Below are 55,331 nucleotides of genomic sequence, written 5' to 3'. Positions count from 1 at the left end.
CGGCGGGAAGAAGGCGAGCGGCCAGCGGAACCAGGTAAGGCAGCAGCGGGATCAGTGCCACGACCAGCAGGACGACGCCGAACCCGGCCCGGTCCTCGTCAAGATTGCCGGTGTCGAAAGCGACCGGGTAGAGCAGCGCCAGGCTCACCGCCAAGGGGATGAGCCGCCACCACAGCCGGCCACTCCAGACCGCCGCGCGGCGGAACACGCCCAGAGGTTCGACCGCGACTCCGCGGAAACCCATCAGCGTCATGCCAGCGGCCAACCCGAGCACCGCAGTGACGGCCAGGACCGCCAGGATCGGTCGCGGGTGAACATCGGCCGGGAAGGCGCTGAGGCCGAATATCCCAAGATCGGCGATCCGGCTGCGGATGAGGAAGTAGCACGCCGTGCCGGCCGCCAGGCCCAACAGCGCGGGGACGAGGCTCTCGCCGAGGGCGATCCGCAGCACCGCGCGGTTGTCCGCGCCGATGAGGCGGATGGCGGCCAACCGCCGGTCACGGGTCTCCGCACCGAATCGGAACGCGGCGCCGATGAAGATCGCGATCGGAAGCAGCAGCGTGGCGATCATGATGGCGACGGTCACGTACAGTGCGGAGCCCAACGGCTCCTCAAGGCTCGGCAGACCGAACCGGTCCACCCGCCAGGCACCTTTCCCCACCAGCTCCCCGACCTTGCGAAAACCGGCGTAGTAGGCAAGTTCCCCCGGTCCGGAGAGACCGGCCGGCTCGATCGTCCCGGCGATTCCGTACGGCATCTGGCGGCGCAGCGTGCCGCCGTCCGGGCCGGCCAAGGCGCTCCGCAGAGCGGGCGAGACGTACATCTGCCCCTCGGCGGGGACGGCGACCAGTCCCGGCGGCAGCGGGGCCCGTGGAGAGTCCGGCCAGATCAGCCGGCCCCGGATCTCGTGACCACGCCATTGCCCCTCGACGGCCGCGACGACGAGCGTGTCCCCGACGGGCACATCCGGTAGTGCACCCGGCAGGTCGTTACGGGCGTCCGACCGCGATTCCGCAGCCTGGATCATGACCGGGACCGACGCACCGAACAGTAGGAGCGCTGCGCCGATCGCCACGCCCACGGCGGCCATCACGGTCCGGATCCAGGCCCGGCGGCCACCGGAGAAGGCCAGACGCACACCGATCAGCAGCTCCGCGACGATCCGATTCACCGGCGGCCCGCCCGTTCGATGCTGCGGCCGTCTCGGACCACGATGCCGCGGTCGGCGTACGCTGCAACCCGGGTGTCATGGGTGACCAGCACGACCGCCGCCCCCGTCTCCCGGGCTGCGGTCGTCAGCGTTTCCATCACGCGCTCACCGGACACCGAGTCGAGCGCGCCGGTCGGCTCGTCGGCAAAGACCACTTTAGGGCCGGCGACCAGGGCGCGCGCCACCGCAACCCGCTGTTGCTGCCCTCCGGACAGCTCACCGGGACGGGCCCGCGCCTTGTCGGCCAGGCCGAGCCGGTCCATCCAGGCGGCGGCCCGGCGCTCGGCGATCCGCAGCGAGACGCCGTCCAGCCGCAGCGGCAAAGCCACGTTCTGCACCGAGTTCAACTCCGGCACCAGTTGCCCGAACTGGAAGACGAAGCCGAACTCGCGGCGGCGCAGAGCACTACGGCGGACGTCGGTCATTTCCGCCAGGTCTTGGCCGGCGTAGGAGACCCGGCCCGTGTCCGGCATGGTCAGCCCGGCGGCACAGTGCAGCAGCGTCGACTTGCCGGACCCGGACGGGCCCATGATCGAGATGATCTCACCGGCGTGAACGGCCAGGTCCGCTCCGGCCAGCGCAACCGTCTGCCCGTACGACTTGTGCAGTCCCACGCCGACCAGCAGCGCACTCACCGGCGCACCTGCTCGGCCAGCTCGTCGAGCAGCGTCGCGGTGTGCTCGAGCCAGCGCAGATCGGCGTCGAGGTGGAACAGCGCCCGATCGCAGATGATCCGGTCGGCGAGGTCACCGGCCTGTTTGCGGCGGGTCAGCTCCCGCATGGCCACGAGGTGCTCATCACGTTGCACGTCGAGCACGTCCGCGGCGGAACGGCCGGTCAGCAGCGCTCCGACGATCTTGTCGTAGAGCGAGCTCTGCAGGTACTGATCGGGTGTCTCGGGTTCGCTGAGCCAGCGCTGAACGTCGGTGACACCGGCTTCGGTGATCGAGTAACGCTTCCGGTCCGGCCCGTTCCCGCCCTCGACCCCGTCGACCGTGACGAGACCGTTGCGCAGCAGCTTGGCGAGAGTCGTGTAGACCTGCCCGTAATGCAGCGGGCGGTCATGCCCGAAATGCTGGTCGTAGGCGCGCTTGAGGTCGTACCCGTGCTGCGATCGCCCCTCCAGCAGGGCCAGAAACGCCGTCCCGATCGTCATGCCGCGCAACTATACACAGGGGTGTATAGGCGCGCCCGTGACGGCGCGCAGGGCACGCCGCAGTTCGGCACGGTTGTCGGTGGGGCGCGTCGACGATCGTCGGGTTGAAGATTGGCTTCGGCTCGTGTCCGTTCGGTCTGGGTTTGGGGGATCCGGCCGGTGCCTAGTTGTTGTGGGGCACAAGGTTGACGACACGCGCCCCGGACGCAGCCCGGTTGGGTGGTGACCGGCGGGTTTGAGTAGTGTTCGCACCATGTCGAGCCCTGAGGCATCCAAGGTGGGGGCTTTCGGTCACGCCGTCAGCCCCCTGAACCACTGAGTTCATAGTCCGCTACCCAGCAGCCTCTGCTGCATGGGCATTTGCGCGCACCCTTGGGCGCTGGCCGCGGTGACGAGACGTCTCCTCGTTCTCTCTCACCTCGGAGTTCTTGATGCCTCTGCCGCTGTACCTGCTTGCCGTGGCGGTCTTCGCCATGGGCACCTCGGAGTTCATGCTCGCCGGCCTGGTGCCGGACATCGCCACAAGCCTCGACGTGTCGGTCGGGGCCGCCGGCCTTCTGACCTCGGCGTTCGCTGTCGGGATGATCGTCGGTGCGCCGCTGATGGCAGGGCTCGCGCGCCGGTGGCCTGCCCGGGCCAGCCTGCTGGGCTTCGTGCTGGTCTTTGCGGTGGCCCACGTCGTAGGCGCGCTCACGACGAGTTTCGCGGTTCTGCTTGTCACCAGGGTGATCGCCGCCCTGGCCAACGCGGGCTTCCTGGCCGTGGCACTGAGCACGGCGGCCACGCTCGTCGCATCCGACCAGAAAGGGCGCGCGCTTGCGGTGCTGCTCTCGGGTACGACGGTGGCCACCATCGCTGGAGTACCCGGCGGTGCAGTGCTCGGCACGGTGCTTAGCTGGCGGGCAACCTTCTGGGCGATCGCCCTGCTCTGCCTTCCCGCTGCCTTCGGCGTCCTGAAGGGCATCCCGGTCCGTGTCGGAAAGGCCGCTCGGGACACTCCGGCTGGCTCGTCTCTTCGCAACGAGATCGCCCAGCTCGCGATGCCCAGGCTGGTCCTGGTCATGCTGCTCGGTGCCCTCGTCAACGCTGCCACCTTCGCCACGTTTACCTTCCTGGCACCGATCGTGACTGACACCGCCGGCTTGGGCGAGCTGTGGGTCTCGGTCGTGCTGGTGCTCTTTGGTATTGGGTCCTTCGTCGGCGTCACCCTCGCGGGACGGCTCTCCGATCAGCGTCCCGGCATCGTGATCGCGGTCGGTGGCCCGTTGCTGTTGCTCGGCTGGGTCGCGTTGGCGACCCTGGCTGCCCAGCCGGTGGCGCTTCTGCTCCTCGTATTCGTGCAGGGCGCGCTCTCCTTCGCGTTGGGCAGCACCCTGATCGCCAGGGTGCTCTATGAGGCAGCAGGCGCTCCGACCATGGGAGGGTCGTATGCGACTGCGGCGCTCAACATCGGTGCCGCCGGCGGCCCCGTCGTTGCAGCAGCGACCCTCGGGGGCAATGCCGGCGGCCTTGGCCCGGTGTGGGTCAGCGGCCTCCTGGTTACGGTCGCACTGCTCATCGCCCTGCCGCTCCGGCGACTCATCGCACCCCGCGTAGGCCAGGCGATTCGGTGACCCACGCGAACGCTCCGTTGAGTGTCGAGGACGGCGGCGACACGATGAGGCTGGCGAGTTCGTAGCGGTTGAAGACCAGTTGGAAGAGGTGGAGGTGGCAGTGTCCCGGTGCAGAGGTGCAGTGCACCGTAGCTGCCGGGCAGGAACTGGCCGGCGAAGACGGCCTGGTCGAAGGCCAGAACCGCAGCTCTGGTGATGGTGGGCCGGAACAGCCAGATCGGCCACCGCGGCTTCGACGACGGGGTGGGGACTGCGGGGATGGTGTGGTCCGCGTGGTCGTCACGACGCGTCGAGTGCCAGGGTGTGATGGGAACGGATGACCTGCACGTCGGCGAGCAGACGAGAAGCCGCCATGCTGGAACGGCCGCCAGGGCTGGCCAGCATTGCCGCCAGTGCGTCGTCGTCGCGCCAGCGTGCGTGGTGGATGACATGTCGCCCGTCGTCGGAGCGGCTCAGTGTCGAGCCGAGGAACCCGGGCGTGTGCTCCAGGACGTCGTGGCCGTTGGCGGTCAGCAGCGCGTACAGCTGGTCCTGGTGTTGTTCGGTCACGGTGAAGACGCTCGTCACGGTCAGCTCGCCGCTCGCGGCTGCCGGATTGTCTGGTCGGCCGGCCGGGCGTTCGGTGGGGGCGGTCATCGCTGAGCCGCCAGGGTCTTGCGGACGGCGACGATCGTGACCGCGACGAGGGTGGCGAAGACCGGTCCCGTGGCCGCGTGGGCGACAGCGAGCACGATGGTGTCGCCCCGGCCGTAGAAGATCACCTGCACGGTGGCGTTGATGACGTTGATTCCGATCGCCGTACTGGTAGCGGTCAGGTGGACGCGGCGCAGCGCGGCGTTGCGGTACCAGTCGTGCGGGCCGCCGGTGACCCGGTTGAGCAGCAGTCCGGTCAACGGGCGGCGCGCGATGATGCTGGCCAGGCACGCCATGATCACGGCGAACGGGATCAGCGTCGGGACCAGGAAGAAGCCCCGCGCTTCGCCGGTGACCGCGGCGACCACCGCGCACACCGCCACCACCAGGATGCCGATCAGTGCCGACCTCGGCGACTGTCGGCGCGCCAGCCGGTAGCCCAGGCCGGCGAGAGCGGTCACAGCAGCTGCGGTGATCGCCGGGTACAGGGAGGTCACCACATTCGCCGCGACAAACACCAGGCTCGGGGCTGCGGCCACGAGGATCCCGACCCAGCGCTCAGGGTCACTCCAGGTCTGCCTGATCGCCACCCATCCTGACTCCGGTCCCTGGTGGCGGCCCTGCTGCGGGCCAGGTCGGGGTCGTGGTTCGGGGTTACGGCTGGCGTCGTACTCGGGCATTCGATCGCCGATCGTCAGGGTGGCTCGTTGGTTGCTCATGGCCAAAATGGTTACACGTGAAACGGTTTCTTGCAAACCTGTGTCACGTGAGATAGTGTTCGAGTGTGCCTAACGAACAAGCTTTCGCCGACCAGTCAGCTACGTCCGGCACTCCGGAAAACCCGGAGGAGGGGTCGCCCTTTGCGATCGGGCTGCTGCTGCGCCGAGCGCACGACCGCGTAGCGGCGGCGATGGACGGAGCTTTGGCGCCGTTCGGCATCGAGCGGCGCCACCTGATGGTGATGATGCGGCTGCACGCCTCGGGGCCGCTCAGCCAACGTGACCTCGTCGCGCACACAAACCACGACAAAGCGTCGATCGTCCGGATCGTCGACGACCTCGAACGACTCGATCTCGCTTCACGCCAGCTGGTGCCCGGTGATCGGCGGCTGCGGGCCGTCACCCTGACCGAGCACGGCCGTGAGGTCTTCGCCCAGGCGCACCAGGCTGCCGAACCCGCGGCCTCGGCCGCAACGGCTCCCCTCACTGCTGCGCAGGCCCAGCAACTCCAGCGGCTCCTGCGCACGATGGTCGCCCCCGTGAACCCACCCGCCTGATACTCCGGCAGCTCACCGACCGTCTCGGGCCGCCCGGTGTCGGCCGGCGGGACCTACCGCCAGCTCGCTGGCACGAAAGACGGCACCTCATGCGCGTACTCATCATCGGCGCGGGCCTCGGCGGCCTGACTCTCCTGCACGGACTACGAAGCGCGGGAATCGACGCCCGAGTGTTCGAACGCTCGGCGCACCGTGCACAGCAACCGGCCAGCTACGGGATCCACCTCAACGCCGACGGCCTGCGTGCCCTGCACGCCAGCCTCCCCGCTGAGAACTGGAAGATGGTCGACGCGGCCGGGACTCCCGTACCGCTGATCGTCCGGTTCCACGACCCCCGCCGCGGCGTCCTCGCCACCATCGACAAGAGGTTCCCCGAAGACACCACCGACCCGATCACCAAACGCCGCGCGATCAGCCGTGGCAAGCTCCACGAGGCCCTCCTGCACAACACCCGCACCGACGACGCGGAATCTCTCGTGCGCTGGGGCAAGAAGTTCACCCACTACGAACTGCGCAGCGACGGCGTCCGGGCGTTCTTCGCCGACGGCTCCCACGCCGACGGCGACATCCTGGTCGGCGCCGACGGCAGCAACTCCCGGGTACGCCGCCAGCGTGTTCCTGGCCTGCAACGTCAGGAAATCGGCATCATCAACATCGCCGGTCGCGTCCCCCTGGCGGGCACCGTCGCCGCCGCCCTGCCGGCTGACCTCACCGATGGCGGTATCAACAACGTCGTCCCCGCCCGGAACGGCTGGATGTTCCTCTCCACCTGGCCAAGTGGCGATCCCGACAACACCGACGTCAGCAACGGCGCGGCCGAGTACGTCGTCTGGGCCTGGGCCGGAGCGGAAAACTCGTACCCGCAGGGAGTGCGGGACCTCGACGGAATCCAACTCAAACGACTTGTCACCGAACGCGTCAGCGACTGGGCAGCGCCGCTACGGACCCTGGTCGATGCCACGGACGCCGCGACCATCACCACAGTGCCGTTACGGACCATGCCCCAGCTCCCCGAGTGGGCACCCTCGCGAGTCACGCTTCTCGGCGACGCCATTCACAACATGACACCCATGGCAGGCATCGGCGCCAACACCGCCCTGCGCGACGCCAACCACCTCCGCCAAGCCCTCAACGCCGGCACCGACCCGGTAAGCGGCATCGGCGTCTACGAAACCGCGATGCGGCACTACGCCAACCAGGCCCTAGCCCTCTCCACCCGAAACGCGACCAACGCCGCTCTCGCCACACCAGCGAACCGGACCGCATTCCGTGCGCTTCTTCGAGTGAGCGCGGCCATCCCCGCCCTACGACGCAGGATCTTCGGGCCGTCGATCTAATCGGCCAGGGCATCGCTGAGGGCCATCCCGGCTTCGCGGCAGCCGCAGCGGCGACCGAACCGGCGGTCGGTCTCGTGGCGCGACCCGCGCCACCGTCGTCGTGGCGTGGCGTCGAAGGAGAACGTCGTCTTCGTGGGCCCGCCCGGAACCGGCAAGACCCACTTGTCAATCGCGCCGGGGTCATTGGCCGAGTTGGGCGGCCATCCGGCGGCGCAGCGGCGGCATGGCGTTGGCGGTACGTAGTGTCGCGCGGAACGCGGTCCTGGCCAGGCGGTTGGTAGAGCTCGCCTGCCGGGCGTTGCGCAGCGACTGTCGTACCGCAGCGAAGCCGTAGTTGAGCATCTGATGTTCGTAGTCGTGCAGAGCCGGCACCATCGCGGTTGTGCCGGCGTGGACCTCGGTGAGCTTGTCGTACAGCAGGGCGGCGTCGCGCAGTGCCGTGTTGGCGCCTATCCCCGCCATCGGTGTCATGTTGTGGATCGCGTCGCCCAGAAGGGTGACTCGTCCGGTCTCCCACGCGTCGACGGGGGTGGCACTGCGTACCCGGATGGCGTTGATCGTCTGTGGGTCGGAGCCGGTGATCACGTCCCGCAGCGCCGGCGCCCATTCGACGGCTCGGTCCAGCACGAGGCGCTGGAGGTCCGTTCCGGAGAGGGACTCGACGGTCTCGGCCGAGAAAGCCGTTGCCGCGTCCGTGTAGCCCCAGAGGAGGTAGGCCGTGGTGTTGTCGAGCAGGAACTGTTCCGGCGGAGCGATCACCTGCGGGCCGGGGTGCCACACCGCGGTGAAAAAGGATCCACGGCTCTTCGGGACCACGAGATTGACGTCGTGGGTCAGCACCCTGGGTAGGGTGGCGTCGGCGAGGCGATGTTTACCGGCGACCGTCACGACGCCGGTGTCGATGCGCCGCGCGTGCGGGAGCAACTGGCCGCGTACTCGTGAGTTCGCGCCGTCGGCGCCGATGAGCACATCGGCGGTGTCCGTGCCGCCGTCGGCGAAGTAGGCGGTCACCCGCCCGTCTGCCGTGGCCTCATAGTGCGTGAACTCGTGGTCCAGCCGCACCACGTCATCCATGCCGGACAGCAGCACCTCGCGCAGGCTGATCCTGCTGACGCCATAGTGCCGGCCCTCGGGGGGAACGCCGGCAGGCGTGATCTCTTCGGCGGTGAAGCGGAGTAGATCGTCGAGCCGCTCGGTGGTGAACCCGAAGCCGCCGCTGTCCGTCGAGACCGTGTCCAGGAAAGCCTGCCAGGTGGGGGGCGGAAGGCACGCGTGCAGCGCTCGGCTGCCGTTCGGGTTGATGTGGATGCGGTAGCCCTGCAGCCAATCGGTGCGGGCCCTCGTGCGTTCGTGGACGGTCACCGACACCCCGGCGCGGCGCAGGCCCTGGGCCAGGCACAGGCCGCCGATTCCGGCACCAATGATCATGACGTTGAGTGTGGCCATGTACCGAGTGTTATCTAGACGCATGGCACTGTCAATCAAATAGTTGATTAGGGTAGTCGCCCGCGTGACCGTGTTACCGTGATCTTCATGGGCAAGCCTCGCCGGTCCCCAAGTGGTGAACAGCGCAAACGCGATCCCGAGCGCACCCGCGAGCGCATCCTCGACGCGGCGTTCATCGAGTTCAGCGAACATGGTTTCGCCGGTGCCCGGACTGGCACGATCGCCGCCCGCGCCGGGGTCAACCAGCAGCTGATCTCGTACTACTTCGACGGCAAGGAGGGCCTCTACCGGGCCCTTCAGCGCAAATGGGAGACGACAAACGGCGCCGCCCGACCGGACCTGCCGTTGGCGGAGATCGTGAGCGGGTTCCTCACCCCAGGTGAGCCGCAGCGGTCGTGGGCGCGGCTGCTCGCCTGGGAGGGGCTCACCCGCTCCGAGGCGCCCACCGACCCGGATACCGACCCGTTGACCGACGCCTACTTCGCCGCGATGGTCGACGACATGCGCCGCCGGCAGCAGACCGGTGAGCTCGCCGCCGACTTGGACCCCGCGTACGTCCAGGTGCTGCTCTTCGCGGCGACACTGGCGCCGACGGTGCTGCCCCAGGTTGCCCGCCGGATGACCGGTCTCGCCGCCGACTCACCGGAGTTCCTCCACGCCTACGCCGAGCAGCTACGTCGCGTCATCGCCCGTCTCGCCGAACCGGTCTGACGCCGGAGTCGCGCTGGCGGACGCGGTCCGCACGCTGGCGCGGCGAGCGGGACGTGCCCGTCGACCGGCTATCCACCTCCGGCTACTGGCGGCGCGGCACGGACGACGAGAGTTGGCGCTCCACCAGGGCGGACTGGATCCGCCAGGTCGAGGCCGAGGAGACCACCGTGGCCTGACCGGACGCGAACCGGGGGTCACCGGCGCAGCCGGTGACCCCCGGTTCCTGTTTGTACGCGACCAGGTCAGGTCACCAGTTGCCGAGGACGAGGCGTCCGTCGACGGGGCCGAGGTTGTAGGGGCCGGAGGTGTACCAGCGGCCGAGGCTGGTGAGGCCTTGGTTGAAGACGTAGTAGCCGAAGGTGCCGTCGCCGAGGTCGTAGGCCATGACGATGTCGGCTTTGCCGTCGCCGGTGACGTCGCCGGCGGCGACGCGGTCGCCGACGTTGGTGAGGTTGAAGCTGCCGGTGCCGACGTAGTCGGTGGTGCGGTTGAAGCTGGTGCCGTTGCTGGTCCAGCGGTGGATGGTCATGCTGCCGTCGCCGTCGTCGTGTGCGAGGGCGGGTTCGGCTTTGCCGTCGCCGGTGAAGTCGGCTACGACGAGGCGTCCGGCGACGGGGCCGAGGCTGTAGGGGCCGGAGGTGTACCAGCGGCCGAGGCTGGTGAGGCCTTGGTTGAAGACGTAGTAGCCGAAGGTGCCGTCGCCGAGGTCGTAGGCCATGACGATGTCGGCTTTGCCGTCGCCGGTGACGTCGCCGGCGGCGACGCGGTCGCCGACGTTGGCGAGGTTGAAGCTGCCGGTGCCGACGTAGTCGGTGGTGCGGTTGAAGCTGGTGCCGTTGCTGGTCCAGCGGTGGATGGTGGTGGTGCCGTCGCCGTCGTCGTGGACGAGGGCGGGTTCGGCTTTGCCGTCGCCGGTGAAGTCGGCTACGACGAGGCGTCCGGCGACGGGGCCGAGGCTGTAGGGGCCGGAGGTGTACCAGCGGCCGCGGCTGGTGAGGCCGGCGTCGAAGACGTAGAAGCCGAAGGTGCCGTCGCCGAGGTCGTAGGCCATCACCACGTCGTCGGTCCCGTCACCGTCAACGTCACCGGACGCCATCCGATCGCCCACGTTCGAGAGCGAGAAGGAACCCTCACCGACGTAGTCGGCGGTGTGCGAGAAGGCTGAGCCGGTCGAGCGCCATCGGTGGATGGTCATCGTGCCGTCGCCGTCGTCGTGCCCCAGCGCCGGCGCCTTCCGCCCGACCCCGCCACCGGCGAGTGCCCGCAGCTGAGCGAGCGTGCCGTTGAACACGTCCCGGTCGACGCCGCCGGACACCCCCGGCACGCTGCCGCTGGAGGTGTACTGCCACAGCGTGAAGCGTGACCACCCCGACGGCAGGCTGCCGGGGGTGTCGGCGTACCGGGAGTGGAACAGCGGGTAGCTGCCGAAGGCGGTGGTGTTGCCGGTGCAGGGATTCCACCAGTTCGGGTTGGTGTAGATCATCGCCTGCTGGCCGGTGCGGGCCTTGACCTCGTCCAGGAACTGGCTGATCCAGGAGACCATCGCGCCGGTGGACAGGCCGAAACAGGTCGGCTGGCTGGACGACCACTCGATGTCCAGCATCGGCGGCAGGGTGGTGCCGTCGTGACTGTATCCGCTGACGTCGACCAGGCGGGCCGCCTGGCCGCGCGGGTCGCCCTGGTCCGGTCGACCGAAGTGGTACGCGCCGAAGTAGACGCTGTTGGCGCGGGCGCCACTGCGGTTGGTCAGGTAGGTCGGGTCGGTGTAGCTGGTGCCCTCGGTCGCCTTCGCGTAGGCGAAGTCGATGCCGGAGTCGGCGACCGACTCCCAGTTGATCGTGCCCTGGTAGTGCGAGACGTCGATGCCGGTGACGGAGTAACCACTCGGTGCGGCGTGGGCTGGCACCGGATTCAGGGCGAAGGTGACCAGCGGGAGGGCGACCAGGGCGACCGCACGGGTACGCCATGTGCCGATGCGCATGTTGCTGTCCTGTCTACGAATGTCGGCCCGTCCGGGCCGGTGCGGGCGGAAGCGGTGGTGGGGCCGTGAGGGCGGCGGCAGCCGCCACCCTCACGACGCCGGGTCACCAGTTGCCGAGGACGAGGCGTCCGTCGACGGGGCCGAGGTTGTAGGGGCCGGAGGTGTACCAGCGGCCGAGGCTGGTGAGGCCTTGGTTGAAGGTGTAGTAGCCGAAGGTGCCGTCGCCGAGGTCGTAGGCCATGACGATGTCGGCTTTGCCGTCGCCGGTGACGTCGCCGGCGGCGACGCGGTCGCCGACGTTGGTGAGGTTGAAGCTGCCGGTGCCGACGTAGTCGGTGGTGCGGTTGAAGCTGGTGCCGTTGCTGGTCCAGCGGTGGATGGTCATGCTGCCGTCGCCGTCGTCGTGTGCGAGGGCGGGTTCGGCTTTGCCGTCGCCGGTGAAGTCGGCTACGACGAGGCGTCCGGCGACGGGGCCGAGGCTGTAGGGGCCGGAGGTGTACCAGCGGCCGAGGCTGGTGAGGCCTTGGTTGAAGACGTAGTAGCCGAAGGTGCCGTCGCCGAGGTCGTAGGCCATGACGATGTCGGCTTTGCCGTCGCCGGTGACGTCGCCGGCGGCGACGCGGTCGCCGACGTTGGCGAGGTTGAAGCTGCCGGTGCCGACGTAGTCGGTGGTGCGGTTGAAGCTGGTGCCGTTGCTGGTCCAGCGGTGGATGGTGGTGGTGCCGTCGCCGTCGTCGTGGACGAGGGCGGGTTCGGCTTTGCCGTCGCCGGTGAAGTCGGCTACGACGAGGCGTCCGGCGACGGGGCCGAGGCTGTAGGGGCCGGAGGTGTACCAGCGGCCGCGGCTGGTGAGGCCGGCGTCGAAGACGTAGAAGCCGAAGGTGCCGTCGCCGAGGTCGTAGGCCATCACCACGTCGTCGGTGCCGTCACCGTCAACGTCACCGGACGCCATCCGATCGCCCACGTTCGAGAGCGAGAAGGAACCCTCACCCTTGTAGTCGGTCGTGTGGTCGAACGCCGAACCTGTCGAATTCCATCTGTGGATGGTCATCGTGCCGTCGCCGTCGTCGTGCCCCAGCGCCGGCGCCTTGCGTGCGGCCGCCCCGGCGATCAGGCCGGTGCGCCGGATCGGCTTGTACGTCCGCAGGTCGCTGGCGCTGTTGAACCCACGCCTACCGACGTTGTTGTCCTTGTACGGGTTCTGGACCGTCTGGCCGTCGTCGTTGAAGGAGTAGACGTAGGCGCCCTTGCTGTGGTCGCCCCGGTCGGCCCAGTGCGAGAAGAGTTCGATGTGGCCGGTGCGGACCATCGCGTCGCCGGCCTGGAAGCTGTCGATGCTGCCGAGGGTGTCCCAGCGGGAGTTGCCGTCCATGAAGTCGTCGGTGACGTAGCTGGTGTTCAGGTGCCAGGCCATCGACACGAGACCTGAGCAGTCGCGCCGGTAGGTCTTGTCGCCGTCCACGTCGGTCGCCCAGGAGCCGGTCTGGGTGTAGGTGAGGTCCCGGTCCACCCAGTTCTGTGCGCGGGACAGGACCTCGCTGCGGCTGATCGGGCCCTCGATGGTGGAGGCCTGGGCGGGCGCGGACGACACGCCGACCAGGCCAGCGGCGATCATCGTGATGGTGCCGAGGATCGCGGCCGGTCTGCGGGCTCGGAAGCGACGCATGGGTGTTCCCTTCGTGGTGGGGTTGAACGGGAGTGGTCGCGAACGTGGATCGAGGTGCACGACAGCCATTGGCTGGACCCAATGCGACAGGTAAAGTCGCAGCGCACGAGCCACCGTGGGGCCTGCCCCCGATGGCTGGTCCCAGTTGGTCCTGCTGTGCGGTTGTGTGTTCGCGACCCTTTCGTCGGAGGTGGGATGAGGGCCTGCCGCCCCGGTGAGTGGTCCGCGAGCTGCCGGTGCGGTGGCTGGCAGAACCCTCGCAGCCACCTCAGGTAGCGAACCTGGATGGATCCTTGACAACTTCGGACGCCCTGCTCGCGGGCCGTCCAGCGGCGCTACGGACGCGGGGGCGAAGCCGTGGAACTATGCATACTGGGTGATCTCCGTGTGGTCGCTGCCGGCCGGTTGCTCGAGTTGGGTCCACCGAAGCAGCGGTTGGTGTTCGCGGCGCTCGCCGTGGACGTGGGCCGCAGCGTGCCGATCGAGGCACTTGTCGACCGGGTCTGGGACGACGCCCCGCCGGCAGACGCCCGGGGCGTCCTGTACACGTACCTCACCCGAATCCGGCGGATCCTGGTCGCGGCCCAGTCCGCCGAGACGGTCCCCATCACGGTCGGCCGCAGCCAGACCGGCTACCTGCTCGACGTCGACCCGGACCGCGTCGACCTGTACCGCCTGCGCCGCCTCGCCGAGCAGGCGCAGGGCCTAGCGGCGGACAACCCCGACCGGGCGGCGCTGCTGCGGGAGGCGGTCGAGCTGTGGCGGGGCGACCCGCTCGACGGGCTGCCCGGCGCCTGGGCGGCCCGGGTTCGGGAGAGTCTGTGCCAGCAGCTCGTCCGGGTCCTGCTCGACTGGGCCGACAGCGAGATCGGCCAGGGCCGGCCGGGGCAGGTCGTCGACCGACTCACCGTGGCCCTGGAGCGCAGCCCGCTCATCGAGCCGCTGGCCGTGAGCCTGATGCGCGCCCTGTACTTCAACGGTCGCCGAGCTGAGGCGCTCGACCTGTACGCCCGGACCCGCGTCACGCTCGCCGACGAGCTGGGCATCGACCCGGGCACCGACCTTCAGGATCTGCACCGGGAGATCCTGCGGGGGACGCTGCGTGCGCCGAGGGTGGCTGCCGCCGCTGCCGAGGCGCCCCAAGTCGCGCAGCCCGCGGTCGCCGTGCCCGCGCGTGTCGAGGCCCAACCGGAGCCGGCGCACCACGCTCCGACGGGGCCCGGCTGCCAGCTTCCGGCCGATCTGCCCGACCACGTCGGCTGTGAACCGGAGATCTCCTGCGCGTTGAGTGTGCTGCAACCCGGCGATGGGCGCCTCAAGGGCAACGCCGCGCCCGTGGTGATCCTTTCCGGCCCGGGCGGGGTGGGTAAGACGGCGCTCAGCATCCGGCTCGCGTACCTGCTTCGCCACTCGTACCCCGACGGGCAGATCTTCGTCGCCCTCGCCGGCCGAGGCGGCGACTCCGGGGAGGCCCTGGACCGGGTGCTGCGGGCCCTGGGCGCCACCAACATCCAGCAGTTGCCCACGCTTGAGGACAAGCTCGGACAGTACCGCGCCATGCTGAGCGGACGCCGGTTCCTCATCGTGCTCGACTCGGCCGTCAGCGCCGAGGAGGTTCGCCCGCTCGCGCCCGGTGGGCCGGGCAGCGCCCTGATCGTGTCCAGCCGGGCCCTGCTGACCACCATCCCGGGCGCCGAGCAGATCGAGGTGCCGCTGCTCGACCGGGCCGATTCGGTCGTCCTGCTGGAGCGCATCGTCGGGCCGGGCCGGGTGGCGGCCGAGCCGGAGGCGACCGCCGCGCTGGTCGAGATGTGCGCGGGGCTGCCGCTCGCCCTGCGGATCGTCGGCGCCCGGATCGCGGCCCGACCGCACCGCCGGATCGCCCGCCTGGCCGAGCGGATGCGCGACGAGCGCGCGAGGCTCGACGAGATGACCGCGGACGGGCTGGCCGTCCGGGTCAGCGTCGCGGTCGGCTACCAGGCGCTCGACCCGCCGGCCCGCCGGGCGTTCCGGTTGCTCGGCTTCCTCGGGGTGCCGAGCTTCGCGGAGTGGCTGGTGGCGGCACTCGTCGGTGGCTCGATGGACGACGCCGAGGAACTGCTTGAACAGCTCGCGGACGCCCGCCTGGTGACCGCCGTTCCGGACCCGACGCACCGGCTGCTCCGGTACCACATGCACGACCTGGTCCGGCTGTTCGCCCGGGAACGCGCCGTCGAGGAGGACAGCGACGGCGCGCTGCGCGCCGCGGTGGCCAGAGTGCTGGTGACGGCCACCGAGCTGGGTGAGCGGCTCAACCAGCCGCAGCCGTACGCCGTCCCGCCGCTCTACCGGCAGACGCCGCTGCCGGTGGACGTGCCGACCATCCCGCTCCCGGCGGACCACCAGCTACCCGGTTGGCTGGAGGTCGAGGCGCCGACGCTGATCGTTGCGGTGGAACGGGCCGCGGAACTCGGCATGGACGTGGCGGCGTGCGCACTGGCGGACGCGTTGGTCTATGCGTCCTTCGCGGTCCGCAACGACTTCGTCGGCTGGGGGCGCACCCACGCGGCGGCGTCGGCCGCGGCCCGGGCGGCCGGCAACGCGGTCGGCGAGGCGGTGATCGAGTGCGGCATCGGGCTGCTGCGTTACAAGGAGGACCGGTTCGCCGAGGCCGAGCGGAACTTCCGTACCGCCATCGACCTGTTCGGAGCCGCCGGCCACGAGCACGGGTCGGCCGCGGCGCGCAGCGGTCTCGGCACCGTGCTGCGTGAGGTGGGCCGGCATCGGGAGGCGGTCCCGCTGCTGACGACTGCCGCCGAGGTGCTGGGCCGCTTGGGGGGCGAGAACGCCGCCGCGCACGCGACCTACGGCATCGGCTGCTGCCTGCGGGAGCTCGGCGACGACGAGGCGGCACTGAGCTGGATCGGTCGTGCCGTGGACACCTACCGGTCGCTGGGCCACGCTCGCGGCGAGGCCATCGCCGCCCGGGGGATCGGCCTGGTGCATAGGGCCCGCGGTGAGCTTGCCGACGCGGAGCGCTGGTGCGCCCGCGGCCACGACCTGATCGTGGCGAGCGGTGACGAGCTGCTCGCCTGCTACACGGAGCAGGCGTTGGCGAAGGTGTGGATCCGGCAGGGCACGATGAGCCGGGCGCAGGAGCCGTTGGAGCGCGTCCTGGAGACGTGCCGGCGGCTGCACGACCGGTTCGGGGTGGCGCTGGTCCAGCGGACCATCGGCGAACTGCACCTGGCGGCCGGCCGGCCGGACACCGCCCTGGAGAACCTTCGGCTCGCGCACGGCGGGTGGATCGAGCTGCACCACGATCTCGGTGCCGCACGGACGTTGCGTGACCTGGGTGCGGCTTACGCGGCGCTGGGCGACGTCGCGTCCACCCACCAGGCATGGGAGACCGCCGCGGCGACGTTCCGCCGGCTCGGCACCCGGGAGGCCGGCGAGGCGCCCGGCTGGCACGAGCGGTGGGGATGCGGGTGCGACGCGACCGCACCTGTGGGCGTGGCCGTGTCGGTCGCGCACCCGGTCTGAACCCACCCTGGCCTGCGCTTCCAGGTTTCGTCCAGATCGCCGGCAGGCCGGCTCCCTAGCGTCGGAGCAGCGCCGGGCACCCACCCGGCCAGCAGCTTCGACGAGATGGAGAGACGTTCATGACGATCCGACGCAGCAGCGCGTACCTGGTGGTGGCCGTGGCCCTGGCCCTTCCGGTGGCCGGATGCGCGCACGCCGACCGGACCGGTGCCGCGGCCGGTGGCCCGGCGCCGGCCTCGTCCGGGTCGGCCGCCGCGCCGGACCCGGCCGGCAACGCCGTCGGACCGCAGGCGACGCCCACCACCTCAGGCGTCCCCGCGCCATCGGCTCCCGCCCCCGACGCGGCCCGGCAAGGTACGGGAGCCGGCCGGGCGGTCGACCCCGCTCCCGCCGCCAGCGAGCCCACCCGGCTCGCCGCCCTGCCGACCACTGACACCGACCCGTCCTGCCGGCCGCCGGTCCTGATCGAGGCCACCGGCGCCGCGCTCAACGGCCAGACCGTCGACGACGTGCAGGTGCTCGGCTGCCGCAACGGCTTCGCCCGGCTGATGGCGATCGCCCCGCAGTCGGCCGAGATCCCCGGCGGCGACCAGGTGTTCCTGCGCAAGGACACCAAGGGCTGGCGGGTCGTCGGGCGTACCTCGGCGTCCACCGACTGCGGCGACCCGGGCCTGATCACCGCGGTCCGGGCGGTCTGCACCGGCCTGGCCTGACGGCCGGCGGCGGCTCCCGGGCCGGACCGGGCGGGCCGGCAGCGGCGGTCGCCACACCCGCAGCGTATTCGCGAGCCGGGGGTCGGGGGAGCAGGTGGGAGGCGAAGTCCACAGTGCCTGTTCGCATCAGGACCGTTGCACCCACGTCGCCCAGGGCCGCGGCGCCAAGGTCGCCGGTGGCCCGTCGGCGCTCAGACTCGCCGCCGCGAGGCCGTTGTCACGGGCCGGGGCGGCCGTGATCCGCGCCGCGGGTGCTTCAGGTGTCGCGTCGGCCGGCCGGCGGCAGCATGAGCTCGGCGTACTTGGACAGGGTGCCGGTCCAGTCGTCATGGGCGACGTAGGCGACGTAGCCGTCCGGCCGGACGAGGATCTGCGCCGGACTGGTGATGCCGTAGATGCGGCGTACTCCTGCCGCATCCTTGTCGGGGATCTCGACGGTCTTGAGAGCAGCGCCCGTATCGGGCCACGAGGTTTGCGTGAGCGCCGACACCGCGGGCTCCCCGACGGCAATGAGAGTGAGGTGAGCACCGCGAAACGCGTCGAACAGCTGGCTCGCGCGGTCCGGCAACGGGCACAGTGCCATGAAGCGGCAGTTGCCGCGCGGCCAGATGTGCCACCGGTTGCGGGGCAGACCGGTCAGGGTCACATCAGCGACGATCATCCGGTCGCTCTCGTCGGTGTCCCCGATGAAGTGGGTCACGGATGACGGCGTCGAGTGTCTCGGCGACGTCCTCGTGAGCCGTCGCCGCGCTTCCGCAACTTCTTGGCGACCTGCCCACCGACGCCGCAGGTGATTCTGACGAGTCGTCAAAGGATTGGCCCGCTGTCCTCCGTGCGGACGTGGATCAGCCGCCATGGCGATCATCGACATCTCCCGCTACGATCCGATGTCAAAAGATTACTCAGCGTTGATGTGTGCTGTCCGTGGGCCCTGGACGCCGGCAACCGGCGTCGCTCCGAACGTGGCGCCGGCCTCAGGATCGCGCCGTCTCGACGAAGGGAATCCCCGATGACGGAGAGCACGCAGACCACCGAGAGCCGAACCGTTCCGCCCGCGCGGCCGTACCCGTTCAGCGTGCCCGACCGCCTCGTCGTCGATCCCACCTATGGCGAGCTGCGCGAGAACGAGCCGATGACCCGGGTGCAGCTCCCCTACGGCGAGGAGGCGTGGCTCGCCACCCGGTACGAGGACGTCCGTACGGTCCTCGGCGACGTGCGGTTCGGCCGCGCCCCGGCCGTCCAGCGCGACGAGCCCAGGCTCACCCAGCGCCAGCAGGCCAGCGGCATGCTGACCATGGACCCGCCCGATCACACTCGGCTGCGCCGGTTGGTGGCGAAGGCGTTCACGGCACGCCGGGTGGAGGCGCTGCGACCCCGAACCCAGAAGATCGCCGACGCGCTTGTCGACAACATGGTCCGGCTCGGTCCCCCGGCCGACCTGGTGGAACACGTCGCCACACCGCTGCCGATCCAGGTGATCTGCGAGCTGCTCGGGGTCCCGTACGCCGACCGTGACCGTTTCCACATCTGGTCCGAGGCGATCGTCTCGACCACCTCGCTGCCCACGGAGACGATCCAGGAGTACCTGAACAGTCTCTGGGGCTACATGGGTGGTCTGGTCGCCGAGCGCCGCCGCGAGCCGGGGATCGACGACCTGCTCGGCGCGTTGGTGCGGGCACGCGACGAGAATCAGGATCGGCTCAGCGAGACCGAGCTTGTGGAGCTGGCCGCGGGGCTGCTCGCGGCCGGCCACGAGACCACGGTGACCCAGATCCCCAACTTCGTCTACGTCCTGCTGCACAATCCCGACCAGCTCGCTCGGCTGCGGGCCGACCCGTCGCTGGTGCCGGCGGCGGTCGAGGAACTGTTGCGGTACGTGCCGCTCGGCGTCGGCTCCTCCTTCGCCCGGTACGCCAAGGAGGATGTCGAGGTCGGCGGGGTGCTGGTCCGGGCGGGTGAGCCGGTTCTCGGCTCACTGTCGTCGGCGAACCGGGACGGTACCGTCTTCGCCGACCCGGACCGGCTGGACCTCGACCGCGAGCAGAACCCGCACCTGGGCTTCGGGCACGGCGTACACCACTGCGTCGGCGCGCAACTGGCCCGCATGGAGTTGCAGGTCGCCGTCGGCACCCTCGTGACCCGCCTGCCCGGATTGCGGCTCGCCGTACCGGAAGCCGACCTGGAGTGGAAGCGCGGCATGTTGGTGCGGGGCCTGCTCGGCATGCCGGTGGCCTGGTGAGTACCGCGTGGCGGATCGGGGTGGACGAGCGCCGCTGCATCGGCACGAGCATCTGCGCCGGTACCGCGCCGGAGCACTTCCGCCTGGTCGGCGGCCTGTCCGCGCCGCTTGCCGACGTCGTCGCCCCGGCCGAGGTCATCCTCGCCGCGGCCGACTCGTGCCCGGTGGAGGCGATCACGGTCCGCGACGCCACTGACGACGGGCTTATCGCGCCGCAGGAGTGACCCGAAGTCGGCTGGCCCTGCCGGCAGCGCCGCGCACTGGACCGAGCGGCACGGCCTGTTCGGGGGCCTCGCGACCTACCTGGCCGGGCAGTTGCTCTTCGTCCAGCGCATGCACCTGGCGCTCAGCGGCGTGCGCCTGGTCGCCGTGGGCGTGCTGCTGGCCGGCATACCGCTCGCGGCCCTGGTGCCGCCGCTGGCCGCACTCGCGCTGCTTGTGCTGATCGTCGCGGCGCTGGTCGTCGTGGATACGATCCGACACGCCGACCTGCGTCGGCAGTTGCGGGGGAGCAGCTAGATGACGGGGATCTCACCGCCGTCGACTGTCAGGCTCACTCCGGTGACCCACTGAGCCCGGTCCGATGCGAGGTAGGCGACGGCCTCGGCGATGTCGCGTGGGTCTCCGGCACGGCCCATGGGGATGCTCGCTGTGGTGGCGGCGAGTGGGACGTTCCTGGCGTCGGCGAAGTTCTGGCGGATCGCGTCGGCGCCCGGGGTGAGCACGTTGCCGGGGATGATCGTGTTGACGCGGATTCCGGCGGGCGCGAGCTCGGTGGCGAACGCCTTGCCGTAGGTGTTCAGGGCGGCCTTGGCGGCGCCGTAGTGAGCCAGTGGTGGTGCCGGCGTGAGTGCCGCCCCGGAGGAGATGTTGACGATCGCGGCGCCCGGCGCGGCCTCGCGTAGTGCCGGTAGCAGCGCGTTGTTGACCCGTACGGCGGACAGGTAGTTGAGGTAGAGAGCGTCGAGCCATTCCTCGTCGGGGATGGATGAGGCGCCGCCGAGGTGGGCGCGTGCCGCCGCCGCGTTGTTGACCACGATGTCGACGCCGCCGAGCGCGTCGAGCGCTGCCGCGGTGAATGCCTGTACGCCTGCGAGCGTGCCGATGTCGCCCTGGATGAAGGTGGCGGCCTTCGGCGTCTCGTCGGAGGCGTTGCGCGCAGTGGTGACGACTGTCGCGCCGCCGTCGAGCAGCCGCTGCACGATGGCCGCGCCGATCCCGCGAGAACCTCCCGTGACGACCGCGCGCTTGCCGGCGAACTCGGTGGGATCTGGTGGAGCGAGAGATCTGAACATAAGGTACAGAATAGCCATTTAGGGGTTGCTGGGCGGCTCGATCGTCACCCCGCACCGCAGGCTCGAGGCGCTTGTCGAAGCCCGTTCATCGAATGCCGCCGCGTCGGTGGACGTGCGCGGACTTTCCGCTGTCGCGTCGCACACCCGGTTCTGAGTCGTCCTGTCGCGGGTCTGGCGCCGGACCGCCGCCTGAGAGCGAGGGGCCGGGGCGCGGCGGCGCCCCGGCCCCTCCGGCCTGCTCCGTCAGTGTGCTGCGGAGTAGGGGTCTCTCAGGTCACCCGCAGCGTTGCCCGTTGAGGCTGAAGGCGGTTGGCGCCGGATTGGTGCCGCTCCACGTGCCGTTGAAGCCAGTGCTCGTGGACGCGCCAGGGGCGAGTTTGCCGTTCCAACTCATGCTGTCCGCAGTGACGCTCGTGCCGTTCTGCTTCCAGGTGGCCGACCAGCCCTGGCCGACCTTCTGGCCGGTGGTGGGGAAGTCGAAGGCGAGTTTCCAGCCGTCGATCGCGGTGGTGCCGGTGTTCTTGATCGTCACGGTCGCGGTGAAGCCGCCCGGCCAACTGTTCGCCGTGTAGCCGACCGTGCAGCCGACGGTCGGGGCGGTGGGCGCGGTCCGCACGGTCAGGCCGGGCGAGGCCGTCGAAACGTTGCCCGCCGCGTCCCGGGCGGTCACCACGAAGGTGTACGGGGTGTCCGGCGTCAGCCCGGTCACGGTGTACGTGGTGCCGGTGGCGGTGCCCACCTTCACCGTGCCGGTGGTGTCGACCCGGTGCACGTCGTAACCGGTGACGGCGGTGTTGTCGGTGGACGGCGTCCAGGCCAACGCGACGCTGTCGCCGGTGATCGTGCCGGCGGTCGGCTTGCCCGGGGCGGTCGGCGCCTGGGTGTCGCCGGGGGTGGTGCCGCGCGGCAGCACCAGGTGGGTGATCGAGTTGGCCGGGAAGGTGGCCGTGAGGCTGCCGGCGGTCACCGGCTGGTCGGCCTCCCGGACGACGCCTGTGAGATCCGCCCCGCTGTAACGGTAGACCTGAGCGGTGCTGGCAGAGACGCCGGTGAGGGCGACCGGGCTGGTCAGGTCGTCGCTGGTCTTGTTGACCACGACCAGGGTCAGCGCCTTGTCGGCGCTCCGCTCGGCGGCGTACACGGCCAGCTTGCCCTGGTCGGCGCTTGTCGCCTGGACGGAGGTATCGCCGAACGCGCCGCCCTTGCCGTCGTAGTTGCGGTAGACGCGGAAGGCGTTGGCCACCGGCTGGTCGGCCTCGGGTGCGGTCCAGAGGGTGGCCAGGTCGAGCCCTTCGCGGCCGAAGATGCCGAGCACGTCAGCCTGGGCGAGCGCGCCGTTGAGCGACCCGTGGCCGCCCCAGTTGTATTCGGTCATCGCGATCTTCGTGCCCGGGTAGTGCTGGTCCACAAGCTCGCGCAGGCGTGGGATGAACCGGACCGGACTGTTGATCCAGCTTTCGTCCACGTAGGTCGGGTCCCAGAGCTGGCGGGTCGAGCGCAGTCGCAACGCCTGGGTGTTGGCGTCGCCGGCCGCGTCGCCTAACACGCCGGACTGCTGCGGGTAGAGGTGGACGTCGAAGTAGTCGAGGATGCGTGTGCCGTGCTGCTGCTCGTACTCGCGCATCCGGTCCAGGTACCACGGGCCGAGGTCCTGGCCGCCGTGCGCGGCCTTGTCCGGCGGGTTCGACCAGCAGCCGGTGCGCGAGCAGGTGTCCTGATCGAGGCCCGAATAGAAGATGGAGTTCAGGCCCCAGCCGACGGGACCGAGCGTCTTCGCGCCAGGGTCGGCGGCCTTGATCGCGGCGGCGTACTCGTAGGTGCGGTCGCGTAGCTCGTCGTAGCCCATTCCGGTCGGGCGGACGTCGCGGTGGGTGGATTGCCACAGGTCCGGCTCGTTGTCCAGGTTGTAGAACTGGACCCCACCGTCGGCGGCGGCGCCAAACTGCCCCTTGAGGTGATTGACGAAGTCGGTGACGTACTCCGGACCGACGGCGACGCTTGTGTCCTCCGGATCGTTGCCGGTGACGGGTGACCCGTCCGGCTTTATGCCGTTGCCGCAGTCCGGTGCCCACTGATCGGTGGACTGCTGCGGGCCGTACTTGGCGACGCTGAAGCCGCACGCCCGCGACCGGTCCTTGGCGATCCAGCCGAGCATCGGCACTGTCATGACGGTGGCGGCGCCGGTGGCCTTGTTCTCCTGCACGAACCGGTCGGTCTCCGAGCCCTCCGGGAGGTCATCCGGACTCGGGTTGTCGTTGGGGATGTTCTCGAAGTACCAGTCCGCCGCGCGGTTGGTGGTGTCGGCACGGAAGTTGTAGCGGGTGGTGGCGTTGCCGCCGTAGCGGTGCACCGGTAGCCGCAGGTCGCGGGCGAGGGCCTGGTCGGCGAAGTTCATGCCGTAGATGTACGGGCTGATCTGGTGCCGGGCGGTGGTGGTGTCCACGGCCAGCGCCGGGCCGACCGCGGCCAGGGCGGGCTCCGGCAGGGCCAGACCGCCGAGGGCCGTGGCGAGCACGACCGGGAGGAGAGCGGTGGTGGGACGCACGAGCATTCCTTTCGAATAGAAGCTCGACGATGGGAGCGCTTCCACAGCGTTGCGCCTCGCTGGCTCCGAGTCAACGCCGAAGACGCATTGCGCGTCTTATCGATCCATTTCGGATCGGCCCGTACGGAGAGTTGGGTGGGCGAGTCGCACCGCTGCTCGTGGCCGCACCCACCTCAGGCCGGGTGCAGCGCCCCACGAAGGTGGCTCGGAATATCCGTTGCCCTCGAATCGGGGCAGCGCCTACCGTGAATGAGCAAGGCAGTCCCGACCAACCCAGGGAGTTCCCGTGTCGCAGTACGCCTCCACCGAAACCACGCGGTCCATGCCGCGCGGCGGTGTCGTGCTGCCCGCGACCGGGCGAGCCCACGATCTGTGCGCGAGTGAGCAGAACTGGAAGCCGGGGTGGCGGCGCGAATAGCGCCAGCGCAAGCTGCGAGCCGCCCACCCCGACAGGGATAGGGCGGCTTTCTCGTTACCGGAACAACTCGATAGGGGCGTAGCTCAACTGGTAGAGCACCGGTCTCCAAAACCGAAGGTTGCAGGTTCGAGTCCTGCCGCCCCTGCTTCTCGTCCCGGCTGCGGCCGGCGGCGTCGCAGATTCTCAACTCCACAGTGGATGGCATTCGCAAGCCCCGGCCGGCGCCTGCATGTGCCGGCCGGGAGCACTACCGCCGGGACGAGGGGGACGGCAGACCCGCTCGCTTTGGGAGCGAGAGACACGGGGTTCGACACCCCGGTCCCGGACTATGGGGTTGTAGCTCAGCTGGGAGAGCGCCGGTTCGGCAGACCGGAGGTCGAGGGTTCGAATCCCTTCTTCTCCACGCATTGTTCATGCCCGCCGGGCCCCACCGGCGCCATGGGCCGTTGGAGCAAGCTGGCAGCTCACCTGGTTCTCAGCCAGGAGGTTACGGGTTCGAGCCCCGTACGGCCTACGCAAGCAGAATGCCATGCGGTCGTGGTGAACTCGGCGGACACGTCGGTCTTCCAAACCGAAGAAGCGGGGTCGGTGCCCGCCGACCGCTCAACCGCCTGGTCGTGTGCCCGAGTGGTGAGGGAGCGGTCCGCAAAACCGCGTACGCCGGTTCGATTCCGGTCACGGCCTCGACTGCCATCCACTGCGGATGGCGCGGGTTGCCATTCCGACCGGTGAACCGACGGATCTCCTCCGTCGTGCGGCCCGGGACGGGACAGGGCCTGACGTCTCGACCCGATTGCCAACCTCGCGGTCGCCCTGCAGGCCGGCCGCGTGGGCGCCCGGCAGGAGACCGACGCCGGCCGAACTGAGTGATCGACTGGGTGACGACAGGCACGAGCGAGGGTGGACGGTCGTGCCTGGCCGCCGCGTGTCCGCCGGCGGGTGGTCTCCGGTGCGCCGACAATGGGGTCATGAGGCGAGAGGTTCGACTGATGCGGTTGACCGGCACGCGCGCCAACGGCGCGGTGGCGACGGGCGCGGCGGCTACCGGCGCGCGGGCTGCGGGGGCGGCGTCGCTCGGCGCCCTCGCCGTCGGGGCGCTGGCCGTCGGGGCAGTGGCCGTCGGGGCGTTGGCAATCGGGCGGCTGGCTGTCCGTCGGGCGGTCGTGCGGGAGCTGCGCGTCGGCCGGTTGGAGATCGACGAGCTGGTGGTGCACAGCCGACCCGCTGCCGAGGGTTGACCCGCTTCCGAGGTGGGCGAGACCGTCGGTGGCGCTACGCGGGTAACCGCGATGATCGCCGTGGTCGAGGCCGTCCGGGCCGGCGCGCGTACGACATTGGCGGGTCGCACGGTGATCGGCTCGCGGCCGTCGGCGCGACGCGCTCGCGCCGACGGACCGCACCGGAACGGGGCCTACGGTTTGCGGGCGAGGAGCCCGACGAAGGTGTGATAGGTATCGGTCTGCGTCGGAGCGGGCGTACCCGGCTCCGGACGCCACTCGGCCAGCGGCACCAGCCCCGGTTCCAGCAGCGTCAGTCCGTCGACGAGCGACAGGATCTCCTCGTCCGTACGCCAGCGGCCGGTGCCAAGCGACTCGTTGAAGACCCGCTCGACCTCGCGGGCCTTGCGGGAGCCTTCCGGGTCTCGCTCACCCGGGTCGCGGAAGTGCGAGATCGCCACGTAGCTGCCGGAGGGCAGCGCGTCGATCAGCTCCGCCGCCACCGCTCGCGGGTCCTCGTCGTCACCAAGGTGGTGCAGGATCGCGAAGAGCAACAACCCGATCGGCCGGTCGAAGTCGAGGAACCGACGTACCTCCGGATGGTGGAGGATTTCCTGCGGTGCCCGGACGTCCGCCTGGATGACCGTCGCGGTGCCCTCGGCGGCGAGCAGGGCCCGACCATGCGTCAGGACGATCGGATCGTTGTCCACATAGACCACCTGAGCCTTCGGGTTCTGCTCGGTGGCGACCTCGTGGACGTTGCCCTGGGTGGGCAGCCCCGATCCGATGTCGAGGAACTGGTCGATGCCCGCCTCGGCGACGAGGAAACGAATCACTCGACGCAGAAAGGCGCGGTTGGCCTGGCCGGCTGCCGGTCCGTCCGGTGTGATCCGGAGGGCGTGCTCGGCAACCTTCCGGTCGGCCTCGAAGTTGTCCTTGCCGCCCAGGAAGAAGTCGTAGACCCGCGCCACGCTGGGAATGTGGGGGTCGATGCCGGGGGGTGCCGCCTTGTCGCGGGTCACAGGCGTCTCCATTCGATCGGGACGGGCGAAGGCTGAGGTCTGCGGGCGGTGCCGGATTGCGGCGAGTCTAGCGATCGGGAGGGTTGAATTCCGCCCCGCCTGGTATCGCTCCCAGTTAATCGTCCCGACCCGCAACGCGGGAACCTCCACCGACGGCGGATCGCCGGGCCCGCGTCTGCCGGGAGGCCGGCTGACGGTGGGCCCGGCGTCGTCACCCGTCAGCGCCCCTGCAGGCGCTTCACGTTGTCGCCGAAGGTCCAGCCCTTCGATCCGTCCCAGTTCGCCGACCAGGTCATCAGGCCCTTGAGGCCGGGCACGGAGTTCCATGCCTGCGTGACCAGCGACGTCGACAGGTAGCCGCCGCCCGCCCCGTTCTGCGCCGGCAGGCCTGGGACCTGCTTGTCGTACGGCACGCGGATGGTGGTGCCCTGGATGGTGAGGCCGTTGTTGAGGCACTGCGTCTGCACCGTGAAGCCCTGCACGGTGCCGGCGGGGTACGAGTCACCGGCGCAGCCGTACATGCTGCCGTTGTAGTACTGCATGTTCAGCCACCAGAGCCGGCCGTTGTCCACGTACTTCTTGATGATCGGCAGGTACGAGCCCCAGATCGAGCCGTAGACCACGCTGCCGCCGGTGACGTAGGCCGTCTCCGGCGCCATGGTCAGGCCGAAGTTCGACGGCATCCGGGCGAGCACTCCGTCGATGATCCGGATCAGGTTGGCCTGCGACGTGGACAGGGTGTTGATGGTGCCGCTGCCGGTCAGGCCGGTCTCGATGTCGATGTCGATGCCGTCGAAGTGGTAGGCCGTCAGGATCGGCACGATCGTCGCGATGAACCTGTCGGCGACCGCGGTGGAGCTCAGGTCGATGCCCGCGGCGGCCCCGCCGATCGACATCAGGATGGTGGCGCCGGCCGCTTTGGCCTGGCACATCTCGGCCGGGGTGGCCACCTTCACGCCGGCGTCCATGCCGTTCTCCCAGAGGACCGTGCCGTCCGAGCGGATCACCGGGAACGCCGCGTTAATCACGTTGTAGCCGTGCTGGGTGAGCCGGCTGTCGGTGATCGGGATCCAGCCGAGGCCGGGGTGTACACCGTTGGAGGCGCCGTCCCAGTTCTCCCAGTAGCCCTGCAACACCTTTCCGGAGGGCCGCGACTTGACCGCGCAGGTCCCGCCGGTCGGCGGCGGGGTGGTGGGCGGAGCTGTGGTCGGTGGCGCCGTCGTGGGCGGTGGCGTGGTGGGTGGAGGCGTGGTGGGCGGCGGGGTCGTCGGTGGTGGCGTGGTGGGCGGCGGAGTGCTTCCCGAGCACGCGCCGAGGTCACGCCACAGCGACGGGGTCGCGGCGGGGTTCCAGCCGGCGCCGGCGTACGCGGTGTGGGTGACCAGAGCCTGGTAGAGCCGGCCGCCGTAGGTGACCTGGGCGCCCGCCTGGTAGGTGGTGCCCTCGGCCCAGGCCGGGGCGGTGCAGGCGACCAGCGCGACGGCGTTGGCCGAGGACACGGCCGCCATGCTGCTGGGGACGAAGGCGACGGCGGCCGTGACGGTCATCGCCGCCCCGGCCACCACTGCGAAAATCCGACGGCTTCTCATGGCTCACTCCCCGGCTTCGGCGACCCGTGACCTCCACATATTGACGTTCGTACCCCTCAATAGCAAGGGTTGTTTACAGATGGCGGAGGTTGGGGTCACGGGCAGGTGGGGTTGTGCCGGTGGGCGGCGGCACCTGTCGTGCCGGATACTTCCCCGATGACCAATCCTGAGCTTGATCCGGACGTCTACCCACCCCTCGATCCTCGTGAGCCCGTTCCAGAGACTGCCGAAGAGTTGCTCCCCGGCACGCCGAACGAACTGCCGGACGCGCCGACCGAACCGATGCCCGACGACGGCGAGCCCGGCGGCGTACCCGAGCCGGCGTGACAGTCGTCCGGCGGCGTCGTCCCGCCCGCCGGGGCGGGGGTCAGCAGGTGCGCGGCTGCCAGCTCACCTTCGTCACGTGCATGGGCACATACAGGTCGCCACTTCCGCCGGCTCGCGCGCAGATCGTCCCGGTGAGCGGTGTCCCGAGATAGTTGTAGGACCAGGTGATCTCGGCGTTCCGGGATGTGTAGTTGTAGAAGTTGAAGGCCGGGGCGTAGCCGGACCACTCGCTGTTGGTCAGCACGGACGGAGTCTCGACCGGCCCCTCCGGCGGGTGGTTCCAGTTTGGCCAGATGCAGAGCAGGCCCGGCGGGCAGTTCCCGGCGGCCCAGGGGCCGTCTTGCGCCTGGGTTGTCGCCGCCGAGGCGGCGGGGGCGGCGGCCAGCACGCCTACGACTGACGCGGCGACGGCAATGCTTTTCCACAGCACGGTTCACCTGCCTAAATAGACGTCCACGAATGGCAATAAGCTACTGCGGGAAAGTTGAGACGTCAAGTACCTGGGTGCTTCCCGCCCCGGGTGGGGACAGCGGGTCAGGGGCCGGTCGGACAGTGTCCGGCCGGCCTCTTCGCTGTTCAACGCCTCCCACTCAGGAGCAGTTCTTGCCCTTGTCGATGCAGGTGGCGATCCGTTGCATGGCCTGGGCGGAGTTGACGTTGACGAAGTCGTGGTGATCCGCCGGACGACGGCTCCGGTGCGGTGCGGTCGTGAGTCGGTCGGCCGCCGGCCAACGGTCAACGGTCAACGATTGCCGGGTACGTCATGGTTCGGTGAGAAGTCGGGCGGGTTGCCGGCCGAGGCGTGAGACACGTTGGCGATCATCGATATGCTTGCGCCATCGTCGACGTATGACAGGCGTCTTCTCGTCCTCGCTGTTCCGCCGTCTGCGACCGGGTCTGCTGGCCGCCGCCGCGCTGTCGACGGCGATGCTCGGCACCGCACTGAGCGTCGCACCGGCGGCCGACGCCGGTACCGCGGCGCCCGCCGCGTACCCCGGAATCGCCCCGGCGTCCGGCGGGGCCGCCGTGTCCGTCGTGGAGCCGACCGCGCCGCCGACGAGCCCGCCCGGCACGCCGAACACCTCGCCCTTCCCGCCGAGCGCGCCCACGAACCTGACCGCCACCGAGGTACGGACCGGGTCGGTCACCCTCACCTGGACGGCCGCCAAGCCGGGTTGCTGCGCCGTCGCCGGCTACGACATCACGTACTACCAGTCGTTCGACGACGTCATCTACAGCGCCAGTGTCGGGGCCGTCACCACCGCCACGATCAGCAACTACATCCAGCCGGGCCGGCAGTACTCGTTCCGGGTGGCCGCCCGGGACGGCCTCGGACACCGCTCGGCCTCGACGGACGCGCTGACCGTGGTCACCCCGACGACGGACACCGGCCCGGACACCACCCCGCCGAGCCCCCCGCAGAACCTGACAGTCGGCGAGGTGACCCCCTCGACCGCAACGCTGTCCTGGTCGCCGTCGACGGACAACGTCGGCGTGCTCGGCTACAACGTCTACCAGTTCGACGGCTGGTTCACCTCGACGCTGATCGCCACAGTCCCGGGGACGACGTACACGGCGTCGCTGCCCGCGTCGACGCCGCTGCGCAACCTGTTCTACGTACGGGCGCGGGACGCGGCGGGCAACGTGTCGATAGCGTCCAACACGGTCGCCCTGCCCACGACGTCCACCCCGTCGCCCCCGCCGCCCTCGACCTGCCGTGTGACGTACCGGAACCAGTCCGAGTGGCAGGGCGGTTTCGTCGCCACGGTGACGGTCCAGAACACCGGGGCGGCACCCGTCGACGGCTGGATCGTCACCTTCGGCTTCCCGGGCGACCAGCAGGTCACCTCGGGGTGGAACGCCACCGTCGGCCAGACCGGTGCCACCGTCACCGCCCGTAACGTCGACTGGAACCGCGTCCTCGCGCCGAACGGCTCGGCGACCTTCGGCATCCAGGGGCGGTGGAGCACCAACGACGCGCCGCCGACAGGCTTCTCGCTGAACGCTGCTCCCTGCACCGTGGGCTGAGCGCGGTCCGAGGGTCGCCGGCCGCGTCGCGTCCCCCTGCCACAAGGAGTCTCGTGAGCACCCAATCACCCACCCCTCGCCACCCCGGGGCCCTGACCAGGGCTGTCACGGCCGGCATCCTCGCCGCCTGCACCGCGCTCAGCGGTGCGCCCGCGCCCGCCTCCGCCGCGAACACGCTGACCATGCGGGGCGCCGATGTCTCCTCGTTGCAGCGCAGCCTGGATCTGGGCGCCAGGTACTACGACGCCGGCGGCGTCGGCCGCGACCCGCTCGACATCCTGAAGTCCGTCGGCGTCAACTACGTCCGACTGCGCGTCTGGAACAACCCGATCAGCGGCTACAACAACAAGAGCAGGGTGTTGGCCCAGGCGAGGGCGGCCAGGGCGAAGGGCTTGAAAGTGCTCGTCGACTTCCACTACTCCGACACCTGGGCCGACCCCGGCAAGCAGTACAAACCCGCCGCCTGGGTCGGCCACAGCCTGAGCCAACTGCGCACCGACGTGTACGCCTTCACCTACGACGTCTGCGTCAGCCTTCGGGGGCAGGGCACCCCGCCGGACAGCGTGCAGATCGGCAACGAGATCAACGTCGGAATGCTGTGGGACGAGGGCAAGGTCGTCAACAACGACTTCGCCCCGCTGGCCGGCCTGCTCAAGCAGGGCTACAACGCGACAAAGGCGTGCGGCAGCGGCATCCCGGTGATGATCCACACCGCCGACGCCGACAGCAACGCCAACGCCCGATGGTTCTACGACGGCATCCGCGCCCAGGGCGTGCAGTGGGACATCACGGCCCTGTCGTACTACTGCATGTGGCACGGCACCCTGGCGAACCTGTACAACAACATCGTCGACCTGCGCGGCCGCTACGGCAAACCGCTGGTGATCGTGGAGACCGCGTACCCCTTCACCCGCGACAACGCGGACAGCGAGCCGAACGCCATCGGCAACGCGACCTGTGACGGCATCGGCGCGACCTGGTCCGGGCAGGCTCAGGAGTTCGACTGGGTCCAGAACACCGCCCGCAACGCGGGGGCGATCGGTGTCTTCTACTGGGAACCGACCTGGTACGCCGTCAGAGGCAACGGCTGGGACCCGGCAGACATCAACGGCACCGGTAACCAGTGGGACAACATGGCTGTCTTCGACTGGTCCGGGCGGGTGAACCCGTACGTGCGCTGGACGCCCTGATCCGTCGCCGGACGCGCGTCGACCGCGTCTGGCGCGACAGCTGGTCGTGGCACTGGCTCAGGTAGGCGCTATCGGAGAGGCGGGACGTCCAACGGCGCCGTGACCGCGAAGTTCTTGTCGATCGCTTCCACGAGTACGGACCGTCGCTGCCCCAGCCCGACTCGCGTGGCCCATCCGTCGAGAGCATCGAGGAAGCCGACCAGGTCCCGCTGCACGCCTCTCAACAGCCCCGGTAGCGCAGTGTGTGGCAGGTCGACGTGGATCCCGGCCCACCGGCCGCGATGCCGGTTCGGGCCACCGTCCTGCCACACCCGCAGATCGTCGCCGACGACCTCGACCTCCGGACCAGGGTCATGCCCGAGCCACGGCGAGTCGACCGTCGACACCTGCGTCCAGTCACGCCAGTCCTCCAGGCCGGCGCAGCAGCCGGGCGTCACCACCGTCCCGGTGGCGCTGTCGCGCACCTGGAGGCCGCCGGCAACAATGAGGAGCTCCTCAGCCAGCAGCGCGTTCACGACCTCGTCGCGGCCACCGGGAGGCTGGAAATCGATCCGAGCAGCGAGCGCGGCCACGAACAACCCGACCCGGCCATCCGCGCACCCGGCGTTGAGCGCCAACCAGGTGCCGGGCGCCAACCCTTCCACCGGCCATGGCGGTGACGACGCGCCCGCAACCGTGGGAACCCGGATGACCGCTTCCACCGTGATCACCACGGTATTCAATCCGATGCAGCCGACACGGGTCGGGCAGTTTTGCACGCGCGACGCCCAGGTGAGCGTGTGGTCGGGCGGCTGGCGGCGGCCGACCGGCTCGCGGGTGACGGCTACTTCTGGTCAGAGATATACGAACCCGACGACGATCCATTCAAAGATTTTTCAGGGGGAACCCAGATCGTCGAGTGCATGAGAGCAAACAGTCTGATTTTGTACGGCCTCCTCTTCGAGGAGGCCGAGCTGTCTCCCGAATTCGCCCAGGCCAAAGCCGATCTGCGCCTCTAGCATCACCCGCCGCTCCGCCGACGAGCGTCGGTGCCGCGGTCACGGCCTCTGATAGTGGCTGGCGACAGGGGCGGCCATCGTCTCCCCCGAGCCGGCCGCCATCGCCGACCGGACCACGCGAAGGTTCGTGCGGACCACGACGCTTGCCATGAACACGCCGCACACGGCCTGTTCGATGCGCAGCCAGACCGGGAACGCGCCCGGCCAGGCGACGACGCCGACGATCGCGGCCAGCACCACCATGGCGATGATGCGGAGCCGGCGGAAGGAGCCGCGGTGCCCCGCGGCTGCGCGCCGGGCCAGCAGCAGGAGCACCGCCGCGCTGGCGGCGACGAGCGGTGTGCGAATCCAGACGGCAGTGGTGACGAGCGCGGGGTCGTGGCGCATGAACACCACGGCCACGACTGTGGACACGCTGATCACCAGGAAGGCGGCCAGCAGTTTGACAACGGTGTTCAGATGGTCGTTCCTCATGCCGTTCAGCCTGCGGGCGAAGGCCGGGGCGAAGCATCGGCGCGCGGATCGATGTTCCGCCTCCACCCCCGGTTGCAGACGGGTCTGCAACCGTACGCCGATGCTGCCGGGGCGACATCAGGCTAGTTTTCAACTGTGCAGACCGAGGAGCCCACGCTGACCCGTCTGCGGGTTGTGCGGTGGATGCAACTGCTGACACCGCTGATGCTGGCGTGGTTCGTGTGGGCCGCCGCCGTCGCCGAGCCCCGATTCGGGCTGACCGGGACGCGGCTGGTCGTCGTACTGGCCACCGTCGTGTTCGTGGCCGGGGTGTTCGGCCGCAACGCGACCGCCGAGCTGCCGATCCGGCCGGCGCACGCCGTCTTCGTCGGGGCGATGCTGGTCAGCTCCGTGACGCTCGTCGCGGTACAGCCGAGCGGCCCGGGCTCGGTGGCGGTGCTGGTGGCGGTGCTGTGCGCGGCGACCGCGTTGATGCCCGTCCGGGTGGCCGTCCCGGCATTGATCGTGGCGTTCGTGGTGCTCGAGATGGTGGCCTCGATCACCGGGCAGGACTTCGGCTTCCTGGCCGTGCTGGCCGGGTTCGCCGTGCTGTTCGGCGCACTCTACCTGGCGTTCCGGCTGGCCGAGTCGCAGCGCGAGACCAAGCGGCTGCTCGCCGAGTTGGAGGCCGGTCAGGTGGCGCTGGCCGAGGCGGCCGGGCTGGCCGAACGCCAGCGGCTGGCCCGGGAGATGCACGATGTGCTCGCCCACTCGCTGTCGGGGCTGTCCCTGCAACTGGAGGGCGCGCGCATGCTGATCGCCGAGGATCCGTCCGACCCGCGCCTGCCGGGGGTCGTCGACCGTGCCCACCACCTCGCCCGTACCGGCCTTGAGGAGGCGCGACGGGCCATCGGCATGCTGCGTGACGACGACCTGCCCGGCCCGGACCGGCTGGCCGCGCTGGCCGAGCAGTTCACTCGCGACCAGGCCGTACCGTGCGACTTCGTGGTGTCGGGGGAGCCGCGCCCGCTGGAGTCGGAGGCGCGGCTGGCGCTCTATCGCGTGGCGCAGGAGGCGATGACGAACGTGACCAGGCACGCGTCTCCGGTGCGGGTCTCGCTGCGCCTCGCCTACGAGTCGACTGTCACCCGCCTGATCGTCGAGGACTTCGCCGCTCGACCGCCCGTCGTCCCCGACGAGACCGACGGTTACGGGTTGACGGGGATGCGCGAGCGGGCCGAGCTGCTCGGGGGGACTCTCAGCGCGGGCGTGACCGCCCAGGGGTTCCGGGTCGAATTGGCGGTGCCGGCGTGATCCGGGTGCTCATCGCCGACGACCAGCGGGTGGTCCGCGAGGGGCTCGGCATGGTGCTCTCTCTGATGAAGGACGTCGAGGTGGTGGGTGGGGCCGCCGACGGTGCCGAGGCGGTCAGGCTGGTGCAGACCGAGCGGCCGGATGTGGTGCTCATGGACCTACGGATGCCGCGGTGCGACGGGATCGAGGCCACCCGCCGCCTACGCGTCGAGGCGCCCGAGGTGAGGGTGGTGGTGCTGACCACCTACTCGGACGACCGCTCGGTGCTGGAGGCGTTACGGGCCGGCGCCCGCGGCTACCTGACCAAGGACGCCAGCGGCGAGCAGATCCACGAGGCGCTGCGGCAGGTGCTCGATGATCACGCCGTCATCGATCCGGCCGTCCAGCGGCACCTCGTCGACGCCATCGCGGCCGAGTCGACGACACCGCCGAGGTTCCCCGACGGTCTCACGCCGCGCGAGGCCGAGGTGCTGTCACTGATGGCCCAGGGCCTGTCCAACGCGGAGATCGCCTCTCGCTTGACGGTGAGTGAGGCGACGGTGAAGAGCCACGTCAACCACCTGTTCGCGAAGATCGGCGCCCGCGACCGGGCACAGGCCGTCGCCTACGCCTTCCGACATGACCTGGGCGGGTCATGACTCCCCGCTGACGCGGCGCCCCACGATCAAGGGCGCTGCCGGCTGGTTGCGTCGGTTACTCTCGCAGCGTGGTGGACGCCGTCCCTCTGGCATCGGGCCGAGACGCTGACGTCTTCGCCATCGACGATCGACGTGTGCTTCGCCGCTACCGCCACGGTGGTGACGTTGCCGCCGAGGCCGCGGTGATGGCGTACGTGGCGGGTCTCGGGTTCCCTGTACCCACCGTGTATCAGGCACGTGGGGTCGATCTCGTCATGGAACGACTTGACGGGCGCACCATGCTGTCGGCGCTCCTGGCCGGTGAGGTCGACGCCCTGGAAGGGGCCACCGTTCTGGCGGACCTGCAGCACCGACTCCACGCGTTGCCGCCCCGGCTCGGCGAACGCGGCGGCGATCGGATCCTGCATCTCGACCTGCACCCGGACAACGTCATGCTGACGTCACGAGGGCCTGTCGTCATCGACTGGCGCAACTCCACCGAGGGGCCGGCGGACCTCGATGTCGCGCTCTCCGCGGTCATCCTCGCGCAGGTGGCAGTCGAGGAGAACCATCAGCTGGCGTCGCTGGCCGCAGCGCTGTTGGCCGCGTTCCTCGACCGCGTCGGGGGTGATCCGCTGACCGTGCTGGACCGCGCCCTGGCCATCCGGCGCAGCGACCCGGCTCTCACCGGCCGGGAGCGGGAACTGCTCGGCGCCGCTGCCGCCCTCATCACCGCTCACGGCCGGGGCCCGCAGACGACGTCGGTCGGCGACGTCTGACGGCTCGGTGTCGCCGGAGCAGCGGTCCGCTGTCGACGGCCGCGCCCTGTGCGGCGTCCCGTTCGCCCCGGCGCGGCACCGGCAGGCGATGGGAAGGCTCGTCGCCACCGGTCCGTCGTCAGGGACGCTTGCGGAACGGGGCGAGGACCGCGCGGACCTGGTCGGCCGCGCCCCAGTCGTCGTCGAACTGGGCCAGCACGGCGAGGTGCTGCCGTAGCTGGATGATCGGCATACGGGCCTGCCAGCCGCTGTCCAGCGAGGTCAGGTCCGCGTAGACCTCGAACATCCGTCGCGCCTCGGGTGGGGGCGAGGTGGACCACACGTGGGCGAGGTCGACCTCGGCCCACATGTACGACACGGCCGGGTCGATGAGCGCGGGCTGCCCGTCCGGAGTGGCCAGGATGTTCTGTGCCCACAGGTCGCCGTGCGTCAGGCAGGCCGGCCGGTCCGGCAACAGGTCCGGCAGCCGGTCGCACAAGCGCTCCAGGGCCTCCCGGTCGCAGGCGTCCAGTGCCGCGTCGACGCGAGGCTGCCCGAGCCAGCGAAGCAGCCGGTGCTTGGCGAAGAACGCGTGGCCGTCGTCGTTCCAGGTATTGATCTGGCGGCGACGGCCCAGCCAGTTGTCGTGGTGCCATCCGAAGCGAGGATGGGTCGTGCTCAGGTGCATGTGCGCGAGGACGTGTGCGAACCGCTCCCAGAAGACCTCGCTGTGCGGCCTCGGCTGCAGCATCGACAACACCAGCAGTTCCCGGTCCGCCAGGATCACCTCGGGTGTCGCCACACCGCCGAGTTCGCGCAGGGCGGCAAGCCCTTCCGCCTCCGCGACGAAGACGTCGTCGGCCGGAGCCTCGGCGAAGGCCTTGACGAACACCGGCGGCGCGTCCCGACGGGTGGCGATGCCCGCGAGCGCCGCGATCCCGCCCGTCACCGGTTCCACTGTGACCAGGTCGCGCATCCTGGGCCGGAGCAGGCGCTCCAGCAGGACCGTCGTCGAGCGCATCAGGGCCGACTCCTCAGGTACGGCGGTTCACGTCGCGCGCAATCCTAGGGCCGATCGCCGCGTCCCGACCGATCGATGTCGGACGACGCCTCAGGGTGTGAGGCCGGCCTGGATCGCCAGGATGGCCGCGCCCACGCGGTCGCGGCTGCCGGTCTTGGCCAGCACGTTTGTGACGTGGGTCTTGACGGTGCTCATCGAGAGGTAGAGGCGATCGGCGATCTCGGTGTTGTTCAGACCGGCGCCGATCAGGGCGAGCACGTCGGTCTCCCGGGGGGTCAGCTGGTAGACCGCCAGGTCCACGCGGGTGGCCGGCCCGGTCGCGCGGACCCGGTCGAGGACCGCGCCGGTGACCTCGGCGGAGAGGATCGCCTCACCGGCGGCGACGGTGCGTACCGCGGCGATCAGGTCGGCGGCGCTGCACCGCTTGAGCAGGAACCCGCGCGCGCCGGAGGCGATGGCGTCCAGGACGTAGGCGTCGTCGTCGAAGGTGGTGACGACGATCACCGCCGGGGCGTGCGGGATCGCGGCCAGCTCGCGGGTGGCCCGCAGGCCGTCGAGGACCGGCATGCGGATGTCGACGAGGGCGACGTCGATGCGGGGGTCGCGACGTACGGCGTCGAGGAACTGCCTGCCGTCGGCGGCCTCGGCTGCGACGTGGATGTCCGGTTGGGTCCGCAGGATCAGGCCGAAGCCGTCGCGGATCAGCTGCTGGTCGTCGGCGATCGCGACCCGGATCACGAGTTCACCACCGGCAGGTTCGCCTGCACCACGGTGCCGCCACCGGAGCGCCTGCTCAGCTCCCAGCTCCCACCGAGAGCGCGGACGCGCTCCTCGATGCCGAGCAGGCCCGAGCCGCGCGTGGGCTCGTGTGGCGGCCCGACGCCGTCGTCGCTGACCCGCAGACGGGCGCTGTCGCCGACGCGGGCCAGTTCGACCCAGGCGGCCGTGGCCTTCGCGTGGCGGGCGATGTTGGTGAGGGCCTCCTGGGCGATGCGGTACGCGGTCAACACGCCGATCTCGTCCAGACCCGGCTCGGGATCCAGAAGTACCTGCACCGTCACACCCTGCTGGCGCAGCGGCTGCGCGAGCAGTTCGTCGATGTCGGACAGGCGGGGCGGCGCGCTCACCGCTATCGCGGCGAGCGGATCGCGCAGGTGTACGACGAGCGTGTCGAGTTCGCTCAGTGCGGTACGTCCGCTGTCCGCGATGGCCCGCAGCGCCGCCCCCGGGTCGGCGCTGAGCTGGCCCGCCTCGGCCTGGACCACCATTGCGGTGACGTGGTGGCCGACCACGTCATGCAGCTCGCGGGCCAGGTTGGTGCGCTGTTCGAGCCAGGCCGCCTGCCCGCGCAGCTCGCCGGTCTCCCGGCTGAGGGCGTGGCCGCGTGACCACGAGCGCAACAGGATCGCCAGGAGGTAACCGACAGTCACGAAGACGAACGGCTGCTCGTACAACCCGCGCCCGTCGAGCAGCGCGACGGCGAGGGCGCCCGCCGCGCCGAGCAGGCCGGCGAGCCACCCCAGCCACGGACGTCGGGCCAGGTCTTCGCAGGTCGACACGAACACGAGGCAGGTGGCCGCGAGGCCCATCTGCACCGACTCCCCGGTGCTCACGATCGTCAGGAACCCGGCGCAGATGGCGAGGACCAGGGCGCGGTAGCGGGGCCGCATTGCCGTGACGCCGAGGCCGACAGGCAGCACCAGCCACATCCAGCCCACCGGCACGGACAGGCCCCCCTCGGTGGTCGTGACCACCAGGGCGACGATCAACCCCGCCGCACCGTACGCCAGCCGGCGCACCCGCTCGGGGTCACGCAACAATTCCCGGATGTCCGTCCTCACCTGGACAGTCTCCGCGAACAGCTCGGCGACCGGCCAGTACCTGGGTACCGGATCGGGCGGGACCCCGGTGCCGCCCCCGTGCACAGATCGGCACCACGGCACGTTCCGTGGGGGCGTGCACCGCACGACGCTTCTGGGGTGACTCTCGTCGACTCCCGCGCCGCCATCAGTGTCGGCCCTCTCCGTACGGTTCCCAACTACATCACCGCCGTCCGCACGGTCGCCGCTGTCACAGTGGGTATCGCCGCCCTCGTCGCCGGATCAGTGGCATTTATGGCGGTAGCGTACGGTATCTACTGGATCGGCGACATGCTCGACGGCTGGGCTGCCCGGCGGCTCGGACAGGAGACCCGGGCCGGGGCCGTGCTCGACATCGTGAGCGATCGCGCGTGCACACCCGTACTCTGCGTGGGCCTGGTCTCCCTCGTGCCCGACGTCGCGGTCGTGGCCCTGGTGTTCCTGCTGTCGTTCCTGGTGCTGGACACCATGCTGTCGCTGTCGTTCCTGTGCTGGCCCGTGCTCAGCCCGAACCACTTCCACCTGGTCGACCGCCGGGTGTGGGCGTGGAACTGGTCGCCTCTGGCCAAGGCCGCCAACACCGCCGGGGTCATCGGCGCCATCGCGTTCGGGCAGTACCGGCTCGCGCTGGCCGTCGCCGTCGCCGTCGTCGTGGTCAAGCTGTGGTCGGTCGCGGCGGTGGCCCGGCTGCTCGACCGGGACGGCCGCGCGTGAGCAGCCTCGGCGAGGCGATGGCGGGCCTCGGTTACGGTCTCGCGTCGGCCCTCGTTCCGGTCGTCAACGCCGAGGCATACGCGGTGGTGGCCGGGCATCGTGGTGGCCACGTCGTCGTCGCCGTCGTCGCCCTGGCGCTCGGGCAGACCGCCGGCAAACTGCTCCTGTTCGAATCCGCGCGTCGCGGAACGGGGTGGCTGGCCCGGAAGCTCGGGCACCGGAGCCGGTCAGGTCGTACGGCTGCTCGGGCCGCCCGGTGGACCGAGCCGATCCGGCGCTGGCTGTCCCGCCGCCGCACCGCCCTGCCCACCGTGCTGGTCTCCGCCGCGGTCGGGGTCCCACCGCTGGCCGTGGTCAGCTTCGCCGCCGGCACGGCGGGCCTCCGACACTGGGAGTTCGCCGTCGCCTGCCTTCTCGGGCGGGTGCTCCGTTTCGCGGCGCTCGTCCTGCCAGCGGCCCTGTTCTGAGTCGGCATCCCACCTGGCGCTCGGATCGTGGACACTCTCCGTCCGGACCTGACGGAAACTGTCCACGATCTGGAGTTCCCGACCTCGGATCAGGAGTGGGCCACGACGTCCCAGCGCCCACACGGCGAGCGCGAAACAGCAGAGCGCCATCCCCGTGCACGTGACCGCCGTCCAGCCGCCCACGGCCCAGAGCGTGGTCGCGGCGGTGGAGCCGATGGCGGCGCCGATGAAGTTGCCGGTCGCCAGTGCCGTGTTGAGCCGGCTGCGGGCCTCCTGGGAGAGGGCGAACAGCCGCGCCCGGTTAAGAAGAGCCTGCGTCTGGAGGGCGACATCGATCATGATGATCGCGATGATGAGCAGCGCGACGGACCGGCCGGCGACGGCGGCGACGGCGAAGGCGCCGAGGGCAAGCGTCCACGCCACCCCGGTGGCCGGAAGCGACAGACCGCGATCGTGCAGACGACCGCCGCGCAGACCGGAGAGGACACCGGCGAGGCCGGCCAGTCCGAACATCCCGATCACCGCCACCGGAAAGTGGAACGGTGGGCCGCTGAGCAGGAACGTCAGGGCTGTCCAGAACAGCGAGAACGCGGCGAACCCGGTGGCGGCCAGGACCAGCGTCCAGCGGGCCGCCCGCTCGCGCAGGACCACCGCGCCAACCGAGGCGATGAGCTGCGGGTACGGCATGCGGGCACGCGGCGCCAGCGGTGGAATCGCGCGGTGGAGCAGAACCGCGAGCAGAACGGCGACGACCGCGGCGAGGGCGAATGTCGTCCGCCACCCGGCGGCACCTGCGACGAACCCGCTTATCGTGCGGGAGGCCAGGATGCCGCTGAGGGTCCCGGACCCGACGACGCCGACGATCCGACCGCGGTGGGCGTCGCCGGCCAGGTCGCCGGCCAGCGGCGTGAGGAGCTGACCGGAGATCGTCGTGACACCGAGGACTGTCAGGGCGAGCAGGAGCACGCCGAACGACGGCGCGAGCGCGCACAGCAGCAGCGCGGCGGCCGACGCCACCAGCAGCACCGGGATGAACCGGCGGCGGTCCAGGACGTCGCCGAGCGGCACGAGCAGCGAGACGCCTACCGCGTACCCGATCTGCGTCGCGGTGACGAGCCAGCCGGCCGTCGCCGTCGCGGTGCGCAGGTCGTCGGCGATGAAGCTGAGCAGCGGCTGCGCCCAGTACAGGTTGGCGATCGCCCCTCCCGCGGCCACCGCGAGCAGGAACGTCAGCCGGCGACTCAGCCCGGACGGCGGTGCCGTGCCCGACGCTGCCACCCCGCCAACGTAGTGGACTACGACTTGCGGCGTAGTTCCCGCAGGACGCCGTGGCGACGGACGGCCCACGCGAGGCGTCTGACGCTCGGGTGCCGCACGAACAGCGCCGCCGCCCGGCGGATCAGGCCGAGCCGGTTGTCGCTCACCTGGTTCTCCACCGCCTGCCAGATCAGCTCGCGCACCTTCGCGCTGTCCAGGGCCGCCCGCACCTCACGCCGTACCGCGGGATCCTCGGCCGCCGAGGTGACGGCGGCGGCGAGGCCCGGGCGGTCCGTGAGCGGCTCCACCGCCGCCGCGACGAGCGGCCGGCGCACCTCGTCCTGCTCCAACAGCAGCAGCACGGCCTCGCGGATCTCGGTCGTCTCCAGCCCGGAGCGCAGCAGGCTCAGCAGGCTGCGCTCGACCTCGCCGTCGTGATCCGGGACGGACAGCGTGGCCAGCAGCACGGACACCTCGTCGAGATCGATGAGGTGTCGCACCCCGCTGCGGAATTCCGGCAGCTCCCACGCGACCTGGAGAGCCTTGACGAGATCGCGATTCATGCGCCATGCGCTACCCGGAAGCGACCATCGGCGAAACTCCGCAGACCTGTCCGGTGCGACGGGCCGCGGTCGACTTCTCCCTGCGCGGCGGGTCCAGTCGGTGTCCGGGGGCGGTCGGGGCACTATCGTTTCGGGGTGCACATCCGTTTCGACGTCCCCGCCGATCCCGCCTACCCGGGTCGCGTCGCCGCCACGCTCGGTGGCGTTCGGCTGCGCAGGTACAGCTATGTCGGCGCGGTGCTGGCCGTGGTGGGGGCTGTCGGTCTGGTCGTCTCGCGGGGGTCCGCGTGGGGCGAGCGGGCGTCGCCGCTGTGGATGGCGATGCTCGTGGGCGGTGTGTTGTCGATGCTGTACCTGCCGTGGGTGCGGTGGCGCGCGCGCCGCCGGTCCGGCGGCTACGCGGTCGAGGGCGCGTACGACATCACCGACGACAACATCATGATGCGCAGCGGCTCGGAGTCCGGCGGCATCGCGTGGGACGGCGTCGCCCAGGTCAAGGACACCCCGGAGTTCTGGATCGTGTACGTCGGCAGGATGCCGGCGACAGTGATCCCCCGGTGGCTGATGTCCGCCGGGGACGCCGAGACGCTACGGGCCTTCATGGCCGAGCGGGGGCTGCTCCGACCGCGCTGACCCGGTGTGCCGCCGACGCGGCGGTGCGGGGCACGGCGACGCCGAGGACACGCACTCGACCTCTCAGGAGCGGTTCCGTGGCTGGGCGAGGAAGCGCAGGTACTCCACCCGGTCGAACGGGTTGCCGTCGGTGCGGGGCCGGCACGGCGGGTCGCCGGACACCTGACGGTCGCCGCCGGGCGCCGACGACCACAGCCCCTCCCCGCCGGACAGGTCCGGCAGCAGGCGCTGCGCCCGGGGTTCGAGCCGCGCCGGCAGCACCCCGCTGACGCGCCAGCCGGCCGCGCTGTCGTCGGTGCCGTCGATCCGGGCGCCGAGCCGGCTCAGGTACGACGTGACCGGGCCGAGCCGGTCGGCCGGCACCTCCGCCTCGAACAGGCGGCACGGCTCGAAGACCCGGGTGCCGGCTTCGGCGAGCGCCTGCATGAGGACGTACGGGGCCAGATCCCGGAAGTGCCCGGCCGTGGTGATCGGCGACCAGTAGCCGCTGTGGGTGAGGGTGACCCGGATGTCGGTGACCGGCCAGCCGTACCGGCCCTGGTCGAGGGCAGCCCTGGTGGCGACCTCGATGGCCTTGTGGAACGCCAGCGGCAGCGAGCCGAGTTCGACCTCCAGCCGGTAGTCCACGCCCGATCCGGGCTCGACCCGGAAACCGACAGTCCCGAAGAAGCCGTGCCCGATGATCTCCACGGCGGCGCCCGTGCCGGTGGGCCGCTCGACGTGCACGAGCTGGCCCGGCCCGAACTCCGCCTCGATCCCGTACGCCTCGGCGAGCGTCGCCGTCAGCACCTCGCGCTGCACCTCGCCGTAGAGCAGCACGCTCGTGCCCCCGTCCGGGGCCACCCGGGTCCGGATGAACGGGTCCGTGTCCGCGATGTCCAACAGCGCGGCGTGCAGCGCCAGTGTCCGGGCCGGATCGCGGGGGCGCACCACCGCCTCCAGGGTCGGCGCCGGAAAGTAGGACCGCCCGTCGAGACCGGCCGGGCTGCCGAGCTGGTCGCCGAGGCGTACACCGGTCAGGCCGGCGACCCGCGCGATGTGGCCGGCGGACAGCGTGGTCGGCTCGTCTCCCTGCCCGGTCGGCTCGGCCCGGTCGGTGGTCGCGCCGACCACGTCGAGCCGGGTGATCCGGGCGCGCGTCGCGGTCGTCCGGCCGTCCGGCTCCCGGCGGTACGCGACGATCCGTTGCCGCGCCCGGAGCTGCCCGCCGTACGACCGCAGGTACGCCACCCGCTCGCCGGAGGGGTCGCGAACGATTGCGAAGACCCGGGCCCGCGGTTCGGGTTCGGCCGGCGGCGACGCCGGGAGCAGGGCCGCGATGGTGTCCAGCAGTTCCGGTACGCCGGCCCCGGACAGCGCCGAGCCGAACAGCAGCGGGTGGGTCTGCCCGGCCGCGACCTGCGTCCGGAGCGCCTCGTCGATCCGGTCCGGCTCGGGTGGCAGGTCGTCGACCAGGGCGGCCAGGAGGTGATCGTCGTGCTCCGCGAGGGCCTCGGCGAGTCGGCGGGCGGCGCGGTGGTCGTACCGCGGATGGTGGAGCCGGAAGGCGGCCTCGGGGGTGCCGGGCGCGCGGACCGTGCCCAGCGGGACGACGGCCGGGGTGAGCAGCCGGCGCACGTCCGCGACCAGCCCGTCGGTGCGGGCACCCATCCGGTCGATCTTGTTGACGAAGATCAGCGTGGGGAGTCCGAGCGATCGGAGGATCCGCATGAGCCGACGGCTGTGCGGCTGGACGCCCTCGACGGCCGACAGCACCAGGACAGCCGCGTCGAGCACCCCGAGCGCGCGTTCGACCTCGGCAACGAAGTCGCTGTGCCCTGGGGTGTCGAGCAGGTTGACCTGGCGGTCGCGGACGGTGAACGCGGCGACGGCGCTGCGGATGGTGATGCCCCGGCGGCGCTCGATCTCGCCGGTGTCGGTCTGGGTGGTGCCCGAGTCGACGCTGCCGAGTCGGTCGATGACGCCTGTGGAGTACAGCAGGCGTTCGGTGAGGCTTGTCTTACCGGCGTCGACGTGGGCGACGATGCCAAGGTTGACGGTCTGCATGGGCTGTCGGGTCCTCGAAAGCTCGCGTCCGGATGGGCGGGAAGGTTTCGAGTCCTCGCATTGCCGTGCTCCCGTCGGTCGGGTCCAGCCCGTCCTGGCGGCGGGTCGGTGGAGCCCGGGCGGCCGGGTCCGTCTTCCGGTCAGGCTGGCACGGCCGGTGCCGGCCCGGCCACCGAATAACGCGCCGCCGGCGTGATCCCACCCGGAAGCGTGACGCTTGATTCGATAGGAATCTGTCAATAGATTGAGGGCGGGCGCCGCCGCGGTCCGGGAAACCGGGCCGTCGGCGACTGACAGGTCCACCCCGAGCCGGGCACGTCGGTCGTACGCATCGACAAGTCGCTGTGGCGCATCGCCGCGCCGCACCCGGCGCGTTGCCGCGCCGCGTTCGTCCCGGACGCGCGCTGCCGCGTCGGTTCCCCAGCTCGATGGCAGAAGGACTTTTCATGACGATTCTCCGCGCCCGCCCCGCCCCGACCCTGGCGGTCGTCGCCGCGCTGGCCGCCGCCGTGACCGCGACCGGAACGGCAGTGCTCGTCGTCCCCGCCGCGGCCGCCCAGGGCTGCCGGGTCGACTACACGCCCAACCAGTGGCCGGGCGGCTTCACCGCCGCCATCAAGGTCACCCCCGGCGACAGCGCCGTCTCCAGTTGGACGGTCACCTGGACGTACGCCGGGGACGAGCGCGTCACGAGCGGCTGGAACGCCACGGTCAGCCAGTCCGGGGCGACGGTGACCGCCCGCAGCATGTCGTACAACGGCAGCATCCCGGCCGGCGGCTCCACCGAGTTCGGAGTGCAGGGCACGTACGGCGCCAGTGGCGGCACGCCGACCGGGTTCACCCTGAACGGCGTGCCGTGCAACGGCGTCGGGCCGACCCCGACGGGCGTGCCCACCACGTCGGTGCCGACGACAGCCCCGCCGACGACGCCTCCGCCGACGACGCCTCCGCCGACGACGCCTCCGCCGACGACGCCTCCGCCGACGACGCCTCCGCCGACGACGCCTCCGCCGACGACGCCTCCGCCCACCACCCCGCCGCCGGCCGGCTGCGCCGGCGCGGTGCTCTGCGACGGCTTCGAGAACCAGACCGGTTCGACACCGTCGGGGGACTGGACGGTGGTGAACCCGGACTGTTCCGGCGCCGGCACGGCCACCATCGACACGGCCACCACGCACAGCGGCAGCCGGGCGGTCCGGATCAACGGCGCCGCCGGGTACTGCAACCACGTCTTCATCAGGTCCACCAGGAACCTCAGCAGCGTGGGCAGTGTGCGGTACGCCCGGATCTGGGTACGGCACACCACAGCCCAGCCGACCGACCACACCACGATGATGGCGATGACCGACGCCGCCGACGGCAACAAGGATCTGCGGATGGGCGGCCAGAACGGCGCCCTGCAGTGGAACCGCGCCTCCGACGACGCGACCCTGCCCGAGCAGAGCCCGGCCGGGGTGGCACAGAGCGTGCCGCTACCCACCAACAGGTGGACCTGCCTGGAGTTCATGGTGGACGGTTCGGCCGGTCAGCTCCGTACCTGGCTGGACGGCACCGCCATCGCCGGGCTGACCGCTGACGGCGTACCGACGCACGACATCGACGGCCAGTGGTACAACCGCACCTGGCGGCCGCAGCTCACCGACCTCAAGCTGGGCTGGGAGAGTTACGGCAACGGGGCGGACACCCTCTGGTACGACGACGTCGCGGTCGGGGCCAGCCGGATCGGCTGCTGACCCTCCGCGAAATGGGCGCTCCGGTAGCTCTGGTCAGGGGTGTGACACGCCCACGTGTCACACCCCTGACCACCTCCGATCTCCATCGGTCCCGGTCCCGGCCGCCCGGCGGATCGGGACGTCCCACCGGCAGAGGTTTCCGTCAGAGCCCAGCGATAGCCTGCTGCCATGGCGAGCGCCGAGCTGGAAGAGTTGATCGTCGTGAACTCCGACGCGCTGCGCGCGTGGTTGTCGGAGAACCACGCCACGTCGCCCGGCGTCTGGCTCGCCCTGACCAAGAAGGGCGGCACGGTCACCACGCTGACCTGGCAGCACGCCGTCGACGAGGGGCTGTGTTTCGGCTGGATCGACGGGCAGGCACGCAAGCGGGACGAGCAGACCTCCTGGATCCGGTTCACCCCTCGCCGGCCCCGCAGTATCTGGTCGCAACGCAACGTCGCCCACGTGGCCCGACTGGAGGCACAGGGACGGATGCTGCCCCCGGGCCGCGCCGCGGTGGAGGCCGCGAAGGCCGACGGCCGGTGGGCGGCGGCGTACGCCCCGTCGTCGGAAGCCGAGGTGCCTGCCGACCTGCTCGCCGCCATCGCCGCCGACCCGGCCGCCCAGGCCATGTTCGACGTGCTCACCAAGACCAACCGGTTCGCGCTCATCCACCGCCTCAACGCCGTCAAACGGGCGGAGACCCGCGAGCGGAAGATCGGCGAGTTCGTCGCCATGCTGGCCCGTCACGAGACCATCAACCCGCAGAAGGCCAGGCCACCGAGCCCGTCGCCGTGACGGGGTGCAGGCACCGTCAACTGGCTGTCCACTTCGTCAGGTGATCCTTGTCGGATCCGCGCCACCCGCAACGAAGGACAGGGGAATGTCCAGCCTCGCACTTGTCGTAGTGGTGGGTATCGCCATCCTGGTCGGTACGGGTGCCGCCCGTCGGCTCCGGATCGCCCCACCGGTACTGCTGCTGATCGCCGGCGTCCTCCTCGGGTTCGTGCCCGCGCTGCGCGTGGTGCACCTGCCGCCCGAGGCCGTCCTCCTGGTGTTCCTTCCGGTCCTGCTCTACTGGGAGGCGTTCTCCTCCTCGTTGCGCGAGATCCGGAGGAACCTCCGGGTCATCGTGCTGCTGAGCACCCTCCTCGTGGTCGCGACGGCGGCAGGTGTGGCGGCGGCCGCGCACGCGCTCGGGCTGGCCTGGGGGCCGGCGTGGGTGCTGGGCGCCGCCGTCGCTCCCACCGACGCGACGGCGGTGGGCGTGCTGGGTCGGATGCTGCCCCGGCGCATCGCGACCACCCTGCGCGCGGAGAGCCTGGTCAACGACGGAACGGCGCTGGTGATCTACACGCTGGCGGTCGGGATCACCCTCGGCGAGGAACACCTGAGCGTGGGTCGGGTCGCCGGGCTGTTCGCGCTCTCGTACCTCGGCGGCATCGCGTGTGGCGCGGCTGTCACGTTCCTCGTCCTGCAACTCCGTCGGCGGCTGACCGACCCGTTCCAGCACAACCTCCTCGCGCTGCTGACGCCCCTGACCGGCTACCTGATCGCCGAGGCGGCCGAGGTGTCCGGCGTCCTCGCGGCCGTGGTCAGCGGCCTGTGGGTGGGTCGCGCCTCGCCGCGCCTGTTCCCGGGCAACGCCCGCCGGTACGTCCAGACCGTCATGGACTTCCTGACCATGCTGGCGAACGCCGCGCTGTTCGTCCTGGTGGGGTTGGAGGCGCAGTCGGCCGTGCGCGGGTTGGACACCACCGGACTGGCACACGGCACGCTGGTGGCGGTCGTGGTCTGCGCGGTCATCGTCGCGGTGCGGTTCGGCTGGCTGTTCACCAGCCCGTACCTGATCCGGGCGATCGATCGCCGGCCGCAGCAGCGCGAACGGCGGCTGAGCGGGCGGCCGAGGGCGCTCATGTCGGCGGCCGGTTTCCGAGGCGCGGTGTCGATGGCTGCGGCGCTTGCCGTGCCGCACACCCTGCCGTCCGGGGCGGAGTTCCCCGGCCGGGACCTCATCGTCTTTGTCACGGCCATCGTGATCGCCGTGACCCTGCTGCTCCAGGCGCCGCTGATGCCCCGGGTGACGCGGTGGGCCGGCCTGGGCGCGGACGGGGAGGCCGAGCGGGAACGCCGGCAGGCGGAGATCCAGTCGATGGACCGGGCGCTGGCGTCCCTGCCGACGATGGCCGCCCGGTTGGGCACGAGCGGTGCCGTGCACGAGCAGTTGCGCACGGAGTACGACCGTCGCCTCCGCGTGCTGCGCGACGGCGACGCCACCTCCGGTCCGGACGAGGCCGCGGCCGACTACGAGCAGCAGTACGCCGATCTCCACCTGGCGGTCATCGATCACCGCCACGACACAGTCGTCCGGTTGCGCGACGAGGGCGAGATCGACGACGAGGTGCTCCGCCGGGTCCAGGACGGCCTCGACCTCGAACAGGTCCACATGGCCCAGCGCCGCGACAACGACCCCCGCTGACAGTCGCCCGTGCGGGCCTTCAGTCGGAGCGGTCCACGCGGGCGGCGATGTCGCGCAGGGCGGCGACATGGGCGCTCAGGGCCGTCCGACCAGCGGTGGAGAGGTTGATCCAGGTGCGCGGGCGCTTGCCCACGTAGCCCTTGCGTACCTCGACGTACCCGCGGTCGCTCAACATCGAGATCCGCTTGGACAGGGCGGAGTCGCTGAGCTCCACGGCGTCGCGGACGAACGCGAACTCGGCCCACTCGGTCCCCGCCAGCAGCGCCAGTATGGCCAGCCGGGTGGGATCGAGCAGGGCCGGGTCCAGCTTCGGGTCGGCCACGGGTCAGGCCGCGCGGGTGAGCACGTGACGCTGCCACCACGGCCCCGCGGCGGCCAGCAGGACACCGATGAACAGGCCGCTCCACAGCCAGACGTGCGGGACGTCCAGGGCGGTGGCGAGCGCCGTGCCACCGATCAGCAGGGCCAGCGCCAGCGCCGACCACAGCAGGGCCGCCGGGGTGGGGGCGATGCGGGGGCGCACCGGCCGGCGCAGCAGGGCCGCTCCCCACCGGGTGTTGCCCGCCATGGAGAGGAGCAGCAGGAAGATGACGATTGTGGTGCCGTACGTGCGCACGAAGTCCGGATACCTGTCGGCGAGGACTCCGAAGGCCACGACGAGGACACCGGCGGCGAGCCACGTCCATCGTGAGTGGCTGGCGGCCGCTGCCGTCTGGCCCCGGCGTCGGTCGACGTCCCGCAGGGCCTCTCGTGCCTCCTCGGGTGTTGGGGTGGTGCTCATCGGGCAACTCCTTGGGGTGAGGAAAGTACTTGCTCTAGTGGAAAGTTAACACTCACTTTCCATGCGGGCAACTACGTGCCGGGGGTGGTGGTGCGGAACGCGGCGCTGCCGCCCGGCCGTGGTGGGATCGGGCGGCAGCGTCGGGGCCTCACTCCGGGAGTTGGTAGAGGCGGTAGCGGGCGACGGTCTCGAAGCCGATCTTCCGGTACACCGGCTCGCCCTCGCTGCTCGCCTGGAGCGTGACGATCCGCCGTCCGGACTCACGGGTGAGGCGCAGCGCCTCGCGCGTGAGCGCCGTCGCGATGCCGCGCCGACGGAAGTCGGGGTCGGTGGCGATGCAGTACAGGGCGCCGATGTCGGTGCCGAGCGACAGGGTGCACGTGCCGACGATGCGGCCGTCGATCCTGCCCGCGAGGCGGACCACGTCCAGGTAGGCGAAATTCAGCTCCCGGTCGACAACGGGCCCACGGTCGCCGGGGATGCCCAGCGGCCCGGCGTACGCCTCGACGTACTCCCGCAGCTCGGACGGCTCGACGGCGATCCCGATCTCCAGATCGGTCGGCGCCTCGACGTCGGCCACGGTGGTCACGTCCACCGCCATGATCGGCATATCGGCGATCTGCTCCGCGCCGCGCGCGAGCAGGCCCTCGGCGGTGCCCTCGTCGCTGTCCGCGCCCACCCACCAGCCCCAGTGCGAGCCGGTCAGGTGCTTCCTCGCCTCCGTGATCGCCTCGTCCAGCGGCCGATCACGGACACGGAGGACCGCGTTGAGCAGCGGGTGGGGGACGTCGGTGCGATAGATCGGCAGGTCGGTGTCGGGGTCGGTGCCCGCCCAGCCGCACCAGTACCGGCGGTTGGCCGCGAGCTGCGGTTCCAGGTCGTGGATGGAGTACGTGGTCATACCCTCAGGACAGCGCCGGGCAGCCGGAAGTTCGACCCGCCGCGAAAGAATCTTCCTGGCGGGGCGGCCGTGGGGTGTGCAGAAGGCGCACCTCGCGCACCAGGCCATCTTTCTCCCGGAGCAGCCAGGTCGCGCCGGGTGGGCAGTGGAACGGATCCTCCGGCGGGTTGATGAAGGCGTTCTCCCAGATCGTGATGCCGGCGCCGGCAAGCACTCCGGTGATCTTGTGACTGACACCTGATTCGTTGTCCTGCCGAATGACCGCGAAGAGCGGTTCACGACCGATCGTCCGGGTGCCGTCCGGCCACCAGAAGACCATGTCCTCGGCCCAGCGGGCGGCTGCCCTGGTCGGTGACGCCCCATCGGCCACCGCCGACAGGATTCTCGCCGCCTCCGCACGCCGCTCGGCCCGCAGTGCCCCGGTCCCGTCGTGTCGCTCGTCGCGTACGCGGGGGAGGATCTCGGTCAACTGCCGACGGGCCTCGCTCAGGCGGCTGCGGACGGTGCCGACCGGGGTTCCACACAACTCCGCGATCTGCTCGTACGAGTTGTTCTCGGTGAAGTAGCGCAGCAACGCCACCGTCTGCGCGGCCGGAGACAACTGCTGCAGCCCGTGCCAGACCCAGTCCCGCATGGCGCTCTGCTCGATGCGGGCGACCGGGTCGTCGAGCCCCGAGGCGAGCAGGTTCTCCCCGGCCACCCCGACCGGGACGGGCACGCGTGCGCGCAGCAACGTCCGGCAGTTGTTGCGCACGATGGTATGCAGCCACGGCCGCACCGCGGTGGGGTCGCGCAGCTCACCGATCCGGCTGAACGCCGCGATCGCCGCGTCCTGGCAGGCGTCCTCGGCGTCGGGCCCACCGCCCAGAAGGCGGCGTGCCACAGCGAGCATGCCGGCGTAGTGACAGTCGAAGAGCAGCGCGAAGCTGCGCGGATCGCCCTGCTGGGCGCACCGGACCAACTGCGCCGTGTCGTCGGCGGACACGGATTCCGAGGTCGAGAGGAGCATCCCGGAACGCTAGCTCGACCCTGCCGAAGAGTTTCTTCGACGGATCGAACTTTCGTCCCGCCGGCGGCGTCTCCTTGGCATGCGTATCGAGACTGGGCAGGACCGTGGCGCCGCGGAGCCGGTGGAAACGTGCCGTCTTCAGCCTCGGCGTCGGTTTTGTCGGTCCCGGCGTTCCCGGCTCAACCTCGCGGCACCACGCGACGGTCGATTCAGTCACTGTCAACTGAGCCTTCACCAGAGGGCTCTCCGCGGAGCGGCGGCATGATCGTCGGGAGGGGCGACGTCTGCGCCGCTCGGGCGGAGGACCCGTCCTCCGACGGTGGACCGCGCCTGGAGATCATGGGCCCGCTACGGGTCTGGCGCGGCGGGAACGAGGCCGTCGCGGGCCCGCGTCAGCAACGCCGCCTGTTGGCGGTCCTCCTGGCCAGGGAGGGGCGGCCGACCAGCACCGACGATCTGCTGGATCTGCTCTGGGGCCCGGAGACGCCGGCCAGCGCGGTGAACGTCATCCACAAGTACGTCGCCGCGCTGCGCCGCCTGCTCGAACCCGATCTGCCCGCGCGCGCCGCCGGGTCCTATCTGCTCCGCCACGGCAACGGATACCTCTTCGCGGCCGGGCCGGAGACACTCGACCTCGTCGCGTTCCGCCGGGACGTCGCGGCGGCGAAGGTCAGCCTGCGACAGGACCGTCCGGTCGACGCGCTCGAGCACTATCTTGCCGCCCTGCGGCGGTGCCACGGCCGGTCCGGCGACGGCCTGGTCGACAGCGCCGCGGCGGCGGCCCTTCTCGCGGGCATCGACGGCGAGTTCTTCGACGCCGCAATCGCGGCCGCCGCGGTGGCCGCACGTCTGCGCCAGCCCGCGCGGGTGCTCACCCCCCTGCGGCTCGCGGCGGGGATGAGCCGGCTCAACGAACCGGTCCACGCGAGCCTCGTGACGACTCTCGCCGCGGCCGGCCAGCAGGCCGAGGCGTTGACTGTCTACGGCGCGATCCGTTCACGCCTCGACGAGGAGTTGGGCATCGATCCCGGCTACCAACTCCAGGACGCCCAGCGGAGAGCCCTCACGCAGGTGGTGCTGCCACCCGCCGAGGACGCGGCCCTCACGGTGTCCCGGCCGGCGCCGCTGGTACGCCCGGCGCAGCTCCCGCCGGATCCACCCCTGTTCGTGGGTCGCGAATCGGAGCTGCTGATCCTTCGCGACCTCGCCAGGGGAATGCGGATCCCCGGACGGACCAGCCCGTTGGTGGTGGCGATGGACGGCATGGGTGGCGTGGGCAAGTCGACGCTCGCCGCGCACTTCGCGCACCGGGTGGCCGACGAGTTCGTCGACGGGCAGCTCTACCTCGATCTTCAGGGCCACCTCGGCGAGGGCGAGAGTGTGTCGGCTGACGAGGCCGTGCGCTCGCTCCTGCACATGGTGGGCGTGCCCGCCGCCGACGTGCCCGACACGTTCGACGCCCGGATTGGGATGTACCGCAGCATGACGGCCGGCAAGCACATCCTGTTCCTGCTGGACAACGCCCGCGACGCAGCCCAGGTGCGCCCGCTGCTGCCGAACTCGGCGCAGAGTCTCGTGCTCGTCACCGGCCGGCGGGCGCTCGTCGGCCTCGCCGCGTTCGACGGCGCACACCTGCTCCGGGTCGACCTGCCCGACCTGCCGACGGCCCGGCGGCTGCTCGCACGTCGTCTCACCGGCCTGTCGAGTCGGTCGACCGGAGGCGTGGCGTGTGCCGCGGTCGCCGACGAGATCATCGAGCTGTGCGGACGGCTCCCGCTGGCGCTGGCCATCCTGGCCGCCCGGATCGCCGCCCGCCCGCGGCTGTCGCTCACCACCATGGCCGCCGAGCTGCGCGACGGCGCCCGCCGGCTCGAGGCGTTCCCGGGTGGCCGGGGCCTCACCGACCCGCGTACCGCCTTCTCGTGGTCCTACCGGCAGCTCAGTCCCGGCGCGGCCCGGCTGTTCCGGCTCCTGTCGGTGGCCCTGCCGTCGGGTGTCACGGCCGAGGCCTGCGTGAGCCTCGCCGACCGCGACCCCGACAACACGCACGCCGAGCTTGCCGAGCTGATCGAGGCGGCCCTGGTGACCGAGCACCACGACGGCCGACTCACGTCGCACGTGCTCGTCAAGGCGTACGCCCACGAGCTGTTCCAGGCGCAGGAGCCGGCGGCCGAGCGGCAGGCGGCGATCAGCCGCCTGTTGCAGCACTACCTGCACAGCAGTTTCCAGGCGCAGGTGGTCCTGGACCCGAACCGGCCGCCGATCGCGCCACCGGCGCCGCTGCCCGGTGTGGTCGCGGAGCGGCCGGGCACGTACGACGAGGCCATCGCGTGGTTCGGCAGCCAGCGGGAGGTGCTCAAGGAGGCGGTGCGTCTCGCCGCCGACGTCGGGTACGGCATCGTGCCGTGGCAGCTCGCCGTCGCGATGCAGCAGTACCTCCAGTGGGCCGGACGCTTCCAGGACTGGGAAGACGTCATGCGGGTCGCGCTGCGCGCGGCACGCGAGCGCCACGACGCCGTCGGGGAGGCGCATGTGCTGCGCAGCCTGGCCGGCGCGCGGCACTTCTTCGGCGCCCACGACGAGGCGCTCGGCCTGCTCGGCGAGGCCGCGCGGATCTACCAGGACCGGGACCTGCGACTGGAACAGGCGTTGGTGCACAACAACTGCCATCAGGCGTTCAGCGCGCTGAACCAGCACGACCGTGCCCTCGACCACAGCATCCGGGCGCTGTCCCTGTTCCGCCTCCTCGACAATCGTCGGGGCGAGGTGTCCAGCCTGTTGTTCAGCGGAAAGTCGTTCACCGCCCTGGGCCAGGTCGACAGGTCGGCCCAGGCGCTGCGGGAGGCCCTCGATCTCAACCAGCGGATCGGACGCGCCCACGAGGAGAGCGACATCCGGACCGCCATCGCGGACAACCTGGTCGTGACCGGACGCGTCGACGAGGCGGTCGAGCAACTGGAGTTGGCGGCGAACGCGGCCCGACGTGTCGGGGACCGCCCCGCGCAGTTCGACGCGCTGCGGCAGATGGCCGACGCTCTCATCACCGCCGGTGACGAGCCGGGGGCGCAGCGGGCGTTCGAGCGTGCGGGAGCGGTTCTGCGGGAGTTGCAGGACGGCGGCACCGACGGCATGCGCGCCTCGGTCACCCGCCTCGCCGCGAAGTTGGCGTGACCGAAGCTGTTCGCTCTTCTACGTCCGGGTTTGCCGTGCCGGGCGCGGGGAAGCCGAATTCCCGTTCGCGGGCCCCCAGCGGCCCGACACCAGTGCGGATGAGGAGTGCGCATGAAGGCTGTCGTCTATCACGGCATCGGCGACATTCGTGTCGACGACGTGCCGGAGCCCCGCATCGAACAGCCGACGGACGCGATCGTGCGGATCACCACGGCGGCGATCTGCGGCACCGACCTGCACTTCGTACGCGGCACGATGTCCGGGATGAAGCCGGGGAAGGTGCTCGGCCATGAGGGCGTCGGGGTGGTCGAGGAGGTGGGCGCGCAGATCCACAGCTTCAAGCCGGGCGACCGTGTGGTGATCTCGGCGGTGCTGGGCTGCGGATCCTGCGGCTACTGCCGCCGGGGCCTCTTCGCGCAGTGCGACAACGCCAACCCGTACGGGCCGCGTTCCGGCACCGCCTCGTTCGGTTCACCCGAGGCGCAGGGCCCGTTCCACGGCTTGCAGGCCGAGTACGCCCGGGTCCCCTTCGCGCACACCAACCTGGTCCGACTCCCGGAGAACGTCACCGAGGCGCAGGCCATCACCCTGTCCGACATCTACCCCACCGGCTACTTCGGCGCGGTGCTCGCCGACGCCAGCGACGGCAAGATCGTCACCGTCTGGGGTTGTGGCCCGGTGGGCCAGTTCGCCGTCCTCTCCGCGTACCAGCGCGGCGCGTCCCGGGTGATCGCGATCGACGGGCACGCGGACCGGCTGGAACACGCCCGTCGGCGGGGGGCAGAGGTGATCAACTTCAACGAGGTCGATCCGGTCGTCGCGATCATGGAGTTGACTGACGGTATCGGGGCCGACTGCGCGATCGACGCCGTCGGAGTGGACGGTGAGAGCCCGAAGTCGGGGCCCGCCGCCGGTCGGGACGACGAGCGCAACGCCCAGGACCAGCGCACGATCTCCCCGAATCTCGACAGCCAGGGCCAGGATGGACACTGGAAGCCGGGTGACGCGCCGAGCCAGGCACAGACCTGGGCGGCCGAGAGCCTCGCGAAGGTGGGCACGCTCGGGATCGTCGGGGTCTATCCGCCGACCGACAGGTTCTTCCCGATCGGCACCACCATGGCCCGCAACCTGACTGTCCGCGCCGGCAACGGCAACCACCCCAGGTACATCCCGAAGCTGCTGGACATGGTCGCGTCCGGTCAGGTCCGTCCGGAGGACGTCGTGACCGAGCACGAGCCGCTCACGGACGCGATCGGGGCGTACCGCGAATTCGACATGCGCAGCCCCGGCTGGCTGAAGGTCGCTCTCCAGGCCACCTGAGCCCGTGTGCGACGACGGCGGCGACACCGGGCCTGAACCGATCGCGGACCTGCTCCGTGTGAGTGGCGAACGGCTTCCGGACCTCCTGGAAGCCGGGTGATCGCTGGAGAAACCCGATGATGCG

54 protein-coding genes, 5 tRNA genes and 1 pseudogene (2 of these 60 running past the window's edge) are annotated in these 55,331 nt (G+C 70.7%); 33 read left to right on the top strand and 27 right to left on the bottom strand.

What is annotated here, in order from left to right:
- The 3 genes in view from OOJ91_RS31390 to OOJ91_RS31380 are tightly spaced (each overlapping or abutting the next) and all read right to left on the bottom strand, a layout consistent with a single transcriptional unit that may run on beyond the window.
- Positions 1-1,171, bottom strand: the 5' portion of a protein-coding gene (locus OOJ91_RS31390; protein ID WP_266250741.1) for an ABC transporter permease. 1,106 nt of this gene lie to the left of the window's left edge; the window shows 1,171 of its 2,277 coding nt (coding positions 1-1,171); the start codon lies at positions 1,169-1,171; its stop codon lies beyond the left edge, outside the window.
- Positions 1,168-1,845 (bottom strand): ABC transporter ATP-binding protein, encoded by a 678-nt coding sequence (locus OOJ91_RS31385; RefSeq protein ID WP_266250739.1) that lies wholly within the window; start codon positions 1,843-1,845, stop codon positions 1,168-1,170. Before OOJ91_RS31385 ends, OOJ91_RS31390 begins: the two co-directional genes overlap by 4 nt.
- Positions 1,842-2,366 (bottom strand): PadR family transcriptional regulator, encoded by a 525-nt coding sequence (locus tag OOJ91_RS31380; RefSeq protein WP_266250737.1) that lies wholly within the window; start codon positions 2,364-2,366, stop codon positions 1,842-1,844. Before OOJ91_RS31380 ends, OOJ91_RS31385 begins: the two co-directional genes overlap by 4 nt.
- Positions 2,367-2,797: 431 nt before the next feature.
- On the opposite strand from OOJ91_RS31380, the gene OOJ91_RS31375 reads away from it, so the two are divergent.
- Positions 2,798-3,979 carry a Cmx/CmrA family chloramphenicol efflux MFS transporter gene (locus OOJ91_RS31375; RefSeq protein WP_266250735.1) on the top strand — a complete coding sequence of 394 codons (1,182 nt, stop codon included), beginning with the start codon at positions 2,798-2,800 and terminating at the stop codon, positions 3,977-3,979.
- Positions 3,980-4,258: 279 nt separating this feature from the next.
- Here OOJ91_RS31375 and OOJ91_RS31370 read toward each other — a convergent pair whose 3' ends face one another.
- Complete coding sequence (locus OOJ91_RS31370) at positions 4,259-4,615, bottom strand: antibiotic biosynthesis monooxygenase family protein (protein ID WP_266250733.1); 357 nt, start codon at positions 4,613-4,615, stop codon at positions 4,259-4,261.
- Complete coding sequence (locus OOJ91_RS31365) at positions 4,612-5,331, bottom strand: DUF3159 domain-containing protein (protein WP_266250731.1); 720 nt, start codon at positions 5,329-5,331, stop codon at positions 4,612-4,614. The genes OOJ91_RS31370 and OOJ91_RS31365 overlap by 4 nt, the downstream gene beginning before the upstream one ends.
- A gap of 65 nt (positions 5,332-5,396) precedes the next feature.
- Here OOJ91_RS31365 and OOJ91_RS31360 point away from each other — a divergent pair, with 65 nt between their 5' ends.
- The 3 genes from OOJ91_RS31360 to OOJ91_RS34645 all read left to right on the top strand — a co-directional run bounded on the left by OOJ91_RS31360 (position 5,397) and on the right by OOJ91_RS34645 (position 7,468).
- A complete protein-coding gene (locus OOJ91_RS31360) occupies positions 5,397-5,888 on the top strand; it encodes a MarR family winged helix-turn-helix transcriptional regulator (RefSeq protein ID WP_266250729.1) in 492 nt (163 codons plus the stop codon).
- A gap of 89 nt (positions 5,889-5,977) precedes the next feature.
- On the top strand, positions 5,978-7,225 hold the full coding sequence (locus tag OOJ91_RS31355; protein ID WP_266250727.1) for an FAD-dependent oxidoreductase: 1,248 nt from the start codon (positions 5,978-5,980) through the stop codon (positions 7,223-7,225).
- Positions 7,226-7,330: 105 nt separating this feature from the next.
- A complete protein-coding gene (locus OOJ91_RS34645) occupies positions 7,331-7,468 on the top strand; it encodes an ATP-binding protein (RefSeq protein ID WP_439117147.1) in 138 nt (45 codons plus the stop codon).
- Here the strand turns inward: OOJ91_RS34645 and OOJ91_RS31345 are convergent.
- On the bottom strand, positions 7,406-8,863 hold the full coding sequence (locus OOJ91_RS31345; protein WP_323178588.1) for an FAD-dependent oxidoreductase: 1,458 nt from the start codon (positions 8,861-8,863) through the stop codon (positions 7,406-7,408). The genes OOJ91_RS34645 and OOJ91_RS31345 overlap by 63 nt on opposite strands.
- Here OOJ91_RS31345 and OOJ91_RS31340 point away from each other — a divergent pair.
- Together OOJ91_RS31340 and OOJ91_RS31335 are read left to right on the top strand one after the other, a co-directional pair.
- Positions 8,759-9,382 (top strand): TetR/AcrR family transcriptional regulator, encoded by a 624-nt coding sequence (locus OOJ91_RS31340; protein WP_266250725.1) that lies wholly within the window; start codon positions 8,759-8,761, stop codon positions 9,380-9,382. The genes OOJ91_RS31345 and OOJ91_RS31340 overlap by 105 nt on opposite strands.
- Positions 9,383-9,435: 53 nt before the next feature.
- Entirely contained in the window at positions 9,436-9,558 is a 123-nt protein-coding gene (locus OOJ91_RS31335) for a hypothetical protein (protein WP_439117146.1), read from the top strand.
- 71 nt (positions 9,559-9,629) lie between these two features.
- On the opposite strand, the gene OOJ91_RS31330 is transcribed toward OOJ91_RS31335, so the two are convergent.
- A complete protein-coding gene (locus OOJ91_RS31330) occupies positions 9,630-11,363 on the bottom strand; it encodes a GH25 family lysozyme (RefSeq protein ID WP_266250722.1) in 1,734 nt (577 codons plus the stop codon).
- 103 nt (positions 11,364-11,466) lie between these two features.
- On the bottom strand, positions 11,467-13,029 hold the full coding sequence (locus tag OOJ91_RS31325) for an FG-GAP repeat domain-containing protein (protein ID WP_266250719.1): 1,563 nt from the start codon (positions 13,027-13,029) through the stop codon (positions 11,467-11,469).
- A 357-nt stretch (positions 13,030-13,386) separates the two neighbouring features.
- Here OOJ91_RS31325 and OOJ91_RS31320 point away from each other — a divergent pair, with 357 nt between their 5' ends.
- Entirely contained in the window at positions 13,387-16,551 is a 3,165-nt protein-coding gene (locus OOJ91_RS31320; protein WP_266250716.1) for an AfsR/SARP family transcriptional regulator, read from the top strand.
- Between the two features lie 119 nt (positions 16,552-16,670).
- Positions 16,671-17,264 carry a hypothetical protein gene (locus OOJ91_RS31315; RefSeq protein WP_266250714.1) on the top strand — a complete coding sequence of 198 codons (594 nt, stop codon included), beginning with the start codon at positions 16,671-16,673 and terminating at the stop codon, positions 17,262-17,264.
- A 256-nt stretch (positions 17,265-17,520) separates the two neighbouring features.
- Here the strand turns inward: OOJ91_RS31315 and OOJ91_RS31310 are convergent, their stop codons facing one another.
- A complete protein-coding gene (locus OOJ91_RS31310) occupies positions 17,521-17,964 on the bottom strand; it encodes an aromatic-ring hydroxylase C-terminal domain-containing protein (RefSeq protein ID WP_266250712.1) in 444 nt (147 codons plus the stop codon).
- 309 nt (positions 17,965-18,273) lie between these two features.
- On the opposite strand from OOJ91_RS31310, the gene OOJ91_RS31305 reads away from it, so the two are divergent.
- The 3 genes from OOJ91_RS31305 to OOJ91_RS34640 all read left to right on the top strand — a co-directional run bounded on the left by OOJ91_RS31305 (position 18,274) and on the right by OOJ91_RS34640 (position 20,022).
- Positions 18,274-19,503 carry a cytochrome P450 gene (locus OOJ91_RS31305; RefSeq protein WP_266250709.1) on the top strand — a complete coding sequence of 410 codons (1,230 nt, stop codon included), beginning with the start codon at positions 18,274-18,276 and terminating at the stop codon, positions 19,501-19,503.
- Positions 19,500-19,727 (top strand): ferredoxin, encoded by a 228-nt coding sequence (locus tag OOJ91_RS31300; RefSeq protein WP_266250707.1) that lies wholly within the window; start codon positions 19,500-19,502, stop codon positions 19,725-19,727. Before OOJ91_RS31305 ends, OOJ91_RS31300 begins: the two co-directional genes overlap by 4 nt.
- 109 nt (positions 19,728-19,836) lie before the next feature.
- A complete protein-coding gene (locus tag OOJ91_RS34640; RefSeq protein WP_439117145.1) occupies positions 19,837-20,022 on the top strand; it encodes a hypothetical protein in 186 nt (61 codons plus the stop codon).
- Here OOJ91_RS34640 and OOJ91_RS31290 read toward each other — a convergent pair.
- Both OOJ91_RS31290 and OOJ91_RS31285 read right to left on the bottom strand, forming a co-directional pair.
- Positions 20,019-20,798, bottom strand: coding sequence for an oxidoreductase (locus OOJ91_RS31290; RefSeq protein ID WP_266250704.1), 780 nt, complete (start codon positions 20,796-20,798; stop codon positions 20,019-20,021). The genes OOJ91_RS34640 and OOJ91_RS31290 overlap by 4 nt on opposite strands.
- 274 nt (positions 20,799-21,072) lie before the next feature.
- A complete protein-coding gene (locus tag OOJ91_RS31285) occupies positions 21,073-23,349 on the bottom strand; it encodes a glycoside hydrolase family 44 protein (RefSeq protein ID WP_266250702.1) in 2,277 nt (758 codons plus the stop codon).
- A gap of 484 nt (positions 23,350-23,833) precedes the next feature.
- Here OOJ91_RS31285 and OOJ91_RS31280 point away from each other — a divergent pair.
- The 6 genes from OOJ91_RS31280 (at position 23,834) to OOJ91_RS31255 (ending at position 24,999) form a co-directional block, all read left to right on the top strand.
- Positions 23,834-23,906 (top strand) — tRNA-Trp (locus OOJ91_RS31280).
- A 185-nt stretch (positions 23,907-24,091) separates the two neighbouring features.
- Positions 24,092-24,164: transfer RNA gene (locus tag OOJ91_RS31275), tRNA-Ala, on the top strand.
- 37 nt (positions 24,165-24,201) lie between these two features.
- Positions 24,202-24,275: transfer RNA gene (locus OOJ91_RS31270), tRNA-Glu, on the top strand.
- A gap of 17 nt (positions 24,276-24,292) precedes the next feature.
- A tRNA-Gly gene (locus OOJ91_RS31265) sits at positions 24,293-24,365 on the top strand.
- A 9-nt stretch (positions 24,366-24,374) separates the two neighbouring features.
- Positions 24,375-24,445 (top strand) — tRNA-Cys (locus OOJ91_RS31260).
- A 284-nt stretch (positions 24,446-24,729) separates the two neighbouring features.
- On the top strand, positions 24,730-24,999 hold the full coding sequence (locus OOJ91_RS31255) for a hypothetical protein (protein WP_266250700.1): 270 nt from the start codon (positions 24,730-24,732) through the stop codon (positions 24,997-24,999).
- A 173-nt stretch (positions 25,000-25,172) separates the two neighbouring features.
- On the opposite strand, the gene OOJ91_RS31250 is transcribed toward OOJ91_RS31255, so the two are convergent.
- Together OOJ91_RS31250 and OOJ91_RS31245 are read right to left on the bottom strand one after the other, a co-directional pair.
- On the bottom strand, positions 25,173-26,000 hold the full coding sequence (locus OOJ91_RS31250) for an SAM-dependent methyltransferase (protein WP_266250697.1): 828 nt from the start codon (positions 25,998-26,000) through the stop codon (positions 25,173-25,175).
- Positions 26,001-26,218: 218 nt separating this feature from the next.
- Positions 26,219-27,589: a carbohydrate-binding protein gene (locus tag OOJ91_RS31245; RefSeq protein WP_266250695.1), complete on the bottom strand. Its 1,371-nt coding sequence runs from the start codon at positions 27,587-27,589 to the stop codon at positions 26,219-26,221.
- 156 nt (positions 27,590-27,745) lie between these two features.
- Between OOJ91_RS31245 and OOJ91_RS31240 the strand changes: the two genes are divergently transcribed.
- The gene (locus OOJ91_RS31240; protein WP_266250692.1) at positions 27,746-27,916 is read left to right on the top strand and encodes a hypothetical protein; all 171 of its coding nucleotides are present in this window, start codon (positions 27,746-27,748) and stop codon (positions 27,914-27,916) included.
- Between the two features lie 40 nt (positions 27,917-27,956).
- Here the strand turns inward: OOJ91_RS31240 and OOJ91_RS31235 are convergent, their stop codons facing one another.
- Positions 27,957-28,346, bottom strand: coding sequence for a hypothetical protein (locus OOJ91_RS31235; RefSeq protein WP_266250689.1), 390 nt, complete (start codon positions 28,344-28,346; stop codon positions 27,957-27,959).
- Positions 28,347-28,506: 160 nt separating this feature from the next.
- Entirely contained in the window at positions 28,507-28,662 is a 156-nt protein-coding gene (locus OOJ91_RS31230) for a hypothetical protein (RefSeq protein WP_266250687.1), read from the bottom strand.
- Positions 28,663-28,765: 103 nt separating this feature from the next.
- On the opposite strand from OOJ91_RS31230, the gene OOJ91_RS31225 reads away from it, so the two are divergent.
- On the top strand, positions 28,766-29,944 hold the full coding sequence (locus OOJ91_RS31225) for a cellulose binding domain-containing protein (protein WP_266250685.1): 1,179 nt from the start codon (positions 28,766-28,768) through the stop codon (positions 29,942-29,944).
- 53 nt (positions 29,945-29,997) lie between these two features.
- A complete protein-coding gene (locus OOJ91_RS31220) occupies positions 29,998-31,134 on the top strand; it encodes a glycoside hydrolase family 53 protein (RefSeq protein WP_266250683.1) in 1,137 nt (378 codons plus the stop codon).
- A gap of 68 nt (positions 31,135-31,202) precedes the next feature.
- Here the strand turns inward: OOJ91_RS31220 and OOJ91_RS31215 are convergent, their stop codons facing one another.
- A complete protein-coding gene (locus OOJ91_RS31215) occupies positions 31,203-31,844 on the bottom strand; it encodes a hypothetical protein (protein WP_266250681.1) in 642 nt (213 codons plus the stop codon).
- 69 nt (positions 31,845-31,913) lie between these two features.
- Between OOJ91_RS31215 and OOJ91_RS31210 the strand changes: the two genes are divergently transcribed.
- Entirely contained in the window at positions 31,914-32,132 is a 219-nt protein-coding gene (locus OOJ91_RS31210) for a hypothetical protein (protein ID WP_266250679.1), read from the top strand.
- Between the two features lie 39 nt (positions 32,133-32,171).
- Here the strand turns inward: OOJ91_RS31210 and OOJ91_RS31205 are convergent, their stop codons facing one another.
- Complete coding sequence (locus OOJ91_RS31205; protein ID WP_266250677.1) at positions 32,172-32,606, bottom strand: hypothetical protein; 435 nt, start codon at positions 32,604-32,606, stop codon at positions 32,172-32,174.
- Between the two features lie 135 nt (positions 32,607-32,741).
- On the opposite strand from OOJ91_RS31205, the gene OOJ91_RS31200 reads away from it, so the two are divergent.
- From OOJ91_RS31200 to OOJ91_RS31190, 3 genes are all read left to right on the top strand, one after another.
- Positions 32,742-33,899 (top strand): sensor histidine kinase, encoded by a 1,158-nt coding sequence (locus tag OOJ91_RS31200; protein WP_266250675.1) that lies wholly within the window; start codon positions 32,742-32,744, stop codon positions 33,897-33,899.
- Positions 33,896-34,537, top strand: a complete 642-nt coding sequence (locus OOJ91_RS31195; protein WP_266250673.1) for a response regulator — start codon at positions 33,896-33,898, stop codon at positions 34,535-34,537. The genes OOJ91_RS31200 and OOJ91_RS31195 overlap by 4 nt, the downstream gene beginning before the upstream one ends.
- Positions 34,538-34,605: 68 nt before the next feature.
- A complete protein-coding gene (locus OOJ91_RS31190) occupies positions 34,606-35,295 on the top strand; it encodes a phosphotransferase (protein WP_323178587.1) in 690 nt (229 codons plus the stop codon).
- Between the two features lie 118 nt (positions 35,296-35,413).
- On the opposite strand, the gene OOJ91_RS31185 is transcribed toward OOJ91_RS31190, so the two are convergent.
- The 3 genes from OOJ91_RS31185 to OOJ91_RS31175 all read right to left on the bottom strand — a co-directional run bounded on the left by OOJ91_RS31185 (position 35,414) and on the right by OOJ91_RS31175 (position 38,136).
- A complete protein-coding gene (locus OOJ91_RS31185) occupies positions 35,414-36,295 on the bottom strand; it encodes a fructosamine kinase family protein (RefSeq protein WP_266250671.1) in 882 nt (293 codons plus the stop codon).
- Positions 36,296-36,385: 90 nt separating this feature from the next.
- Positions 36,386-37,033 carry a response regulator gene (locus OOJ91_RS31180; RefSeq protein WP_266250669.1) on the bottom strand — a complete coding sequence of 216 codons (648 nt, stop codon included), beginning with the start codon at positions 37,031-37,033 and terminating at the stop codon, positions 36,386-36,388.
- A complete protein-coding gene (locus tag OOJ91_RS31175) occupies positions 37,030-38,136 on the bottom strand; it encodes a sensor histidine kinase (RefSeq protein ID WP_266250667.1) in 1,107 nt (368 codons plus the stop codon). Before OOJ91_RS31175 ends, OOJ91_RS31180 begins: the two co-directional genes overlap by 4 nt.
- A gap of 138 nt (positions 38,137-38,274) precedes the next feature.
- Here OOJ91_RS31175 and OOJ91_RS31170 point away from each other — a divergent pair, with 138 nt between their 5' ends.
- On the top strand, positions 38,275-38,868 hold the full coding sequence (locus OOJ91_RS31170; protein WP_266250665.1) for a CDP-alcohol phosphatidyltransferase family protein: 594 nt from the start codon (positions 38,275-38,277) through the stop codon (positions 38,866-38,868).
- A 17-nt stretch (positions 38,869-38,885) separates the two neighbouring features.
- Positions 38,886-39,335, top strand: coding sequence for a VTT domain-containing protein (locus OOJ91_RS34510; RefSeq protein WP_353962113.1), 450 nt, complete (start codon positions 38,886-38,888; stop codon positions 39,333-39,335).
- A 351-nt stretch (positions 39,336-39,686) separates the two neighbouring features.
- Here the strand turns inward: OOJ91_RS34510 and OOJ91_RS34505 are convergent.
- Both OOJ91_RS34505 and OOJ91_RS31160 read right to left on the bottom strand, forming a co-directional pair.
- A pseudogene (locus tag OOJ91_RS34505) lies at positions 39,687-40,550 on the bottom strand (MFS transporter); the annotation flags it as partial.
- Positions 40,551-40,630: 80 nt separating this feature from the next.
- The gene (locus OOJ91_RS31160) at positions 40,631-41,155 is read right to left on the bottom strand and encodes a hypothetical protein (protein WP_266250661.1); all 525 of its coding nucleotides are present in this window, start codon (positions 41,153-41,155) and stop codon (positions 40,631-40,633) included.
- A 135-nt stretch (positions 41,156-41,290) separates the two neighbouring features.
- Between OOJ91_RS31160 and OOJ91_RS31155 the strand changes: the two genes are divergently transcribed.
- A complete protein-coding gene (locus OOJ91_RS31155; RefSeq protein WP_266250659.1) occupies positions 41,291-41,788 on the top strand; it encodes a YcxB family protein in 498 nt (165 codons plus the stop codon).
- Between the two features lie 63 nt (positions 41,789-41,851).
- Here OOJ91_RS31155 and OOJ91_RS31150 read toward each other — a convergent pair whose 3' ends face one another.
- A complete protein-coding gene (locus OOJ91_RS31150) occupies positions 41,852-43,834 on the bottom strand; it encodes a GTP-binding protein (protein ID WP_266250657.1) in 1,983 nt (660 codons plus the stop codon).
- A gap of 446 nt (positions 43,835-44,280) precedes the next feature.
- Here OOJ91_RS31150 and OOJ91_RS31145 point away from each other — a divergent pair, with 446 nt between their 5' ends.
- From OOJ91_RS31145 to OOJ91_RS31135, 3 genes are all read left to right on the top strand, one after another.
- Positions 44,281-45,567: a cellulose-binding domain-containing protein gene (locus OOJ91_RS31145; protein WP_266250655.1), complete on the top strand. Its 1,287-nt coding sequence runs from the start codon at positions 44,281-44,283 to the stop codon at positions 45,565-45,567.
- 168 nt (positions 45,568-45,735) lie between these two features.
- On the top strand, positions 45,736-46,344 hold the full coding sequence (locus OOJ91_RS31140) for a YdeI/OmpD-associated family protein (RefSeq protein WP_266250653.1): 609 nt from the start codon (positions 45,736-45,738) through the stop codon (positions 46,342-46,344).
- 85 nt (positions 46,345-46,429) lie between these two features.
- A complete protein-coding gene (locus tag OOJ91_RS31135) occupies positions 46,430-48,025 on the top strand; it encodes a Na+/H+ antiporter (RefSeq protein WP_266250651.1) in 1,596 nt (531 codons plus the stop codon).
- Positions 48,026-48,044: 19 nt separating this feature from the next.
- On the opposite strand, the gene OOJ91_RS31130 is transcribed toward OOJ91_RS31135, so the two are convergent.
- The 4 genes from OOJ91_RS31130 to OOJ91_RS31115 form a co-directional block, all read right to left on the bottom strand.
- The gene (locus OOJ91_RS31130) at positions 48,045-48,347 is read right to left on the bottom strand and encodes a winged helix-turn-helix domain-containing protein (protein WP_266250649.1); all 303 of its coding nucleotides are present in this window, start codon (positions 48,345-48,347) and stop codon (positions 48,045-48,047) included.
- A gap of 3 nt (positions 48,348-48,350) precedes the next feature.
- Positions 48,351-48,806, bottom strand: coding sequence for a hypothetical protein (locus tag OOJ91_RS31125; RefSeq protein WP_266250647.1), 456 nt, complete (start codon positions 48,804-48,806; stop codon positions 48,351-48,353).
- Positions 48,807-48,954: 148 nt separating this feature from the next.
- Complete coding sequence (locus tag OOJ91_RS31120) at positions 48,955-49,707, bottom strand: GNAT family N-acetyltransferase (RefSeq protein ID WP_266250645.1); 753 nt, start codon at positions 49,705-49,707, stop codon at positions 48,955-48,957.
- A 4-nt stretch (positions 49,708-49,711) separates the two neighbouring features.
- Positions 49,712-50,716 carry an RNA polymerase sigma factor gene (locus OOJ91_RS31115; protein ID WP_266250643.1) on the bottom strand — a complete coding sequence of 335 codons (1,005 nt, stop codon included), beginning with the start codon at positions 50,714-50,716 and terminating at the stop codon, positions 49,712-49,714.
- A gap of 261 nt (positions 50,717-50,977) precedes the next feature.
- On the opposite strand from OOJ91_RS31115, the gene OOJ91_RS31110 reads away from it, so the two are divergent.
- The 3 genes from OOJ91_RS31110 to OOJ91_RS31100 form a co-directional block, all read left to right on the top strand.
- On the top strand, positions 50,978-53,887 hold the full coding sequence (locus OOJ91_RS31110; RefSeq protein ID WP_266250641.1) for an AfsR/SARP family transcriptional regulator: 2,910 nt from the start codon (positions 50,978-50,980) through the stop codon (positions 53,885-53,887).
- A gap of 111 nt (positions 53,888-53,998) precedes the next feature.
- Positions 53,999-55,207, top strand: a complete 1,209-nt coding sequence (locus OOJ91_RS31105) for an alcohol dehydrogenase catalytic domain-containing protein (RefSeq protein WP_266250639.1) — start codon at positions 53,999-54,001, stop codon at positions 55,205-55,207.
- 116 nt (positions 55,208-55,323) lie between these two features.
- Positions 55,324-55,331: the beginning of a hypothetical protein gene (locus OOJ91_RS31100; protein ID WP_266250637.1), read on the top strand. Its footprint extends 907 nt past the window's final position; the window shows 8 of its 915 coding nt (coding positions 1-8); the start codon lies at positions 55,324-55,326; its stop codon lies off the right edge, out of view.

The organism is Micromonospora lupini (assembly GCF_026342015.1).
Taxonomy (GTDB): domain Bacteria; phylum Actinomycetota; class Actinomycetes; order Mycobacteriales; family Micromonosporaceae; genus Micromonospora; species Micromonospora lupini_B.
The sequence above is the reverse complement of the archived record's forward strand: the minus strand, read 5'-3'. Positions and strand labels throughout refer to the sequence as shown.

Bases quoted from the DNA above. Each gene is read 5' to 3' on its own strand.
- OOJ91_RS31380 (WP_266250737.1), bottom strand. From the start codon at position 2,366: ATGACGATCGGGACGGCGTTTCTGGCCCTGCTGGAGGGGCGATCGCAG.
- OOJ91_RS31375 (WP_266250735.1), top strand. From the start codon at position 2,798: ATGCCTCTGCCGCTGTACCTGCTTGCCGTGGCGGTCTTCGCCATGGGC.
- OOJ91_RS31370 (WP_266250733.1), bottom strand. From the start codon at position 4,615: ATGACCGCCCCCACCGAACGCCCGGCCGGCCGACCAGACAATCCGGCA.
- OOJ91_RS31365 (WP_266250731.1), bottom strand. From the start codon at position 5,331: ATGAGCAACCAACGAGCCACCCTGACGATCGGCGATCGAATGCCCGAG.
- OOJ91_RS31355 (WP_266250727.1), top strand. From the start codon at position 5,978: ATGCGCGTACTCATCATCGGCGCGGGCCTCGGCGGCCTGACTCTCCTG.
- OOJ91_RS31340 (WP_266250725.1), top strand. From the start codon at position 8,759: ATGGGCAAGCCTCGCCGGTCCCCAAGTGGTGAACAGCGCAAACGCGAT.
- OOJ91_RS31345 (WP_323178588.1), bottom strand. From the start codon at position 8,863: ATGTTCGCTGAACTCGATGAACGCCGCGTCGAGGATGCGCTCGCGGGT.
- OOJ91_RS31330 (WP_266250722.1), bottom strand. From the start codon at position 11,363: ATGCGCATCGGCACATGGCGTACCCGTGCGGTCGCCCTGGTCGCCCTC.
- OOJ91_RS31325 (WP_266250719.1), bottom strand. From the start codon at position 13,029: ATGCGTCGCTTCCGAGCCCGCAGACCGGCCGCGATCCTCGGCACCATC.
- OOJ91_RS31315 (WP_266250714.1), top strand. From the start codon at position 16,671: ATGACGATCCGACGCAGCAGCGCGTACCTGGTGGTGGCCGTGGCCCTG.
- OOJ91_RS31305 (WP_266250709.1), top strand. From the start codon at position 18,274: ATGACGGAGAGCACGCAGACCACCGAGAGCCGAACCGTTCCGCCCGCG.
- OOJ91_RS34640 (WP_439117145.1), top strand. From the start codon at position 19,837: ATGCACCTGGCGCTCAGCGGCGTGCGCCTGGTCGCCGTGGGCGTGCTG.
- OOJ91_RS31290 (WP_266250704.1), bottom strand. From the start codon at position 20,798: ATGTTCAGATCTCTCGCTCCACCAGATCCCACCGAGTTCGCCGGCAAG.
- OOJ91_RS31285 (WP_266250702.1), bottom strand. From the start codon at position 23,349: ATGCTCGTGCGTCCCACCACCGCTCTCCTCCCGGTCGTGCTCGCCACG.
- OOJ91_RS31255 (WP_266250700.1), top strand. From the start codon at position 24,730: ATGAGGCGAGAGGTTCGACTGATGCGGTTGACCGGCACGCGCGCCAAC.
- OOJ91_RS31245 (WP_266250695.1), bottom strand. From the start codon at position 27,589: ATGAGAAGCCGTCGGATTTTCGCAGTGGTGGCCGGGGCGGCGATGACC.
- OOJ91_RS31240 (WP_266250692.1), top strand. From the start codon at position 27,746: ATGACCAATCCTGAGCTTGATCCGGACGTCTACCCACCCCTCGATCCT.
- OOJ91_RS31225 (WP_266250685.1), top strand. From the start codon at position 28,766: ATGACAGGCGTCTTCTCGTCCTCGCTGTTCCGCCGTCTGCGACCGGGT.
- OOJ91_RS31205 (WP_266250677.1), bottom strand. From the start codon at position 32,606: ATGAGGAACGACCATCTGAACACCGTTGTCAAACTGCTGGCCGCCTTC.
- OOJ91_RS31185 (WP_266250671.1), bottom strand. From the start codon at position 36,295: ATGCGCTCGACGACGGTCCTGCTGGAGCGCCTGCTCCGGCCCAGGATG.
- OOJ91_RS34510 (WP_353962113.1), top strand. From the start codon at position 38,886: ATGGCGGGCCTCGGTTACGGTCTCGCGTCGGCCCTCGTTCCGGTCGTC.
- OOJ91_RS31160 (WP_266250661.1), bottom strand. From the start codon at position 41,155: ATGAATCGCGATCTCGTCAAGGCTCTCCAGGTCGCGTGGGAGCTGCCG.
- OOJ91_RS31150 (WP_266250657.1), bottom strand. From the start codon at position 43,834: ATGCAGACCGTCAACCTTGGCATCGTCGCCCACGTCGACGCCGGTAAG.
- OOJ91_RS31145 (WP_266250655.1), top strand. From the start codon at position 44,281: ATGACGATTCTCCGCGCCCGCCCCGCCCCGACCCTGGCGGTCGTCGCC.
- OOJ91_RS31140 (WP_266250653.1), top strand. From the start codon at position 45,736: ATGGCGAGCGCCGAGCTGGAAGAGTTGATCGTCGTGAACTCCGACGCG.
- OOJ91_RS31135 (WP_266250651.1), top strand. From the start codon at position 46,430: ATGTCCAGCCTCGCACTTGTCGTAGTGGTGGGTATCGCCATCCTGGTC.
- OOJ91_RS31125 (WP_266250647.1), bottom strand. From the start codon at position 48,806: ATGAGCACCACCCCAACACCCGAGGAGGCACGAGAGGCCCTGCGGGAC.
- OOJ91_RS31120 (WP_266250645.1), bottom strand. From the start codon at position 49,707: ATGACCACGTACTCCATCCACGACCTGGAACCGCAGCTCGCGGCCAAC.
- OOJ91_RS31115 (WP_266250643.1), bottom strand. From the start codon at position 50,716: ATGCTCCTCTCGACCTCGGAATCCGTGTCCGCCGACGACACGGCGCAG.
- OOJ91_RS31110 (WP_266250641.1), top strand. From the start codon at position 50,978: ATGATCGTCGGGAGGGGCGACGTCTGCGCCGCTCGGGCGGAGGACCCG.
- OOJ91_RS31105 (WP_266250639.1), top strand. From the start codon at position 53,999: ATGAAGGCTGTCGTCTATCACGGCATCGGCGACATTCGTGTCGACGAC.